Source organism: Ruegeria sp. CDSB022 (genome assembly GCF_059611145.1).
Window position 1 is genome coordinate 1 of record NZ_JBXWOZ010000022.1, and the last position, 48,666, is coordinate 48,666.

The window sequence follows — 48,666 nt, forward strand, 5'->3', positions numbered from 1 at the left end:
GATCAGACATGTTCACCGCTCGTTTTTGAACCGTGAATCACGCCGCAAAACGGAAATCAATGGGTCCTGACCCTAGATGTTTTCGCATCTTTTCATTACCCAATAACGGATTGCGCGAAACGGAACTTGATTGCCGACGCAGCGGTTTGTCAAAGCGAGATAGGTTCCCTCTTACAAAACTGCTGCGTGCTTGGCTGCATCAAAGGCTGTCGGGTCAGCTTGTACGTTGCTTGTAATACGTGTCTTTATGGACAATCAGCCCGTCTCGGTAGGTCAGGATGTCAACGCTTAGAAACTCTTCTTTTGAACCATCCTTGTGCACGGCTGTACGGCGATATTCGCAATAAGCCTTGTTGCCGGAAATAGCGCAGTCGAGCGTTTCCCAATGCACGTTCGCGACCTTTTCGAACAGGGCTGCAAAAGCACCACGAATGGTTTCGGCTCCTTCCAGACGCACGCCATGTTCTTCGGGGCCAACAGCGTGATCAAATGTAGCGTCGGTTGCGAAGTGTCTCATTACGGCATCGATGTCATTGGCGTTAAACGCGTCACCGACAGAGTCGACTAGGTCTCGGGTCAAAGCGGTCATGATTTCGGTCCTTTTCCTTGAAGCATATCGCAAGTGTGTTTGAAGAAGGGGCTCGCCGGGTCGACCAGCACATTCAGTTCGTCAAAGTGATCCACATCGGGCACGAAATAGAGACCCATCTTGCGGTCTGCTGTTTCGTATTTTTCGACATACATTTGTGCCTGCCTGTGGAACTCGTCGGTTTCTGCGCCGCCGACGACGACCAGCTGAGGGGCATTGGTACCCGGTGGGTGCTTGGTCATCGGGCTTTCGGCCTGGGCTTCTGCCGGATCCATTTGGATGCCCGCATTCAAAGCCTCGGTCAGGCGGACCGGCTCAAGATAGCTGAGCGGTGAGACCGGAATGCCAGATTTAATCAGGTCTGCGGGCAAGTCATCGTCAAATGCCGGCCAATCGGTCGCCATCATCATCTGGGTAATATGGCCGCCAGCGGAATGGCCCATAACGCAGAGACGGTCTGGATTGATGCCCAATGCGCCCGCATTGCGCCAGACAAAGGACATGGCCTCACGCGCTTCTTCTGAAATTCTCGTGATGGTCACAGACGGGCAAAGATCGTATCCGATGACAACAACATTGAACCCCGCCTCAACAAACGGCGGCGCAATGAAGCCGTAGATCGATTTGTCGCCACGCTGCCAATAGCCGCCGTGGAAATAGACCAATGTCGGTGCGGCGGTGTCCGCGCAGCGGAAGACATCCAGCTTTTGTTTTTCACCTTCTCCATAGCGGATATCCAGGCTGCAATCGGATGTTGCACGCGCGTGGGCGCTGTCGCGGCTCCACCCGGGAATGACGGTCACTTCATAGTCCGGCCGCCCAGCCCGCAAATTGTACTGCGCGTCGAATTCGTCAGGGCTGAACCGGGTGTGGAAAGTCAGGTGATCACTCATGATACTGCCTCCGATTGGGGCGCGGAAAAGAACGCGCCGCGACAAAAGACCAGCGGAGGAACGGGTGCATGGGCATAGTTCACGACACGTCCCAAGAGGATTTCATGATCACCTGCATCAACCCGGTTGTGCACGGTGCATTCCAGATGCGCAGATGCACCGGGGACCAAAGGCGTCTTGGCCCCAGGAGTCCATTCCGTATCGGCAAACCGGTTTTCCACATTGCTGGCAAAATGCAACGCCAGAGCTTTCTGATCCGCGGACAGGATGTTGACCGCGAAATGATCAGACCTGGACAGCGTCGGGAACACGCGACCCGATTTTGCGACACAGACAGAGATCACAGGCGGTTCGAGTGAGACCGAGGTGAAGGAGTTGGCGGTCAGGCCCCATGGCATGCCCTCGGGGTCATAAGTGGCCACGATTGTGACCCCTGTCGGAAAAGCGCCAAGCGCACGGCGAAAGTCACGCAAGTCCATCACAGAACTCCTTCACTGACACAGGCCTTTTCAAGGGCGGCCCACTCATCCGGGTTTGTGCCGAAATGACGCATGACGTGACCCCGGTATGCGGGGCGTTCCGCCAATCGTTCGTACCACGCTTCGACATTGGGCAACGGTGGGCGGTCGACCTCGACATTGAAATAGCGATACGCCACGCAACCCAGCGGAATATCCGCCATGGTAAAGCTGTCGCCACAGACATAGGCCTTATCCGCAAGGTGCTGATCCAGAATGGTCAGTGCTTCATGCGCCTCATCGCGAAGTTTGGCGATCTGTTCCGGGTCCCGTTGGTCGGATTGGGTGCGCACAGTTGCAAAAAACAGGTAAATCACCGGCCCGAAGGCACGGCTGGCGGACCACTCCATCCATTGATCCGCGATGGCGCGGGTCTGTAGGTCAGAGGGGCTAAACGTTCCCGCGCCGTACCGGTCGCAGAGATACCGCACAATGGCGAGGCTTTCCCAAAGCGCGAAATCCCCATCGCGGATCGCCGGGATCATTTTGTTGGGATTGATCTGCGCGTACATATCAGTGTCGAGCTTGCCAAAGCTGCCCCCGGCCAGTTGCAGCGTATAGTCCAATCCCAACTCATTGGCTGTCCAAATCACCGGAATAACGTTTGATGAATAGGGCCGCCCCCAAATTTCAAGCATGTTCCAACATCCTTTTCTGCGCGATGGATTGTGTCCCGAATTTTGGAACGACATGCTCAAACAGTCGATGCCAACTGGACAGGATTTTCTCATAGGGAACGCCAGTGTATTGCTGCATCAACATGAGGTGGTCGAGGCCGATGGTTTCCTGCCGCTCGGCAAAACGATCCGCTACATATTCGGCGTCACCAACCACAATGATCCCGCGTTTATTGAGGAAATCGAACCAATCCATCTCTTCGTCCTCAGAAGTCATCTCTTCGCCGACATCAAGATAGCCATGTTTTGTCCACTCGCCCTTGGGGCGCGACCCGCCGAGGAATTCGTAATAGGCATTGATCGGGCCACGAATAGTGGTCACAGCCTCCTCCATGCTTGCACCAACATAGAAGGCCGTGCAGACGCCAACGCCTTCCCCTGGTTTCACATTGCGCCCTTCACGTTTGGAAAGCGCCTCGCGGTAGGGTTCCCAGCAGGCCAGTGTCGCCTTGGGTCCAGCGGCCATCGAGATCACACCCCACCCTTTTTCACCAGCAAGCTTGAATGTAGGAGGCGCATTCGACATGAGCCAGACCGGTGGGTGCGGATCAGAATACGGGCGTGGATGCACGTATATCGCTTTGTACTCGCCATTCTCGTCGTGATAGCGCGGGTCCAGCGGTTCAAAAAAACGGTTGGTTTCTTTCCAGCCTGGAACTGGGAACTCATAGAACTCACCTTGATGGGTGAAGGCGTCGTTGGTCCACGCCTTCAGAATTATATCCAGGCTCTCTTGATAGAGGCGCATCACCTTGCCGTTGTCGCGCCGATCCGCGTCCGAATTGAACTGGATAGTCGAGCGCTCATTGATACCCTTGGCGACACCAAAATCGAACCGGCCCAGCGACATGTTATCCAGCATCGCCGCGTCTTCGGCCACGCGCAATGGGTGCCAGTCCGGCAAGATGATGGGCGCCGTTCCAACCCGCAGTTTTGTGCAATGAGCAGCCACATGCGTACCCATCTGGATCGGGTTGGGCGGCGCGTTCATATAGCCGTTATGGGCAAAGTGATGTTCTGTGAACCAGGCGGTCGTGAATCCAGCCTGCTCTGCCAGCGAACATTGTTCGAGGATCATCTCCAATGTCCGGGTCCAGGGAATCGTCTCACCAGGACTGAAATTGGCAATCAAATCAAAGCGCATAGCGATCTCCCGGACAGATGTGGTAAGTTGAATTATTACCCAATTTTCAACTAAGTTGAATTTTACTCGAAAAATCAACAAAAATCTCTTATCCCGAATGCATGAATAGCAACGTTACTGATACTGACACTCAACGGCTTGGCAGCGAAATCCGCGAAGTGCGCAAGGCGCGTGGCCTGACGTTACAAGACCTTTCGGAAACGGTATCCTGCTCGACGGCGTATCTGAGCCGGATCGAGCTGGGATCAGCAAAAACATCGGCGGAGCTTCTGCGAGAGATCAGTGAAGCGCTCTCGGTCGATCCCAACTGGTTCTTTCCCAAGCAATCGGGTGCCGGACCATTGGAGCGCAAACACGTCGTACGCAAAGAAAATCGCAGGGCGCTTTCCAACATGTACACGCGAACAACCCAGGAGTTGGGATTCGAAGACGAACTGCTATCCAGCACACTATCCGGACAATGCTATCTGATCCTGTCCCGGTTCCGCCCAGGGGCCGGTACACCGCCCGAACCCCAGGAAGGCTATTCCTTCGAGGGCGAGCAACATGCGATCGTCTTGAGTGGCGAAGTGGAGCTGCGCCTTGGTGAAGAAATCATAGTTCTTCGCAAAGGCGACAGCTTTTCCTACCCTTCAATGATCGCGCATCGGTTCCGCAACCGGACTGACAATGAGGCCACAATGGTCTGGGCGATGTCGCCAATACGGATTACTTGGTGATTATTGGCCAGCCATCGCTATTGCGAGAATTGCTTTTGATACAAAGCAACGGATAATGGCATTCGGAAAAGCCCACAGGTCTGACCTAACTGCTTGGGCCAAAACCAGTCATTTGGTCAATAGAGACAACAGTTGGCTTTGTCCTGCGATCTGTAAATTCGACCACTAATCGCCGCTACGGTCTGCATGAATGGTTACCCCTTCCGCTGAACAGCAACACCAGATTCTCCTCTCGCACTGCATTTGAGACACTGCGTCCGCTCGCAGCTAACCATCGCGATCTCGCTCTCTTCGATATGGCCATCGACAGTAAATTGTGCGGCTATGGCTTGGTCACGATTGAAGTCTATGATGTCATGGCTTCTGGTCAGATCCATGAGCAAGCTTCAGACCTGCAAAGCAAGACTCGGAGACCCCTCCACTTCGAGATTCTTGAAGGAACCAGAACTCAGTCGAGAGGTGAATGGAAGACAAAACTAGGGTCGGGTTTGATTACTTTTTAGCAGGGCGTTTCCATGAGCGTTTGGGCATTTCAATGCGCAGATCGTGCGTGATTGGGCCAAGTCTATAGGTTTTTCGAACTCGTTGGTGCTGTCGTGTTGCTCTGCAGCGGAATTTGGTCTCTGTTGCAAGAAAGCCGTCTTATGAGAGGTCACAATGCCCCAAGCATCCGCCACCAATCGTCGTATTGTTCTCGCCAATCGCCCAACCGGACAACCGGACGAGAATACACTGCGCCTGGAAACCACGAGCGTTCCTGAACCTGGACCAGACGAAATGCTGGTACGTACGGTGTATCTGTCGTTGGATCCTTACATGCGCGGCCGAATGAATGACGCAAAATCCTATGCCGAACCCGTTCCGATTGGCGGTGTTATGACGGCGCAGGTCGTCGGGCAGGTGGTCAAATCCAACATCGAAGGATACGAAGTCGGTGAGTATGTGCTCAATACAAGCGGGTGGCAGGATTTTGCTGTCTCAGACGGAACGCAGGTCGTTAAGTTGGGGAAATCCCCGGACAACCCGTCTTGGTCGCTCGGAATTCTCGGAATGCCAGGCTACACGGCTTATGCCGGGCTTCTGAAAATCGGGGAGCCAAAAGCCGGTGAAACAGTTGTTGTGGCTGCCGCAGCCGGCCCGGTAGGCGCAACAGTCGGTCAGATCGCAAAGCTAAAAGGATGTCGCGTAGTGGGCATCGCAGGCGGTTCTGAAAAATGTGCTCATGTAGTCGAAAACCTTGGATTTGACGCGTGTTTGGACCATCGATCTGATGATCTGGCGGCGCAACTGCGCGAAGCTTGTCCAAGTGGAATTGACGTGTATTTCGAAAACGTTGGCGGCAAAGTTCTCTATGCCGTATTGCCGCTCTTGAACCCGTTTGCACGGATGCCCGTCTGCGGGATTGTATCCTGGTACAACCTGCCCGGCCTACCGGACGGCCCGGATATGGGCCCTGCGATCATGGGCACGATCCTGCGGATGAAAGTCAGAATGCAGGGTTTCATAATCTTCGACAACTTTGGTGCCGACGTGTATCAGGAGTTTGTCCGCGATATGACGGCTTGGCTCAAAAACGGTTCAATAAGCTACAAGGAACATGTGGTTGAGGGGCTGGAAAATGCTCCGGAAGCATTCAATCAACTGCTGGCCGGCGGAAACTTTGGAAAGATGGTCGTAAAAGTTGGTTAGCCGGACACGCAGCCAGACATTGCATCGTTCTTTGGATGGTTCCATCGTCAAAGTGCCGCCCAAAGCTGCAGTTGAGCCAAAGGTTCGATCTTCTCGGCTGATCCCGAAATCTGCCATTCGGGCGACTGGAAGGATGCGCCACTTTCAGAAGTTTAGTCCCCCGTCACGGCATTCGGATGACGCTCGACCGGGATTTTGCGTGGGGGCACATTGCTTTGGGAGGCGTGTATGTCGCCAGCGGCGACGCAAATGCAGCCGTCAGATACTCGAGTTTTTCAACACAATCGGCTCATAGCGGCCATCGAAGCAAACGCAGCATTCGATGATATTGTAATACGTCAACGTCAGGTTGGCGCTGACGTCAGACATCTCCCATCCCTCTTCAGGCGGAATTTGTCCGGCACCTTGCATGTAAATTTTCTGCTCCGGATCGCCGAAGAAGCCGAGACAGAAGCCTAGTGAAACCGCCTGCGCCACTTCGCGGAGCGCATCCACAAAGGCCGGGTCTGTGTCCTGACCTTCATCGACAAAGATGACCGGAAAGCCTGCAGTGCGCGTGGGCCTCCGGCTCGTGCGCCAAGGACTCCGCTTGCAGGCCATGGCAGTTCCTGATGACGTGCCGGTCCGCAACGGCCTAGACACAATGGCCGACAACCGAAAGATTGCCCAAAAAAAAGAAAGTGTTGCGCCATACATTCAACTTATGGATAGTTGATCCCACTCGAAATGTTCTACGGGCGGACAAAGTCTCTCGCTTGGTGCTTGTCTGCGACCAACTCAAGTTTCACTGTTAGCGAATGTGAGGGAGTGACCGATTATGCCAGTTTCGTATTTGAACAGGGCCGTCGCGGCCGGGTTCCTGATTTTAAGCATTGGGATTGCGCCGGCGCTTGCCCAGGAAGGCAGCGCGGGCGGCAAGCCGAACGTTCTCGTCATTTGGGGCGACGACATCGGCCAGTCCAATATCTCCGCATACACAATGGGGTTGATGGGTTATCAAACGCCGAATATCGACCGGGTTGCCAGAGAAGGTATGATCTTCACCGACTACTACGGTGAACAATCCTGCACCGCTGGCCGGTCATCCTTTATCATGGGCCAGTCGGTCTTCCGCACCGGCCTTTCCAAGGTCGGCCTGCCCGGTGCCAAGGAAGGTATGCAGATCGAAGATCCCACCATTGCCGGCCTCCTCAAAGCCGAAGGCTATGCCACCGGTCAATTCGGCAAGAACCATCTGGGAGACCGGGATGAACACCTTCCGACGAACCACGGTTTCGATGTGTTTTTCGGAAATCTCTACCATCTGAACGCCGAAGAAGAGCCGGAAAACGAGGACTACCCGAAGGATATGGTGTTGGCAGACGGCACGACGTTCCTTGAACGGTTCGGTCCGCGTGGTGTTTTGAACGTGACCGCGACCTACGGCGAAAATGAAATCACCCAGAATATCGAGGATACCGGGGCTCTGACCCGGAAGCGGATGGAGATTGTGGACGACGAGACATCAGATGCTGCAATTGCCTGGATGGAGGAACAGACCAACGCCGGCACCCCGTGGTTCCTGTGGTGGAGCGGCACACGGATGCATTTCCGTACCCACGTCAGCGAAGAGAACCGCGCGCTCGCGGATGAGTTATACAATGGGGAAAAAGCTGATGAATACACTGCCGGCATGATCGAACACGACATGGATATCGGCAAGTTCCTCGAAAAGCTTGACGAGCTCGGCATCGCCGATAACACCATCGTGTTCTATTCCACTGATAACGGCGTCCATATGAACACATGGCCGGATGCCGGAATGACCCCGTTCTGGGGCGAGAAGAACACCCAGTGGGAAGGCGCCTGGCGGGTGCCTGCTATGGTCCGCTGGCCCAGTAATATCGCGCCCGGAACGATCTCGAACGAGATCGTGCATCACATGGATTGGCTGCCAACATTCCTGGCCGCTGCAGGCAATGAAACCATCAAGGAAGATTTGCTTGAAGGCATCACCGTTCCGGAAATGGCAGGCCGCGAGTATCGCGTCCATCTCGACGGCTACAACCTATTGCCAATGCTCAAGGGTGACACGGACAAGAGCCCGCGTAATGAGATCTTCTACTTCACTGACGACGGCGACCTCGCGGCGATCCGGCTCAACAACTGGAAGATCACCTTCCTCGAGCAGAAGGCCTGGGGAACTCTCCGGGCCTGGATGGAGCCGCTGACGCCGCTGCGCGTGCCGCTGATCTTCAATCTGCGCCGCGACCCTTATGAACGTGGTTACCGGACGTCGAACACCTATTACGACTGGCTGCTCGACCATGCCTTCATGCTGGTGCCGGCCCAGGCTTATGTAGGGCAGTTCCTGGCAACCTTCGAAGAATACCCGCCACGGCAGGAGGCGGCTTCGTTCAGCCTCGACAAGGTAATGGAGAAGCTGTCGCAGCCGGGCGGCTCGCAGTAGACTCATTCCAGTTCGCCCCGACGGAGTATTCCGTCGGGGCGCGTAATTTTCCGGTTGCCTCGGCATCCCTTTACCTGCACTTGCGGAGGTTGTCCCCATGCGTGCTCTGCTAATTTCAATTCCTTTGACAATTCTGTTTGCATCAGCTCCGCTCGCAGACCCTTTGCCGTCTTGGACGGGCACGGCCACCAAGGATCGGATCATTGCGTTTGTCGAAGGCATAACGGACCCGGATTCACCTGATTATGTCACCCCGGCCGCGCGTATTGCGACCTTCGACAATGACGGCACGCTCTGGGCAGAACAGCCGGTCTACTTTCAACTGCTATTTGCCATCGACCGATTGAAAGAAATGGCCGCTGCTGATCCCGGGGTGCTCACGTCTGACGTGCTGCGGGCCGCAGTCGAAGGCGACATGGAGACAGTGGCCGCCTCGGGCACTGAGGGACTGTTGGAAATCGTCTCCACCACCCACTCCGGCCTGACGGTGGACGAGTTCCAAGCCGCCGTGCGCAGCTGGCTGGACACGGCCAGGCATTCCGGCACAGGCCTGGCCTATGACCAAATGGTTTATCAACCCATGCTAGAGCTCTTGACCTATCTGCGAGATGAAGGCTTCCGTACTTACATCGCCTCAGGCGGCGGCCTGCATTTCATCCGGGTGTTCTCTGAAAGCGCCTATAACATTCCGCCCGAGCAGGTCATCGGGTCCATCGGAAATGGCAGTTATTCCGCCGGGGACGGACCGCCGCGGGTGATGAAGGACCCCGGTTTATTCTTCATCGACGACAAGGCAGGTAAGCCCGTTGCTATCGAGGCCCGCATCGGGCGCCGTCCGGTGATCGCAGTGGGAAATTCCGATGGAGATTTCCAGATGCTTGAGTGGACTACTGCGGGCGATGGTGCGCGGCTGGGCATCCTGCTGCACCATACTGACAGCGAACGCGAATACGCTTACGGCCGTGAAAGCCATATCGGGCAGCTTGCACGCGGACTTGATGAAGCAGCCAGCCGCAGTTGGCTGGTAATCGACATGGCCCGTGATTGGGAGCGGATCTGGCCGAGCCGCGAATGAAGCCCTGCACCATCCCTGTGCATGAACGCCCCAGAAAATCGGATGGCCCTCTGAAAATGCAGATTGTAGTCTTGATCCTTCTCTTGCTGCTGGGTCTGCCAGCGATGGCCCAGAGCCTTGACGGCTACTTGGGGTCGGATCGTTGCACCGGTTGCCATAAGGACAGTGCCGCAGGCTGGGCAGGATCGCATCACGCTCAGGCCTGGACAACGCCGTCGCGGGAGACGGTCGCAGGTGACTTCGGCGGAACGGCCTTTCACCATGACGGTATGACTGCCCGGTTTCAGACAGGAGCGGAGGGCGAATACTACGTCGAGGTGATCGAAAAGGATGGATCGCAGGCGGAATACCAAGTGCATTCGGTTGCGGGGATCGAACCGCTGCAGCAATATCTTCTCGAGACCGAACCGGGGCAACTGCAGAGTTTTGACGTGGCCTGGGACACCGAAGAGGAGAAGTGGTTCCACCTTTATCCGGACCAGACCCTGCCTCCGTTGGATGGTCTGCATTGGACAGGTCCCTACAAGACCTGGAATGCGCGCTGTGCAGAGTGCCACGCCACCGGGTTCCTCAAAAACTACGACGCAAGCCGTTTAAGCTATGCATCAACCCAGGTAGAAATAGGCGTTGGCTGCGAGGCCTGCCACGGACCGGGAAAGGACCACGTTGATTGGGCTGATACATGGGAAACGACAAGGACACCGCCGCCCGCAAACCATGGATTTCCTGTGGATTTCGCCGATCCTCGGCAGGCAGTTGAACAATGTGCGACGTGCCATTCCAGACGCGAGGCCAACTTGGACGGCAACCCGGTGCCAGGCACGCGTTTTCATGATGCCTACACGCTCGCACTTTTGCGCCCAGGACTTTACCACGCGGACGGGCAGATCCAGGACGAGGTCTATGTCTACGGCTCCTTTCTGCAATCTAAGATGCATGCTCGGGGCGTGACTTGCCTGAATTGCCACGGCGCGCACAATCTGGAGCTGAAGGCAGAAGGCAACGGCCTTTGCACCCAATGCCACAGCGCGGCGGGCAATCCGGATTTCCCAACACTCACAGCAGCGGACTACGACAGCCCTGCACATCACTTCCACCCGGAAAACAGCGCCGGAGCGAAGTGCCAGTCCTGCCACATGCCAGAACGCGTCTACATGGGCAACGACTGGCGCGCCGATCACTCCTTCCGCATTCCCCGGCCGGATCTTTCGCCGGTGACGGGAGCACCGGATGCCTGCACCGCCTGCCACGGCGGCCAGGACGCAGCCTGGGCAGCTGCACAGATTTCCGCTTGGTATCCGGACGACAGAAATCGTGGCCGACATTACGGGGAGGTGCTGGCGCGGGGACGTGCCGATGCGGCAGCGGCGGCCAGCGACTTGACCGCGCTCGCGCAGGATACCAGCCAGCCGGGCATCGTGCGGGCCACTGCGCTCTGGCTTCTGGAGCAGTCCAACGACCCGCTGTTCGCCGCTAGGCTGACGGACCTGCTGCGGGACCCGGATCCGCTTGTCCGCGCTGCCGCGGCCTCTCTGCAGCGCCTTGCACCGCTTCAGGAAAGGGGCAAGCGCCTGGCCGCTGTCTTTGCCGACCCTGCTCGCAATGTGCGCATGGCCGCTGCCCGCGCGATGCTGGGTGATACGGAGAACCGCCTCCAGAACGGAACCGCCAGAGAGCTGCAAGCCGCCATGGCTGAATGGCAGGATGCCATGGCAAACCGGCTCGATTTTCCTGAAACCCACCTCCAACTGGGCGGTGTGGCACTGACCATGCGCAACATGGGCATGGCCACATCCGCGTTCCGCGAGGTGGTGCGGCTGGATCCGCAACGGCTGGATGCATGGATGATACTGGCCAGGATCACAGCGGCAACCCAAGGACGCGTTGCTGCCGCCGCGGTTGTGGCAGAAGCTCTGTCAGCCAATCCGGAACATCCCGCACTTCTGGCCGCACAGGCAGAGCTGGAAGGAAAACCTGCGCCGCAAGGAGATAGCGAGTGACTGCTCTTGCCAGAATCCGGAACCTCAGAGCGGACCGCTGAGCTGCTCAGCTTCTGCTATCCCTGAAGCCACCCTGCACACAATGAAACGTTAGCTCAAAAGGCACTGCCTATGAAAACGATCTTGACCGCAATCGTGCCGGCAGTTGCCGGCATCCGGGCCCGCGTCTGCTCAGAATACTGACTGGAACTACGAGGCAACGATCTACCTGTTCGCGCCCGAGACCAAAACCGCAATCGATACACCCTCAGGGCAGATCAAGGGCGCACTCATGTTTGGCGACGCGCTTGAGAATCTGGACTTTGCCTTTATGGGAGCCTTTGCCGCCAGTAACGGGAAATGGAGCTTTCTCACCGACTATATGTACACGGACCTGTCCTTCGGCAACGAGATTGTATCTTTGATACTAGAGATGCGCCGCAAAGCGTGCCAGCCCTCATTGGTGGCGGCAGACATCCACGGCATTTCTTCATGTAAAGAAGATACTATCTCGTCCACCCAGTGCTCGTCTCTCGGCTCCACCAAGCGAACCTTATTCATTAGTGGGCGCAGTCGTTAGATTTCTTTCTCCGAGAGATGCCCAAGACCTGAGACTTCAGCCCTGTGTTGTGGGATGCGCTTAACTAGATTTTTGATGCGCCGCTTGTCATCTCAAGTTAGCGCTACACCATCCGATAGTTCGCGAGCAACTTTATCGAAATCATTTCCGCCGAGATCGAACGAATGTTCATCGTCTCCGATGAATTCTCTGGCTAGCCGCGTTTTGCGCAATTTCTTCAAATATTCAGTGAACCGATGCGTAAGAGCATCTTTTTCAAAATTGGGATCAGTGGCGAGTAGGAGTTTGATGGTCTTCATAGCAGTTCCCTCATCTATCCAGTGAGAAAAACCGACCGACAACGTGCGAAGAAGAGTAGAATTGAGAAGCAGCCAACGGTTGGCCCTAACAGGGGCAGATCAGAGAAACCGTATGAGAAAGATATGCTGCGATGTCGTCATAGAATGAAACAGCCCTATTGCCGGACGCACGTCAATACCTTCGTACTATTGATACTGGCTGAGAAAGCATCTGTTAAGAAAATAAACGCTTTCCCACCCCTATGATAACAAGGGGATTTTGATACTAGGCCGACAAAGACCTTGTCTTTGGGCGAAAAAATCGCTGATTTGGGTCTCAATTGCTTGGTGTACCAACAACAGAATCCACTACTTCAGCTCACCCGCATTTAGAGTGACCGCAGCTACGGCAGGTCATGCATCCTTCGATCATCACCATGTCGAACTGACCGCAGGACGGGCAGGCTTTGCCGCGGGGGCCGTCGAGGTTGACCACTTGCGCCTGAGGGTCGGATTTCAGCCCCATCCCTTCGCCCTCAAGGAAGCCTATATTGATCAGGTGCTGCTCGATCACTCCGCCAATCGCGGCCAGGATCGAGGGGATGTATTTGCCTTTCACCCAGGCCCCGCCACGCGGGTCGAACACCGCCTTGAGTTCCTCGACCACAAAGGACACATCGCCGCCCCGACGGAACACGGCCGAGATCATGCGGGTCAGCGCAAGCGTCCATGCATAATGCTCCATGTTCTTGGAGTTGATGAATACCTCGAACGGACGACGGCGGCCGCCAATGACAATGTCATTTATGGTCAGGTAAATCGCATGCTCGCTGTCGGGCCATTTCAACTTATATGTTGACCCCTCTAGCGATTGTGGGCGGTCCAGCGGTTCGGACATATAGATGACATCACCGCCATCAACCTCGTGCGGCGCATCCGCACTTTCTCCAGGAGCTTTGTCGGCACTCTCTGATACGGTCAGAACCGACCCCGTCACATCGTTGGGGCGATAGGTCGTGCACCCTTTGCAGCCCTGATCCCAGGCCTGCATGTAGACATCTTTGAAAGCGTCAAAGCTGATATCCTCGGGGCAGTTGATCGTCTTGGAAATCGAGCTGTCGATCCATTTCTGTGCCGCCGCCTGCATCTTGACATGATCAGACGGAGGCAGCGTCTGCGCGTTGACGAAATAGTCGGGCAGGTCCTTATCACCAAACTTGTCGCGCCACATCTGAACGGCGTAATCCACGACTTCTTCTTCGGTGCGTGAGCCATCTTTTTGCAGGACCTTGCGCGTATACGCATAGGCAAAGACCGGTTCGATCCCCGAAGAGACGTTGCCCGCGTACAGGGAAATCGTCCCCGTCGGGGCAATCGACGTCAGCAGCGCGTTGCGGATGCCGTGTTCGCGGATCGCATCGCGTACGTCGTCATCCATCTGCAGCATTGTGCCGCTGGCCAGGTACTTCTCGGCTTCGAACAAGGGAAACGCCCCCTTTTCCTTTGCCAAATCGACCGACGCCAGATACGCGGCGCGGGCGATTGCGTGCAACCAGCGCTCGGTCTGACGCGCCGCCTCGTCAGAGCCATAGCGTAGACCCAGCATCAACAGTGCATCGGCCAGCCCGGTGACACCCAAACCAATGCGGCGTTTATCTTGCGCCTCGGCCTCTTGTTCGGCCAGCGGGAATTTCGAGGCGTCGACCACATTGTCCATCATGCGAACGGCGGTGGCGACCAGCTCTTGCAGCGCGGCCTCATCGAGATGTGCGGCATCCTCGAACGGTCCGGTCACCAGACGCGCCAGGTTGATCGAGCCCAACAGACAGGCGCCATACGGCGGCAGGGGCTGTTCACCGCAGGGGTTCGTCGCCGCGATGGTCTCGACATAGCTGAGGTTGTTGGCCGCATTGATCCGATCGATGAAGATCACACCTGGCTCGGCATAGTCGTAAGTGGCCTGCATGATCTTGTTCCATAGATCGCGGGCCTGGATGGTGTGATAGACCTTGCCATCAAACACCAGTTCCCACGGGCCATCGGCCTTGACTGCCTCCATGAACGGATCTGTCACCAGAACCGACATGTTGAACATGCGCAGACGGGCCGGGTCGGATTTGGCGGTGATGAACTGTTCGATATCGGGATGATCGCAGCGCATGGTCGCCATCATCGCCCCGCGGCGCGACCCCGCAGACATGATCGTGCGGCACATCGCGTCCCACACATCCATAAAGCTCAGCGGCCCCGAGGCGTCCGCCGCCACCCCGTGTACATCCGCGCCACGCGGACGAATGGTTGAGAAATCATAGCCGATCCCCCCACCCTGCTGCATGGTCAGGGCGGCCTCTTTCAACATATCGAAAATACCGCCCATGCTGTCTGGTATGGTTCCCATGACAAAACAGTTGAACAGGGTCACCCGGCGTGCAGTGCCCGCACCGGCGGTGATGCGTCCGGCGGGCAGATATTTGAAATCCTCCAACGCCTCAAAGAACTTGTCTTCCCAATGAGCAGGGTCCTGTTCCACGCGGGCCAGATCGCGAGCGATACGGCGCCAGCTGTCTTCAACCGTTTGGTCTATGGGCGTTCCATCCGCATGTTTAAAGCGGTATTTCATGTCCCAGATCTGCTCGGCGATGGGGGCGGCAAAGCGGCTCATTGGTGATTCCCTGTCTTGAAAGAGGTATCCAGATTAGCCCAATTCGCACCTTCACCACAACACCTTGATGAAGCGGTGCAGAAGGCTACAATATAAAGGTAGCCTTGGGACGACTCTGTGGGAAAGCTGTGGATAAGTACGTAAACCTCATAAAACTGTCCGTCGGATCAGAAAGCGTCGACACGCTGATCGCATGGCAGGAGAGTCGCATGCCTCTTTACGAGGACGGATTGCCGCGCCACGTGACACGCATGTGGCCCAAACGCGAGGCAGAGATTCTGAATGGCGGATCAATCTATTGGGTGATCAAAGGCGTTGTGCAATGCCGTCAGCGCATCCTACGAATGGACGAAGTGATCGGGGATGACGGCATTCGCCGCTGCGCCATTATTCTGGATCCTGAGGTTCATCGCACCCAGAACGCCCTGAAGCGCCCCTTTCAGGGGTGGCGTTATCTCAAGCCCGAGGACACCCCCGCCGATCTGCCAAAAACCCGCGCGCAGGACGATGCCCTGCCCGATGATCTGAACCGCGCGCTGGCGGATATCGGCGTGCTGTAATCAGGCCAGTCGGTCGAGCACCTCAGTCAGAACATCCTTGTCTTCGTCCGTATACTTGGCCACCCGGCTGCGCCATAGGGTTGCTTGCGATTGCAGGATCAGCCCGTCTGTCAGAATTTTCAGGTGGTTGGCACGCAGGGTTTCCCCCGTTGATGTGATATCGGCAATCGCTTCGGCGGTTTCATTCACTACCGTGCCTTCGGTCGCCCCCTGGCTGTCGACCAGCGTATAATCGGCCACGCCCGCATCTGTCAGAAATTCACGCACCAACCGGTGGTATTTGGTGGCAATCCGCAGGCGGTGGCCGTGGGTCTTGCGAAAAGCCGCCGCCGCCGCGTCAAGGTCATCAAGCGTGTCCACGTCGACCCAGCAGGCTGGCGTAGCGATGATCAGATCGGCCTTGCCAAACCCAAGCGGAGAAACTTCTTCGACCTGCTGTTCCCAGCGCGGCAGTTTTTCATGCACCAGATCAATTCCGGTGACGCCAAGATGAATGCGACCAGCAGCCAATTCACGCGGAATTTCCCCCGCCGATAACAGGATCAGCGAGACACCCTCGATCCCTTCCACCTTACCGGCATATTCGCGGTCCGACCCACTGCGAGACAGGGTGATGCCGCGCTTTTCGAACCACGAAAAGGTCTTTTCCATCAACCGGCCCTTTGAAGGCACGCCCAGTTTCAGGCTCATTGGGCGTCCTCCTCAATCTCCAGCATCAGGTCCGGGCGCAGCACGCCGCCAACTGCAGGGATTTCTGCCCCTTTGCCCAAGTGGCGGGTCAGTGCATCATAGCGCCCCCCAGTGGCAATGGGTGGCAAATCCGGCCGGCCCTCGGCGTAGAAACCAAAGACAAACCCGTCATAATACTCCATCGAGGTCCGGCCATAAGACGCTTCGAAATCCAACCTGTCCACATCCACGCCGCGCGCTTGCAAGGCCGCGATCCGCGCCTCAAGCCGGTCCAGTGCCGGGGTGATCTGCGGCAAGTCCACCGCCACGTCGCGCAGCTGTTCAAGCGCAAAGGGCATGGTTTCGCGGACGTTCAGCAGGGTTTCCAACCCGGCCAATTCGTTGTCGGAAATCGGTGGGGTATCACGATCCTCACGCAGGGCTTCGATCCGCGCCTGAATTTCAGAGGCGCGGCGCTTGCCGATCATAGGCGCGTCGGTTGCCAAAGGGTCAGCAGCCTCGAGTAAGGTCTTGCGTCCTTCAGGCCCCGGCTTGCGCCCAGCGAAACGGTCCAGCAAGACGCGAAAACGGCGGGGCCGCCACAGATGGCGCATCAGGGCCGCCTTGCGCCGGTCGGAAGTCCTCAGCCCCTGGACAGCAGCGGTCAGGATACCGATATCTCCGCTTGCCGCCCGCAGGGGCAACCCACGCAGTTGCAGCGCAAACAGCGAAAACACTTCGGCATCGGCACTGGCCGGATCGGTTCGATCAAACACCTCATACCCGACCTGGATATATTCATTCGCGCGATCCGGATCGTGTTCCTGCCTTCGAAACACCTCACCCGAGTAGGTATAGCGCGCCGGTTCGGCACCGTCGGACATGTGCATCTGCACCACCGGCAGCGTGAAATCCGGGCGCAGCATTTGTTCACCATGCAGCGCATCCGAGGTCACGTAAGCACGGGCGCGAATGTCTTCCCCATAGAGGTCCAGCAACGTTTCAGCCGGTTGCAACAGAGGCGGATCAACAACCCGGGCACCTGCGGTCTCGAAACGCACGCGCATCATCGCGGCGCGCGCCTGTATCTGAGTACGGTTGGCCATGGCTCAGTCCTGACTGTCCAGAATTTCGCGCACCTTGGCGACCAGATCACCGCGCGGCACCTCGAACTGGCTGGGGCGTTCTTTCCATTCCTCAAGCGTGGCGCTTTCGGCGATCTTGGCACCAAGGATCAGGTCCTTGATCTGCACGATCCCGTTCGCCTTTTCGTCGCCGCCTTCGATCACCGCAATGGGTGAGTTCCGCTTGTCCGCATATTTCAGCTGATTGCCAAAGTTCTTGGGGTTGCCCAGATACACCTCGGCCCGGAAACCTGCATTGCGCAGCTCGGCCACCATGGCCTGATAATCCGCCATGCGGTCGCGATCCATCACGGTGACAACCACCGGCCCCTTGGCCTGTGCGCTGATCCGCCCCTTTTCGCGCAGAGCAGCCAACAGGCGGTCGACACCAATGGAGACACCAGTCGCTGGCACTTCCTGTCCAGTGAAACGCTTGACCAGATCGTCATAGCGCCCGCCGCCTGCGACAGAGCCGAACTGCCGCTTGCGGCCTTTCTCGTCAAAGATATCAAAGGTCAACTCGGCCTCATAGACCGGACCGGTGTAATAGCCCAACCCACGCACGACCGATGGGTCAATCTCGATCCGATCCGCGCCATAGCCGCCGGCTTCCAGCAAGGTCCCGATCTGTTCCAGTTCGCCAATGCCATCCGCACCGATTTGGCTGTCACCCACGGCGGCACGCAGATTGGCCAGCGTTCCTGCGATATCTGCAGCTTTGGAGGTCAGGAAGGCGATGACCGGTTCTGCCTGATCATCGCTTAGACCCACGCCGTCGATGAAGGCACCTGACGCGTCCAGACGACCCTTGGTCAGCAATTCGCGCACGCCTGCTTCGCCCACCTTATCGAACTTGTCGATGGTGCGCAGCACGCTGTCACGGGCGGCGGCGTCTTCGCCCAGACCCATCGCCTCGAGCACGCCGTTCAGTACCTTGCGATTATTCACCCGCACCAGATAGTCACCGCGCGGGATGCCCACGGTTTCCAGCGTATCCGACAACATGGCGCAAATCTCGGCATCCGCCGCCATCGAGGCCGTGCCCACCGTATCCGCATCACATTGATAAAACTGGCGATACCGCCCCGGGCCTGGCTTTTCGTTGCGCCAGACCGGACCCATCGCATAGCGGCGATAAGGTGTCGGCAGATCGTTGCGGTGTTGCGCATAGACACGGGCCAAAGGCGCGGTCAGGTCATAGCGCAGGGCCATCCAATCGCCCTTTTCGTTCTCATCGAATTCCTGCCAGGCAAAGACGCCTTCGTTCGGGCGGTCGACGTCGGGCAGGAACTTGCCCAGCGCTTCGACAGTTTCGACCGCGCTGCTCTCCAAAGCATCAAAGCCATAGCGATGATAGACACCCGCGATAGTCCGCAGCATCTCGGTGCGCTGCGTGACTTCCTCGCCAAAATAGTCGCGAAACCCCTTCGGCGTTACGGCCTTGGGGCGGGGCTGTTTCTTGGGCTTGGCCATTTGGGGCGTCCTTGGGCGTTAAGTGTTCCGCGCGCGGTCTATCCCATGGCCCGTTTCGGGGCAAGGCGCGCTTTCGCTGGCCTTGCACAGCCGGTGCCGTTATGACCGGCCCGAGACAGGAGTTTCCAATGCAACATCTGGAAGAGCAGATCGCCCATCTGACCCGTACGGTCGAAGATCTGAACACAATCGTCACGCGCCAGCAGGATGAGATCGACAACTTGACCCGCCGGGTTGAGGTGCTGATGCGCCGCGAAGGTGAACGGGCACAAGAAGGATCAGGCGGCATCATCCTAGGAGACGAACGCCCGCCGCATTATTGAGCGATCACAAGCCCAGCGTCGTTTTCACCGCATTGTCGACAACCCCACCCAACAGGGCATGCTGGTCCTCGGCGCAGCCCTCTCTCAATGCGGCTATGAAGGTCTCGCGCAGTTTCGCTTTGTCCTCGTCCGTGCTCGCGTGATCATTGATATCAATCTGGCGGTTATAGATCGACAGTGCTGTCATCTTCTCGACAACCGCAAAGATATAGGCCTCATCACCGTCCGACTCTTCAACCACCGTTGCACAGGTATGATACATGATGGGCAATGCGTCCTGAACCATTTGTTCAGCAGCTTCGTCGGCGATGGCCATGCCCGGAACGATCATGCACAGGCTTGCGAGAGCGGTTTTCATTTGGGTCAAACGCATCGCAGTCATTTCCAGTTATGTCCAATAAAGGCCCCGGCCACGCCGCCGATTGCCGCGCCCTTGCCATCACCAATCAAAGCGCCGACGCCCGCCCCGATCAACGCGCCTTCGATGGTGTTCTTTTTCTTCTTGTCGTCCGCCACCGCCGACCCGGCGGTGACCAAGGCCATCGACGCGGCCAATATCAATGTTCGAAAACCGAAATGTGGGATCGTCATATGGTTGCCCTCCTGCGGCATCACCAGAAAATCTCATTCTGTCTTCAGACTATCCGGCGGGCGAATGTCAGGCAACTTTTCAGGGGCGGTCAGATTTCCTCGACCGACATCACGCCGTCCAGCGACTTGATCGCCCCTTTGATCTGCGGGTTGATCGGGAATTCCTGGCCAAGGTCCATCTCGACATCTCCCGGCAGGCCAGGATCAAGCAGGCACAGATGGATAGGCCCTTTCGCAGCCCCCTTGGCTGCGCCAGCGGCATCTTCCAGAACTTTGGCAACTGTGGGCAGAACCTGCGACTGATCAACAAAAATGCGCAGCCCGGTCGCCCCTGCCTCGGCCACGACCGCATCTACCCGCCCGACGGACCGGCCTAGCAGTTTGAGTTGATCGGCCTCCATCGTTGCTTCGGCGGTCAGCACCACCTGTGCACCGGTTTCCAGAAACTCACGGGATTTCTCCAGCGTTTCGGAAAACAGTGTGACCTCATAGGCACCTGTAGGGTCAGAAAGTTGGGCAAAGGCAAACCGGTTTCCGCGCGCAGATTTCCGTTCCTGCCGCCCAGCCACTACACCGGCCATCTTGGCGATCAGCGGACCCGAGCGTGCCTTTTCCATCACCTCATCCAGTGTCAGTACCTGCTTGCGTTTTAGGGCAGGCATATAATCATCCAGCGGGTGGCCGGACAGGTAAAATCCGATGGCCTTGAACTCTTCGCTCAAACGCTCGGCAGGCAACCAGTCCGGCGTCGGCGAAAGGCGTGGCTCGGGCAGGTCGTCGCCCGCCTCGCCGAACAGCGATACCTGGTTCGAGTTCTTCTGATCGTGGATCGCAGCTGAATATTGCACCAGCGGATCAAGGCTTTCGAAGACGCGGCGGCGGTTCTTGTCGAGTTCATCAAACGCGCCAGCACGCGCCAGCATTTCCAAGGGCCGCTTGCCGACCTTCTTCAGATCAACGCGGCGGGCAACGTCGAAGAGGTTGACGAACGGTTTGCCTGCACGTCCTTCTACTACCAAATTCATCGCCTCAACGCCGACGTTTTTCAACGCGCCCAGCGCGTAAACCAGATGCTGATCCACCACGTCAAACGTGGATTGCGAGCGGTTCACGCAGGGCGGTATGTAAGGCAGTTCCAACCCTTTGCGGACTTCCTCGAAGTAAACCGCCAGCTTGTCAGTCAGATGGATATCGCAGTTCATGACCCCGGCCATGAACTCGACCGGGTGGTTCGCCTTCAACCAGCCGGTCTGATAGCTGACCACGGCATAGGCGGCAGCGTGGGATTTGTTGAAGCCATAGTTGGCGAATTTATCCAACAGGTTCCAGACCTCGGTCGCCTTAGCCTCGTCCACGTCATTCTCAGCAGCGCCTTTGAGGAACTTAGGCCGCTCTGCGTCCATCGCCTCCTGAATTTTCTTACCCATCGCGCGGCGCAGCAAATCCGCTCCGCCAAGGCTATAGCCCGCCATTTCCTGAGCGATCTGCATAACCTGTTCCTGGTAGACGATAATGCCTTGGGTTTCGTCAAGGATATGGTCGATGGAAGGGTGCAGCGTGTCCCGTTCGCTCAGCTTGTTCTTGACCTCGCAGAACTTGGGGATGTTCTCCATCGGGCCCGGACGGTATAGCGCGACGAGGGCGATGATATCCTCGATACAATCCGGTTTCATCCGCTTGAGCGCATCCATCATGCCCGAGGATTCCACCTGGAACACCGCTACGGTCTTGGCCGCTGAGTAGAGTTTGTAAGTCGCTTCATCATCCAGCGGGATGGCGTTAATCTGGTTCGCCGCCCCCTCGGCGGCTTCGTACAGCTCGGTTCCGTCAGCAGCGATGTGCAGGTCGCGCCCGGATTTGAAGATCAGATCCATCGCATTCTGGATCACGGTCAGTGTCTTCAGACCCAGAAAGTCGAATTTAACCAGCCCGGCCTGTTCTACCCATTTCATGTTGAACTGGGTCGCAGGCATGTCGGAACGCGGATCCTGATACAGCGGCACCAGCGCATCCAGCGGACGGTCGCCAATCACCACACCAGCCGCGTGGGTCGACGCGTTTCGCAACAGCCCCTCGACCTGCTGGCCATAAGTCAGCAGACGGTCCACAACCTCTTCATTACGCGCCTCTTCACGCAGACGCGGTTCGTCTTTAAGCGCCTTTTCAATCGAGACGGGTTTCACCCCTTCGACCGGGATCATCTTGGACAGGCGATCCACCTGCCCGTATGGCATCTGCAAAACCCGCCCGATGTCACGCACGGCGGCCTTCGACAGCAGCGCGCCAAAAGTTATGATCTGCCCAACCTTGTCGCGCCCATATTTCTGCTGCACGTAGCGGATCACCTCTTCGCGGCGGTCCATGCAGAAGTCGATATCGAAGTCAGGCATCGATACCCGTTCAGGGTTCAGGAAACGTTCGAACAGCAGCGAATAACGCAACGGATCAAGGTCGGTGATCGTCAGCGCATAGGCCACCAGCGACCCCGCGCCCGAGCCCCGCCCCGGCCCAACCGGGATGTCCTGATCCTTTGACCATTGGATGAAATCGGCAACGATCAGGAAATAACCGGGAAACCCCATGCCCTCGATGATGTCCAGTTCGAAATCCAGCCGCTTCTGATACTCTTCAGGGGTTACCGCATGCGGGATCACGGCCAGACGTTTCTGCAGACCTTCATTGGCGATGCGGCGCAGCTCGGCCACCTCGTCATCGGCGAATTTCGGCAGGATCGGATCGCGGCGATAGGCCATGAACGCACAGCGCCTGGCGATCTCGACCGTGTTTTCGATTGCTTCGGGCAGATCGGCGAACAGGGTCGCCATTTCCTGCTGCGACTTGAAATAATGCTGTGCGGTCAGACGGCGGCGGCCATCCTGCTGATCGACATAAGCGCCCTCGGCAATACAGATCAACGCATCATGCGCTTCGTACATGTCCGTGGTCGGGAAGTAGACATCGTTGGTAGCCACCAGCGGAAGGTTCTTGGCATAGGCCATTTCAACATGGCCGCGCTCGGTCAGACGTTCGGCCTCGGGCTGACCACCCTCGCCTGGATGGCGCTGTAATTCGACATACAGACGATCCGGGAACATGGTTGCAAGGCGATCCACCAAGACCTCGGCCGCTGGGCGCTGCCCTTGCTGCAACAAGCGACCCACCGGTCCGTCGGGGCCGCCAGACAGGCAGATCAGACCATCCGAGCGCTCTGTCAGTTCATCCAATGTCACCTGCGGCAACTGCCCGCCCTTGTCCACATACAGGCAAGAGCTGAGCTTCATTAGGTTTTCATACCCGACCTCTGACTGCGCCAGCAGCACCAGCGGCGCGGGGGCTTTCGCTTTCTCGCCCGGTTGCGCCTGCAGGTAGGTCAGGTCGACCTGGCACCCCATGATCGGCTGAACACCCGCCCCGCTGGCGGTGACCGAAAACTCCAGCGCAGAGAACATGCTGTTGGTGTCCGTGACGGCGACGGCGGGCATCTCAAGCTTTTCACACAGACCAGGCAGCTTTTTCAGCCGCACGGCGCCTTCCAGCAGGGAATATTCGGTGTGAACGCGGAGGTGGATGAATCGTGGAGTGCTGCTCATGCCGCCCACGCTATCGCAGCCAGTGATGGTACAAAAGCCTGAACCTTAGGTTCGGATTGCCAAAAAAACAGGCGCTGATTGTTCGGGAAATCCATAAGGTGCTTCGGACTCTGAGGGTGAAACATGCTACAAAACCTTTTATTTTCAATGTGATGAACATCGAAACCACATGAAACACAAGGATCGGACCAATGAAATGATACATCAGAAGCGCGGTTTTTCTTGCCAGATTGGCTGCGCTGTTTCTAACATCTAGTGGCAAGCTATCCGCCCGCACTCTTTCTACGTCGCATCGAAGGAGAGCATTCAGAGGCGCAATTCGGTAACGCGACGGGTTTCACGAATGGATATCACGTTTCTTCTGAACGGAGAGACAGTGGAGTTGGCGAATGTCGATCCGACAGTCACCTTGTTGGATTGGCTGCGCGAGGATCGCTCTCTGACCGGCACCAAAGAAGGCTGCAACGAAGGTGATTGCGGTGCCTGCACTGTCATGGTGACGGATCAGGGAGGAGCCAAAGCTCTGAACTCCTGCATTCTGTTCCTGCCTCAGCTCCACGGCAAAGCGGTGCGCACCGTCGAAGGCGCCAGCAGCCCGGACGGGAAGGCCCACCCGGTACAGCAGGCAATGGTTGATCTGCACGGGTCGCAATGTGGCTTTTGCACCCCCGGCTTTGTAATGTCGATGGTGGCCGGGCATGCGAATGGTGCAACCGATCACGACACACAGCTGGCCGGGAACCTGTGCCGATGCACGGGCTATGCGCCGATTATCCGTGCCGCCAAAGCCGTCGAAAAGCACCCTGTTCCCGTCTGGGTCAAGGACAAGCCTGACGCAGCACCCGCCGCGTCTCCTATGCTGCCGCGGTCCTCGGACGAGCTTGCCGCCATTTATGCCGAACACCCAGAGGCCACCCTGGTCGCTGGCGCGACCGATGTAGGCCTTTGGGTCACCAAACAGTTGCGCGACCTGAAAACAGTAATCTTCATGAACGGTTGCGATGATCTGAAACAGATCACGGTTACTGACAATGAAATTCGCCTTGGTGCCATGGTCGATATGAACCGCATAGGCGAAGCGCTGGGGGATCTGCACCCCTCTTATGCTGAAATGATCCGCCGCTATGCCAGCGTACAGGTGCGGCACGCCGCAACCGTAGGCGGTAATATCGCCAATGGGTCACCAATCGGTGACAACCCGCCTGCACTGATTGCCCTGGGCGCCAGCCTGCACCTGCGCAAAGGCGACACAAGGCGAACGCTGCCCTTGGAAAAGTTCTTCATCGACTATGGAAAACAGGATCGCGTACCCGGAGAATTCGTCGAAGCCGTAAGCTTCCCGCGCCAGGCGGATCGGTTGAAATGCTACAAGCTCAGCAAACGGTTTGATCAGGATATTTCGGCCGTTTGTGGGTGTTTCAACATTACCGTTGCAGAAGGTACCGTCACTCAGGCGCGCATCGCATTTGGCGGCATGGCGGGCGTTCCGAAACGCGCCACTCAAGTCGAAACTACGTTGACCGGCAAGCCATGGACAGCTGCTACGGTTCAATCCGCTCTGACGATGTTTGCCGAGGATTACGCGCCAATGTCAGATATGCGCGCCTCGGCTCATTACCGCCTTGAGACGGCGAAAGCGATGCTGGAGCGTTATTTCCTTGAAGATCAGGGCCAAGTAACCAATGTGCTGGAGGTGTCGGCATGAGCGTGACAAAACCACTGCCTCATGACGCCGCGCCGCTGCATGTGTCCGGTTCGGCCCGCTATGTGGACGATATCCCAACACCAAAAGGCACGTTGCATCTGGCCTTTGGCCTCAGCCCCATCGCCAAGGGTCGGATTGCCGCGATGGACCTGTCAGCGGTCAAGGCGGCCGACGGCGTGGTCATGGTGATGACCGCCGAAGACCTGCCTTTTGCCAATGATGTCTCACCGTCCATTCATGACGAGCCCTTGCTGTCAGACGGCACCGTCCACTATATCGGCCAGCCCGTGTTTCTGGTTGTCGCCACCAGCCATCTGGCAGCGCGCAAAGCCGCGCGACTGGGCAAGATCGACTATGCCGAAGAAACCGCGATCCTGACGATTGAGCAGGCTCTGGCCGCCGACAGTCGGTTCGAGGACGGCCCGCGCATCTACACCAAAGGTGATGCAGACGCCGCCATCGCAGGCGCGGCGCATGTGATCGAAGGCAGTTTTGAGCTTGGCGGGCAAGAGCATTTCTATCTGGAAGGTCAAGCTGCACTGGCGGTGCCGAATGAGGGTGCTGATATGCTGGTCCATAGCTCGACCCAGCACCCGACTGAGATTCAGCACAAAGTGGCAGAGGCTCTGGGCGTTCCCATGCATGCTGTGCGCGTTGAAACCCGGCGCATGGGCGGCGGGTTCGGGGGCAAGGAAAGCCAGGGCAACGCTCTGGCTGTTTCCTGCGCAGTGGCTGCGCGGGCAACCGGCAAGGCCTGCAAGATGCGCTATGACCGCGATGACGACATGATCATCACCGGTAAGCGGCATGCCTTTCGCATTGGCTATAGGGCCGGGTTCGATCAGGACGGGCATATTCAGGGGGTATCCTTTCTGCACCACGCCATATGCGGATGGGCACAAGACCTGTCGCTGCCCGTCGCGGATCGGGCGATGCTGCATTCCGACAATGCTTATCTGCTGCCCAATGCGCGGATCGAAAGTCACCGGCTGAAAACCAACACCCAATCTGCCACCGCCTATCGGGGGTTTGGAGGCCCTCAGGGTATGGTTGGAATCGAACGCGTCATGGACCACGCCGCGCATGAGCTGGGTCTGGATCCGGTCGAACTGCGCCGCAGGAACTATTACGCTGCCCCGGCGGGTACCGATGACCATGCCCCTGATCGCAATGGCGGCGATACGCCAAACACCACCCCTTATGGCATGGAAGTCGAAGATTTCGAACTTCACGGCATGACCGAAGCCTTGTTGAATTCCAGCGACTATGCCGCGCGCAAGGCAGCAATTCAGAAATGGAATGCCGAGAACAGCGTGATCAAAAAGGGCATCGCCTTCTCTCCGGTCAAGTTCGGCATTTCCTTCACTCTGACCCATCTGAATCAGGCCGGCGCGCTGGTGCATGTGTACCAGGACGGGTCCGTGCACCTGAACCATGGCGGTACCGAGATGGGCCAAGGCCTGTTTCAAAAAGTGGCCCAGGTTGCCGCCTCACGCTTTGGTATTCCGCTAGAGATGGTGAAGATCACCGCCACAGACACGGCCAAAGTGCCGAACACCTCGGCAACGGCGGCATCCTCGGGAAGCGATCTCAACGGCATGGCGGTGAAAGCCGCCTGTGACACGATCCGCGACCGGATGGCAGAGTATCTGGCCGAGCGACATCAGGCCGACCCGTCGGCTGTCACCTTCGGGGATGGTCATGTATCGGTTGGTGAGGAACGCTATACCTTTGCCGAAGCGGCTGCGCTGACCTATCAGGGCCGCATCAGCCTTTCGGCCACCGGCTTCTATAAGACACCCAAGATCGAATGGGACCGGATCAAAGGCCAAGGTCGTCCGTTTTTCTACTTCGCCTATGGCGCCTCGATCACCGAAGTTGCCGTGGACACACTAACCGGTGAGAACCGCATCTTGCGCACGGATATCTTGCATGACGCGGGCGCGTCGCTGAACCCTGCGCTGGATATCGGTCAGGTCGAAGGTGGCTATGTGCAGGGCGCGGGTTGGTTGACGACCGAAGAACTCGTCTGGGATGGCACAGGCAATCTGCGCACCCATGCGCCATCGACCTACAAGATCCCGGCTTGTTCCGACCGCCCCGACATCTTCAACGTTGCTCTTTGGGAGGCTGAAAACCGTGAGGACACGATCTATCGCTCGAAAGCGGTAGGCGAACCTCCATTCATGCTTGGGATATCCGCCTGGCTGGCACTGTCGAATGCGGTGGCGGCCTGCGGAAACAGCTACCCCGCATTGGATGCCCCCGCCACGGCAGAAGAAGTCTGGCATGGTGTCCAAAGGATGAAGGGGGACGACTGATGGGATTTGACCTTGATACTTTGAGGGAGGCGGTCAAAACCCATGGGCGCGTGATCCGGGTAGTCATCGCCGGGATCAAGGGCTCGTCCCCACGCGAGGTTGGTGCCGCAATGCTGGTCTGGCAGGACGGGCAATCCGGCACGATCGGCGGCGGCACACTTGAGTTTCAGGCAGCCGAAGCGGCGCGGATACAAACCGCCCAATCGCGCCTGACCCATCACGCGCTTGGCCCCGACATGGGCCAGTGCTGCGGTGGCGCTGTTTCCTTGCTAAGCGAGGTCTATGACCGCAACAACATCAACGATCTGGGCGACAGCATCATTGCGCGCCCAACATCGGGCCAGGACATGCCACTGTCGGTCAAACGCCTGTTGACCGAAGCCCGCGGACAAGGGATTGCACCAGAGGCACAGCTGATCGAAGGCTGGATGGTCGAGTCGGTCCACAAACCAGCGCGAGCACTGTGGGTCTGGGGCGCGGGTCACGTCGGTCGCGCCCTGGTGGATGTCCTGTCACCGCTGCCCGATCTCGCAATCACTTGGGTCGATACAGGATCCAAGCGGTTTCCAGAAACCGTACCGAACGGAGTCACCGCCGTCCCTGCCGCGAAACCAGCGGAACTGGTTCGGCATGCGCCGCGTGATGCTGAACATCTGGTGCTGACTTATTCACACAATCTGGACTTGGAATTGTGCAACCGTCTGCTTTCGCACGATTTCCGCTTTGCGGGGCTGATCGGCTCGGCTACGAAATGGGCGCGGTTCCGGTCTCGGCTGGCGGCGCTGGGGCACTCGCCCGAGCGGATCAGCCGGATCACCTGCCCGATTGGCGACCCGGGCCTGGGCAAGCACCCGCAGATGATTGCCGTGGGCGTCGCATCACAACTGCTGCGCCCGATCGGGCAAAACAATTTGAAGAAGGATCTGAGCGCGTGACCACTCCACTGCTAAGTTTGCAAGGACTGACCAAAGCCTATCCCGGCGTCGTGGCCAATGATCAGGTGTCCTTTGACATCGGTGAGGGCGAAGTTCATGCCCTGTTGGGCGAAAACGGCGCGGGAAAATCCACGCTGGTCAAAATGATCTATGGCTTGGTGAAGCCCGACAGCGGCACCATGCTGTTGCGTGGCCAACCCTTTGCTCCGCCCGAGCCGCGCGCCGCGCGTGCTGACGGAATCGCGATGGTATTTCAGCATTTTTCGCTGTTCGACGCGCTAAACGTGGCCGAGAACATCGCATTGGGGATGGAGAACCCGCCACCAATGGGCGACCTGGCCTCGCGCATTCGGGAAGTTTCGGAAACCTACGGTCTACCGCTGGACCCCTTTCGTACAGTCGGTGACCTGTCCGCGGGGGAACGCCAACGGGTTGAGATCATTCGCTGCCTTCTGCAGGATCCAAAGCTTTTGATCATGGACGAACCAACCAGTGTTCTGACTCCGCAAGAAGTCGATATCCTTTTCGAAACGCTGAATAAATTGCGGTCTGAAGGCACATCGATCCTGTATATCTCGCACAAGCTTGAAGAAATCCGCACCCTATGCGACCACGCTACGATCTTGCGTTTGGGCAAGAATGTGGGCGAATGCGTTCCGTCTGAAACCTCGGCCCGGGAGATGGCCGAGTTGATGGTCGGTTCAACCCTGCAAACACCTGAGCGCGGAGGCCGCGAGTTCGGCGAGGTCGCGCTGGATGTCAGCGGGCTTTCCGTGCCCTCACCGTCTGAATTCGGCACCGCGCTGAAGAATGTCCACATGACAGTTCGCAAAGGCGAAGTGCTGGGAATTGGCGGTGTTGCCGGCAACGGACAGGACGAACTGCTGGGTGTCCTGTCTGGCGAAATCCAGACAGCTGCCGATGCGATCAAGTTCGATGGCCAGCCGATTGGCAAACTGGGCCCAACCGCACGGCGCAAGCTGGGCGTACTGACCGCCCCCGAAGAGCGGTTGGGACATGCAGCCGCCCCAGACATGAGCCTGACCGAAAACGCCCTGCTGACCGGATCGGTCCGCGAAGGGTTGGAAAGCAACGGGTTCTTGAAATGGGCAGATACCAAAAGCTTTGCTGAAAAGATCATCAGCGCCTTTGATGTGCGCACGCCAGGGCCCGAGAATGCGGCCCGGTCATTGTCAGGCGGCAACCTACAGAAATTCGTGATCGGACGCGAAGTGTTGCAGAACCCCGATGTACTGGTCGTGAACCAACCCACATGGGGGGTGGACGCCGCTGCCGCTGCGTCGATCCGACAGGCCATTCTGGACCTTGCCGCCAAGGGCACGGCGGTGGTCTGCATCAGCCAGGATCTGGACGAATTGATGGAAATCTCGGACAGCTTTGCCGCCCTGAACGAAGGCAGGCTCAGCGCGCCACGCACAACCACGGGTCTGACCGTGGATGAGATCGGCCTGATGATGGGCGGTGCACATGGCATGGAGGTAGCCCATGTCTGATGCAAAACAAAATATGACGACGGGGGTGTGAGCAGATGATTGTATTGGAGAAACGGCCACAGCCGTCCAAGGCGTGGTCTTATGCGACCCCGCTTGTGGCGGTATTGGCGACGATGCTGTTTGGCGGCATATTGTTTGCCGTCCTGGGTAAAAACCCGGTTCAGGCCATCGGCACCATTTTCTGGGAGCCTCTGTTCGGTGAATTCGCCTTTTATTACCGCCCGCAGCTGCTGGTGAAGGGCGCGCCGTTGGTGCTGATTGCGATTGGCCTGTCGTTAGGCTTCCGCGCCGGTATCTGGAACATCGGCGCCGAGGGTCAGTATATCATGGGCGCCATCTTTGGTGCGGGGGCCGGGCTGGCCTTTTACCCGCTGGATGCCTGGTATGTCTTTCCGATCATGGTGATGGCAGGTGCGCTTGGCGGTTGGCTCTGGGCCTCTATTCCGGCCTTTCTGAAGGTGCGCTTTGGCACCAATGAAATTTTGGTCTCGCTGATGCTGGTCTATGTGGCTGAACAGATGATGGCCTCGGTCTCGCTGGGACTGCTGAAAAACCCCGAAGGGTTCGGTTTTCCGGGTTCACGCAATCTGCAATCCTATGAGAGTGCGCATAATGCCGAGCTGATCGCAGGATCGGGGATGCATTGGGGCGTTGTGACCGCACTGATAGCCGTGATCTTTTCCTATATCCTGCTGAACCGGCACATGCTGGGCTTTCACATCCGCCTGACGGGTGAGGCCCCGCGCGCAGCCAAATTCGCCGGGGTAAACCCAGCACGACTGATCCTGTTCTGTCTTGGCCTGTCAGGCGCACTGGCCGGGCTGGCGGGGATGTTCGAAGTCTCGGGCCCCTCGGGTGTTGTCAGCATCGACTTTAACGTTGGCTATGGCTTTACCGCGATCATCGTGGCCTTTCTGGGTCGACTGCATCCGGTGGGCATCCTGCTAGCCGGTGGTCTAATGGCGTTGACCTATATCGGTGGTGAAATTGCGCAGTCCCAAATGGGTCTTCCTGCCGCGGCTATTCAAGTATTCCAGGGGATGCTGCTGTTCTTCCTGCTGGCCTTCGACCTTTTGACCAACTACCGCATCCGTGCGGCCCGTAGCGAGGTGGCGTAATCATGGACCTAGGTGAGATTAATCCCGTACTTCTGGTCGCGTCACTGATGGTGGCTGCAACTCCCCTGCTTCTGGCCGCGATCGGTGAATTGGTCGTCGAAAAAGCAGGAGTTCTGAACCTTGGCGTAGAGGGCATGATGATCGTTGGCGCGATCAGCGGTTTTGCGATCTCGGTCGAGACTGGGTCGCCCTGGCTGGGCTTTGTCGCCGCGGCCATAGGCGGTGCAGTACTGTCCCTGCTGTTTGTGCTGCTGACGCAGGTGGCGCTGGCCAATCAGGTTGCCAGCGGCCTGGCGCTGACTCTGTTTGGTTTAGGGTTCAGCGCCCTGCTCGGTCAAAGCTATGTGGGGGTCAAACCCCCCAGCATGGGCGATATCCATATCCCGGTGATCAGCGATATTCCGGTGATTGGCCCGATCCTGTTTCAGCATGACCCGATCCTTTATGTCGGCATCGCTTTGACAGCGGCCGTCTGGGCTACGCTTAAATACACTCGCGTCGGACTGATCCTGCGCGCGGTAGGTGAAAACCACGATGCGGCGCATGCGCTTGGCTATAAGGTGATCAAGATCCGCATCATGGCGATCCTGTTCGGCGGTGCCTGTGCCGGGCTGGGTGGGGCTTATATCAGCTTGATCCGGGTGCCACAGTGGACCGAGGGCATGACAGCCGGTGTCGGCTGGATCGCCCTGGCCTTGGTCGTCTTCGCCAGTTGGAAGCCATGGCGCGCCCTGCTGGGTGCCTATTTGTTCGGCGGTATCACCGTGTTGCAGCTGAATTTGCAGGCAGCGGGCGTTGCCATCCCGGTCGAGTATCTGGCAATGTCGCCCTACATCATCACGATCCTTGTGCTTGTGATCCTTTCCGCCGACAAAAGCAGCGCACCTGCCTCACTCGGCCGGATATTCCATGCCTCGCATTAGACGGGGACAACTGAACCAACTTGGGGAGTAACACATGAAAATTACTACATTTCTGGCAAGCGCTGCCATGGCGCTGGGTTTGGCAACTACTGCCATAGCCGAAGACAAAACCAAGGTCGGCTTTGTATTTGTCGGCCCGGTGGGCGACGGCGGCTGGACCTATGAACATAACAAGGGCCGTCTGGCGGTTGAAGAAGAGTTCGGCGACAAGGTCGAAACCGTGTTTGTTGAATCCGTGCCCGAAGGCCCGGATGCAGAGCGGGTGATGACCCAGATGGCGCTGGAAGGTGCAGACCTGATCTTTACCACCTCGTTCGGATACATGGATCCGACCATCAACGTGGCCAAGAAATTCCCGAACGTGAAGTTCGAACACGCGACCGGCTATAAAACAGCCGACAACGTTTCGGTTTATTCGGCACGTTTCTATGAAGGTCGTGCGGTACAGGGCCATATCGCGGGCAAGATGACCAAGTCGAACATTGTTGGCTATATCGGGTCCTATCCGATCCCCGAAGTGGTCCGCGGAATCAACTCGGCCTATATCCACGCCAAGAAGGTCAACCCGGATGTCGAGTTCAAGATCATCTGGGCCTACACTTGGTTCGATCCGGCGAAAGAAGCAGATGCCGCCACTGTTCTGATCGAACAGGGCGCGGACGTTATCCTGCAGCACACCGACTCGACCGCACCGCAAGCAGCTGCGCAAGAGGCGGGCAACGTCATCACTTTCGGCCAGGCCTCGGACATGAGCGAATACGCTCCGTACCCGCGCGTCTCGTCGATCATCGATGACTGGGCGCCTTACTATATTGCACGGACCCAGGCCGTCATGGATGGCACATGGGAAAGCGCCAATACATGGGATGGCATCCGCGAAGGCATGGTTGCAATCGGCGAAATCTCGGACGCGGTTCCCGCTGACGTCAAAGAAGAGGCACTGGCGCTGAAAGCGGCCATGGCCGCGGGTGAATACCACCCCTTCACCGGACCGCTGAAAAAGCAGGACGGGAGTGACTGGCTGGCCGAAGGCGAGACTGCAGACGACGGTACACTGGCCGGCATGAACTTCTATGTCGAAGGCTTGCAAGGTGAGATTCCGCAGTAAGGCGGCACAGGATAACGCAGAAAGGCCCGCCATGTGCGGGCCTTTTTTGATTTTGCCGCCTGTTTTATGCCACTCTTGATCTTCGATAGCCCGAAACCAGCGCCAAGCACATTGATCCGCGGCTCTACCGATCAACGAGGACCAGATGAATTCAAAACGCGAATTGCTGCAGAAACTGTTGAAAGGTATCGAAACCGGGGATGCCGAGGCCGCAGCCGTCGTCAACGAAGAAAAATACATCCAGCACAATCCCCAGACCCATGAAGGCAGCGAGGGGCTGGCCACGTTGTTTGCCCGCCTGTCGAAAACAAATCCCAAGGTTAAATTTGTTCGCGTTTTTGAAGATGGCGAATTCGCTTTTGCCCATAACGAATATGATTTTGCCGAAGTTAAGGCCGCGTTCGAGGTCTTTCGGTTTGAAGACAGCAAAGCTGTTGAGCACTGGGATAACATTCAGCCCCTGCGCGGCCCAAACGCTTCGGGACGCGGCATGCTTGATGGGCCAACTGAAATCACGGATATTGACAGAACCGAACAGAACCGGGAATTGGTCGACAACTTCTCGCAAACGGTCCTGATAGACCGGAAAACCGAGCGGATGAAGGCGTTTGTTGATGCGAACCTGATACAACACGATCCCGATGGTGTTGACGGCATCGACGCCTATCGCATGGTGCTTGAAGCTAGATCAGACGCGGAGTTGATCGTTCAGTATCACCGCGTCCATCGTGTGCTGGCAGAAGGGAATTTCGTCCTGTGCATGAGCGAAGGTGCCAGTCACGGAAAACATACCAGCTTTTATGATCTGTTTCGGGTCGCAGACGGAGTGATCGTCGAGCAGTGGGGCACTATGGAAACCATAGCGCCCCGTAGCGAGTGGAAGAATGACAACGGCAAATTCTGATCTAAGTAAGGGCCGTTAATGCCCAGTCAGAACCAGCGTGTTCACCGGCATCAGGATCAAACGCAGGCGCAGACCCGCCGCATGAACCACGCCGATCGTGTCGACCACATGCAGGAAAGCAGAGTGCCAAAAGCCCAAATCTTCATGCTCCAGCCGCTCGTGGTTATCGGTGTAGACATTCGCCAGACAGTTGCTGCCGGGCGGGATATCATCCGCCATGCCCTTATAAAGCGGTTCAAAATAAACCAGGATCGAGCCCGGCACCTTGTTGGACTGCACGTCTCTCAGCTCGTCTGACGGGCGAATTTGTCCCGATGGGATCACATTCTGAACTTCGACCACCACAACCGGAATAACCGTGAACGGCTTGGTCATGCAGCCCAGCTCTCCGACCATGCCGGGCTTGATAACCTGCGCCGACATCTGATTGAACGCAGCCTGAAAGCGGTCATGCCCGGAGTTTGACGGCACAAGAATACCTGCTGGACGCAGCAGAGGACTGACGTAATCGCCAACCTGAAGGCCGAACTGTTCGATCCTCCCCGTCACACCCGCGTTGATCACAGTCTTGTCCAGCTCGGTCAAAGCAGCATCCAGGTTCGCATTGGCGCTGGCCAGTTGGGCCGGGATCAGCTCTTCGATTTGCTGTACGACGGCAGCGCGTTGCGATTCAGCCGCAACCAGCTTGGCCTCTCGTTCAGCGACAAGGTTTTCCAGCCGGTCAATCTCGGCCAGGCGGACGGCGCTTGACCCTTCGTCCCGCAGGGTCGTATTGCGTTGCAAGTCCTCTAGCGCCTGATCCAGCGCCGCTTTTGCGCCCGCGATCCCGGCGGCGGCCTCGGCCAGATCGGTCTCCGCAACTTTCAGTGATGCCTGAACTTGCGCGATCTGCGCATGCGCTGCCTCAACCATTGCAGTTTGAGTAAAGTCCTCGATCCGGAAGATTGGCTGCCCAGCAACAACCTGTTGATTGTTGGAAACATAGACCTCGGACACTCGCCCACCCAGTTGCGGCAAGATCGTTACTGTGCGGAAATACGAGGCCGCAGTTTTGCTGGCCGGGTGAAAATAGAACAGAGTGGTGATCACGGTCAGCGCCATAATGGCACAGGTTGTCAGACCCCAGCGCAGCTCGTACCACATGGTGAATAATGTGATCTCGTGCCCGATACGTTTTCCCTGCACAAAGCGGCGGAACAGATAATCAGGCAGCACTGTAACCAGCGCGCACATCAGTGTTTCAAGCATGTCCTATTGCTCCTGCTGCGCGACGGGTTCGGGGGATGGAACGGGATCGGGATCAGCAGGCGGTTGCGGCGCTAAAGATCGGATCGCATCGGCAATGGCACGCAAGGGCGCACCTATGTCGGGAAACTGGAATCCGGCGACCAGAATGGCTGCAATCCAGAACAATCCGTTATGAGTGAACAAAGCCAGCAGCGCAAGAATTCCCACAAGCTGAAACTGCGGGTGGTTGGATTCATGCGCGAGCTTTTCGGGGATCGAATGCAGGGTGAAATAGCCAACGCCGATCAGGATGATCACCACAACCGTGAAAATGAACATGACCGTCAAAAGAAAATCGCTGCCATCCGCCTGGGTCACGTAAGACGGAATGTGCCCCGTGGCCAATGGGTGTAAATCTGCTGTGCTCACCCTGCCCTCCTCTAAATGCTTTCCACTTCTTTGGATGGGTTGATGCGCAAATTCAACCCTGCTTAAAGTCTCAATTAGAATTCTACGGTCGTGCAGGGCGCATTCGACGTCAGAAAATCACGACTGCGGCCAGCAAAGGGGCGACATGATAGATTTCCTGATTATCGGCGGCGGTATTGCCGGGCTTAGCGCGGGCGCGCGGTTGTCAGAGCGCGGCCAGGTCACCGTGCTCGAAGGCGAAGAGGCGCTGGGCTATCACGCATCAGGCCGGTCCGCGGCTATGTTTGCACCCGCCTATGGTCCGCCTGCTGTTATTGCCCTCAACCTTGCCAGCGCAGCGCATTTTGAGACGAATGACTATCTGTCGCCACGCGGCTGGGTTCTGATCGGCGGGAAAGACCAACACGATGTGTTTCACCGGGATGCCGATCAACTTGGCGGCCGACAGATTTCCTTTGACGCGGCACAATCCCTTATCCCGATCCTGAACCCCGAAACCGTCGGGTTCGCGGCGCACAGCGACAGTGAACAAGATATAGATACCGACCGCATGATGCAGGATTTCGCCCGGACGATCCGTGGGAATGGTGGATCCGTTCTGACCCGGCAAAGCGTCACGGCAATTCGCAAACATAGGCACTGGATCGTCGAGGCCACCGAGAGCTTTGAGGCACGACACATCGTCAATGCAGCCGGCGCCTGGGTTGACGAAATCGCGGCGATGGCCGGTATCGCGCCGATTGGTATCCAGCCGCGCCGCCGCTCAATGGCCCGTATCCCGGCCCCCGGCGGGCATGACTTGCGCGCCTGGCCCATGATGTTGGGTGCGGGCGAATGCTGGTATGCTAAACCCGACGCGGGCAAATTGCTGGTCTCACCTGCCGATGCCGATCCGACCGCCGCCCATGATGCGTTTGCCGATGACATGGTTCTGGCCGAGGGCTTGGCCCGGTACGAGGCAATGGTCACCGAGCCTGTGACACGGGTCGAAACCAACTGGGCGGGCTTGCGCAGTTTCGCACCGGATGGCAGCCTGGTTTTGGGGCCCGATCCGACCGATCCTACGTTTATCTGGTCTGCCGGTCAGGGTGGTTACGGGTTTCAGACGGCCCCTGCTGCATCCCAACTGGTAGCGGATCTGACAGTCGGCAACCAATCAAGTCTGGACACGGCGACCATCGCCTCTCTGAGACCAGACAGGTTGCACAGATGAACAAGCGCCCGTTACCCTCCAACGCCAGCGTCGCGACTGTAGGAGAGAACGGTCAGTTGGTCGCTCCGGCAGCCAGCCGTAACGTCGGGGCTTTGTGTGATCTTCTGGACCAGTTCGCCCCTTTGACCGGACAAGCGCTAGAACTGGCAAGTGGCACCGGTCAGCACATCGCAGCCTTTGCCGAGTGCCGCCCCGGCATGCATTGGCAACCCAGTGAGGTTGAATCCGAACGGCGGGCCAGCATCAATGCCTACACCGCGGGCCTGCCGAATGTGTCTAAAGCAGAAGTTCTGGATGCAACCATCGAGGGTTGGCATCAGCCGTTTGGCGGCAGGGATCTGATCGTTCTGATCAATCTCTTGCACCTGATCAGCTGGGCCGAAGTGGAAACGCTTGTCGGTGAGGCAGCGCAAGCACTGAACGCGAATGGCCGGTTGATCCTTTATGGTCCTTTCATGCGCAACAATCGCCTGACCAGCGTGGGGGATCAACGATTTCATACGGCTCTGGTCCAGCAGGATGCTGAAATCGGATATAAAAACGACGGAGACGTTTCTGAGCTTTTGGCCAATCACGACCTGAAAATCCTGGAAGTCGCGGAGATGCCTGCAAATAACCTGGCCTTCATCGTGGAAAAACCTAACACCTGATCCAGATCAAAGCCCGACCGAAGCCAACTAAACATATTCCAAACACACGATGTTAAATGGAATGTAGCATGCCCTGGCAGGAAAAGATCAACGACACGCGAAAAGGTCTTCGCAATTTGAACGGCGCAATCCCTGATACCGCCCGCGCCTTCGGTGCGCTTGGCGCGGCGGTCAAGCAAGGCGGAACGCTAGACTACAAGACCAAAGAATTCATCGCTCTTGGCATATCCATAGCGGACCGATGCGAACCCTGTATCATGCTGCACACCGAAGCTTTGATCAAAGCCGGCGCGTCACGTGACGAGGTTTCGGACGTTCTGTCCATGGCGGTTCAGATGGGAGGCGGGCCGTCGATGATGTACGCCTCTAAGGCGCTGGACTGTTTCGACGAGCTGAGTGCATGAAAAAAGCCCGCGTGCTGCGGGCTTTTGAAGGCGGCACCAAAAAGGTGCCGCCGTTCTTATCCAGATCAGCCGTCCTTGCGGATGGTTTCGTTTTTCGGATCATAGGGGCTGTCGCAGGTGACGACCGCATCCCACAATTTGTCCTGAAGCTTGACCTTCAGCTTGGTGCCTTCCACCGCCAGATCGGGCTTCACATAGCCCATGCCGATGGATTTCTCGAAGGCTACTGAATAGCCACCCGAAGTCAGACGACCGACGCGTTCACCTTCCGGCGTATACAACACTTCACGGCCCCACGGATCGGCATCCTCCGGTCCGTCGATCAGCAGGGTGCAGCATTTCACGCGCACGCCAGTCTCTTCCAGCTTGGCCTTGCCATAGAAGTCCTTGGACAGGTCAACAAAGCGCGGCAGGTCGGCTTCCAGCGGAGTCGCGTCGCGGCCCAGTTCGGTGCCGAAGGCGCGATAGGATTTCTCCTGACGCAGCCAGTTCTGGGCGCGTGCGCCGACCAGCTTCATGCCATGCTTCTTACCCGCATTTTCCAGCAGGTCGAACAGGTAGTTCTGCATTTCAATCGGGTGGTGCAGTTCCCAACCCAGCTCACCGGTATAGGCCACACGGATCGCGTTGACCGGGCACATGCCCAGTTCGATCTGACGGGCCGACAACCATGGGAAGCGCTTGTTGGACAGTGCGGTTTCCGGATCGGCGTCTTTGATGACCTCTTTCAGAACGTCCCGCGATTTGGGTCCGGCGATGGCAAAAACGCCCCACTGAGTGGTCACATCCTGGATCTCGATGTAACCGAACTCCTCCATCTTGTCCTCGGCCGCCTTGCGCAGGTAATCGGCGTCGTACTCAGTCCAGGCACCGGCAGAGACGATGTAGTAGTTGTTCTCGCCGTTACGGACGATGGTGTATTCGGTGCGGGTGGTACCGTGCGAGGTCAGCGCGTAGGTCAGGTTGATACGACCGACCTTGGGCAGCTTGTTACAGGTGAACCAATCCAGGAACTGGGTCGCACCAGGGCCTTTGACGACATGTTTGGTGAAGGCCGATGCGTCGATCAGGCCAACGCCTTCGCGGATCGCCTTTGCTTCGTCAACGGCATGCTGCCACCAGCCACCGCGGCGGAACGAGCGGGCATCATGGTCGAAGTTTTCGGGTGCATCCAGCGGACCGAAGTAGTTCGGGCGCTCCCAGCCGTTAACCCAGCCAAACTGTGCGCCACGCGCTTTCTGACGGTCATAGGCCGGAACAGTCCGCAGCGGGCGGCAGGCAGCACGTTCTTCATCGGGGTGGTGCAGGATATAGACGTGCTCATAGCACTCTTCGTTCTTGCGCGCCGCGAACTCGGTGGTCATCCAGTTGCTGCTATAGCGTTTGGGATCCAGCGAGGCCATGTCGATCTCGGCTTCTCCATCGACCATCATCTGGGCCAGATAGTAACCGGTGCCGCCTGCGGCGGTGATACCGAACGAGAACCCCTCGGCCAGCCACATGTTGCGCAGACCCGGAGCCGGACCAACCAGCGGGTTGCCGTCGGGCGTGTAGCAGATCGGGCCGTTGAAATCGTCTTTCAGGCCGGATTCGGCACAGGACGGCACGCGCTCGGCCATTGCCATATACTGATCTGCAATCCGGTCGAGATCGAGCGGGAACAGATCAGCACGGAAGCTGTCCGGCACGCCGTGTTCGAACTGCGCCGGCGCACCATGTTCATAGATCCCCAAAATCCAGCCGCCGCGTTCCTCGCGTGCGTAGGATTCGTTGTCGGCATCGCGGACAACAGGGTGTTCGGGGTTGCCCGCTTCACGCCATTTGACCAGCTCAGGGTCTTTGTCCATGACGATGAAGGTGTGTTCGACCGGGATCGCGGGCATCTTGATGCCCAGCATTTTCGCGGTCCGCTGTGCGTGGTTGCCCGATGCGGTCACGACATGCTCGGCGGTGATAACCACCTGCTCATCCGACGGAATGAGGTTACCGCCCTTCTCGACCATTTTGGTGCAGGTGACTTCCCAATGAGTGCCATTCCAATGGAAGGCATCGGCCTGCAGCTTGCGAACGATCTCAACACCGCGTTGACGCGCACCCTTGGCCATCGCCTGTGTCACGTCTGCTGGGTTAATATAGCCGTCCTCGGTGTGATAGATCGCGCCCTTCAGGTCCGAGGTCTCGATCAGCGGCCAGCGTTCCTTAATCTGGTCCGGAGTCAGCCATTCATAGGCAACGTCACAGGTTTCGGCGGTGGACGCGTACAGCATGTATTCGTCCATGCGCTCCTGGGTCTGCGCCATGCGCAGGTTGCCAACCACGGCGAAACCCGCGTTCAGGCCGGTCTCATCCTCAAGCTGCTTGTAGAAATCGACCGAGTATTTGTGGATATGCGTCGTCGCATAGGACATGTTGAACAGCGGCAGCAAACCCGCCGCATGCCAGGTCGAGCCTGATGTCAGTTCGTCCCGCTCGATCAGCATGACATCGTCCCAGCCTGCCTTGGCCAGATGATAGGCAATCGAAGTGCCGACGGCGCCGCCGCCAACGACCAGTGCTTTGACTTGGGTTTTCATAGCCGGGTGTCTCCCCTTGGAATCTGTTGCCACCATATGGCGCAATCAGCGCCCACCGCGCGACATTCATCCGACCAGTGATATAAAAAAAACGACCCTCAGACATCTGGGGGTCGTTTTTCCTAAAAGTTTTGAACTTTCTCAGCCGCCAGACAGCGAGCAGGTCTTGCGCGCATCTTTGAAGGCGCATTTGCCCGAAGACCCTGCTCCACCCTTGTTCACACGAATCTCGGATGCTTCGTTCACACGTTTCCCAGAAGCATCGGCAGTTTCTGAACCTTTAAAAAACGACTTCAAACCGCCGAACAAACCGCCCGAGCTTTTCGGTTCGACCTCTTTTTCTTCCGACCCACCCGTTAGTTTCCCGAAAAGTCGCCCAAAAACACTGCCGCCAGAACCATCCGCATCTGCCTTTTCAATTTCCAGGCCAGCCAACCCTTTGCGATACCCGATCTGGATCAAATCATCCGGGGATTGGATATTGTTTGCGGTCAGATCGAAAGCATCAGATGGCAACCCGTGTTGTGCCGCCATTGTATTGGCAAGCAAGGCCAACCCGTTGATGTTTTCGATCCGCAACTGAGCAATCTCGCTGCGCAGCCGGGTGAACTCGGCCCGGACTTCGGCCATTTGCAAGGCGCGCTCTATGCCGCCATCCGGGTCGGTAACCGCCTCGTTTCCTACACCAGGCACCGGCCGGCTAAGCAACGCGTTCATCCCATCATAGTCAAGCTGGCTGAGGAATATGCGCACATCCTGCTCAGGGGCATCCGTGTACATCTCAACACGTATTTCCTCACCCAGACCCAGGGTGCCCGTATAGATCTGGAACCCAACCGGCTGTGTCAGATCCGTCACTTTGGCAGTGATCATCGACCAGACTTTACGGACATCGAGATGGATCGGGCTGTACTCAGCTTCGACAAACTGAAAATAGGCAACGCCCCCGATCACACCGAACGGAGCATAATTGCTGGCGCCGAAATCCATCGAGTCGATCGATCTTGCGATATTGCCCGCAAGTGAATCCGCGGAAGCCTCCTGCCGCAGTTTGATCTCAATCCAGTAAGTGTGACCAGCCTTTTCATAAACCCAGCTTACCTTATCCAGTTTTTTGGCCTGTATTTCAGCTTTTTGAACCGCCACCTTACTGGCAAGCGGGCGCGCGGCCTCACTGACTGATTTCAAGCCCCCCCCTTCACGCGCATCGAGCGTGAAGTCACTGTCCATTATTGCCCGACGCGAAAGCTCTGAATCCGGGACCGGCATATAGGGCTTGCCCCCTGCGCGCCAACGCTTCTGGCGGTCGCGTTCTGCCGCTTCGGCATCCAGTTCTTCATGATAAAGGGCGAACCGCGTTTTGAGCGTTTCCACATAGCCGTTTGCCGACAGCGTACCTTGGTGTTTCTTATCCTGCTGGTAGTAATCCAGCCCGACGACAACCAATCCAACAATCAGCGCAAACCCGATCAGCCGCAACGCGTCCATCAAATTACCTCAATATTCATTCACTGCTTATTTCGCGCAGAATCTTTGAAAATTGAGGCATCCTTGTGGCCTAGATACGGAATAATCCGCGCGGTTTTTACCCGTCCCTAGCCGGAAATATTTTTCCCGGGTTCATGATATTGTCGGGATCAAGCGCCTTTTTCACCGCCTCCATAAAGGTCAGCGCTGCCCCTAGCTCCTTGGCCAGGTATGACCGCTTTCCTTGCCCGATCCCATGTTCCCCGGTACAGGTTCCCTCCATCTCGATCGCAAGGTCATTCAACCACCCAACAAACCCGTCCGCCTTGGCCACTTCGTCGGCGTTTTCCATATCGATCAACAGCAAGGTGTGAAAATTACCGTCCCCCACATGCCCGACAATCGGCGCCAAAAGCTCAAGTTCCTTGGCCTTGTTCCGGGTCGCAGTCACGCATTCTGCCAGTCGCGAGATCGGTACGCAAACATCGGTTGATATGCCCCGCGCACCGGGGCGCAACTGCAAGCTGGCCCAATACATATCATGGCGTGCCTGCCAGAGTTTGTTGCGTTCTTCGGTTGTCGAAGTGGCCGCGAAATCTGTGCCGCCGAACTCTTCGGCGATCTGACCAAATGTCTCAGCCTGCTCGACCGCACCACCAGTCGATCCATGAAACTCCAATAGCAAAAGCGAGGTTTCCGGTAAGGCCAGTCCCGAATAGGCGTTTGCGGCCTTCACCGACACCTCGTCCAACAACTCGATCCGGGCCACGGGAACGCCGTACTGGATCGTCATCATTACAGCCTGACATGCCGCGTCGACAGAAGGAAAAACACAACGCGCCGAGGTGATCGCTTCGGGGATGCCTTGCAGACGCAGAGTGAGTTCTGTGATGATGCCCAGCGTGCCCTCTGCGCCTACCATCAGGCGGGTCAAGTCATACCCGGCCGACGACTTTCTGGCCCGCTGCCCGGTCCGGATGATTTGCCCGTCCGGCATCACGGCCTCAAGGCTAAGGATATTGTCCTTCATCGTACCATAGCGCACCGCATTGGTTCCCGAGGCACGGGTCGCCGCCATACCGCCCAGCGAGGCGTTCGCACCGGGATCAATCGGAAAGAACAGACCCTGATCACGCAGATGAGTGTTCAGCTCTTCTCGCGTTACACCTGGTTGCACGACACAATCCAAATCACCGGAATGAACGGCCAGTACCTTGTTCATCTGAGACAGATCAACCGAAATGCCACCGGCTGGCGCGTTCACATGCCCTTCCAGCGAGGTTCCGGTGCCAAAGGCAATCACAGGGACCTTATGCGTGGCGCAGGCCTTGACGATTTCCGAGACTTCCTGGGTCGAATGCGGAAACACCACTGCATCAGGGGGCTGGTTTTCGATCCATGTGGTCGTATGCCCGTGCTGCTCGCGGATTGCCTGACCCGTTTGCAAACGGTCGCCGAATTGCTGTTTCAGAATGCCGACGACCGTTTCAATCCCCGCCTCGTTTCGCCGAAGCGACTTTGCTTGCACCATGCTTTCCCTTTCTGACTGGCGCTAGACTATTCGCCCAGCGCAATGCCCTCACGTCGCGGATCGGCACCGCCTGTCAACATGTCCCCGATCTCGATGGCATGAAGACCTGATGTCAGATCACGCGCGTTGACCTCATAGCCAAGTTCGGTCAGCGCATCCGAAAGCCCTTCGGCCCCGGTGCCCTGTTCCACGTCGAACGTGCCGAAACGATTGACCAGATGCGGCAGTGCCAAGGCCTGTTGCACATCCATATCCCAATCTGCCCAGGCGATGATCGACTTGGCAACATAGCCGATAATCCGGCTTCCGCCCGGCGATCCGATGGCCAGAACCGGTGCACCGTCCTGCATCACAATGGTCGGGCTCATGGATGAGCGCGGGCGTTTGCCCGGTTCCAGACGGTTGGCAATCGGAACGCCATCACTGTGGGTTTTGAACGAGAAATCCGTCAGCTCATTGTTCAACAGGAACCCGTTGGTCATCAGCCGCGATCCAAAGCCGTTTTCGATCGTCGTGGTCATGGACAGCACATTGCCATACTGGTCCACGATCGAAATATGCGAGGTCGACGGAAGTTCCAGCGAGATATCATCCGCCCAGTTCGAGGCATGGTCAAATTCGGGATTCCCCGGAACGGCGTCGATCAATGCGGCCTCACCGCTCAGCAACGCGCCCCGTTCGGACAAATAGGCAGGATCGACCAGCCCCTGTGTCGGCATCGGGACAAAATCATGGTCAGCCATATAGCGCCCACGGTCGGCAAAAGCCAAACGCGAAGCATCCCCAATCAGCCGCCAGGATCTGATATCTTCGGGGCCTGACGCTGCCAGATCATAGCCGTTCAACATGCCCAGAATCTGCCCAACCGTCAGCGCCCCTGAGGATGGCGGGCCCATTCCGCAGACTTCATAAACGCGGTAGGTGGCACAGACGGGGTCACGTTCGATGACCTGATAAAGCGCCAGATCTGTACCAGACAGCACGCCCGGATTCCCAGGCGCGTTGCGAACCGTGCTGACGATCCCGGCGGCAATCTCTCCTCCGTAGAATCCAGCTGATCCTTCCGCAGCCATGATGCGCAGCGTTTCCGCATAGGCCGGGTTCGTCAACCGCTGCCCCTGTGCAAGCGGCTGTCCTTCCGGCAGGAAATACGCGGCTGTCTCGGGAAATCGCGACAGGCGTTCCGCGTCATTCTCAACAAGGCTGGCCAATCGAGGGGAAACCAAAAAACCCTCATCAGCCAAATTAATGCCGTCAGAAAACAGGCCGGGCCACGGACTGCGGCCCCAGCGGCGATGCGCCTCTTCCAACAAAGCCGGGGTGCCGGGTGTGCCGACAGAAAGTCCCCCGACAACCGCATCAAAGAATTTCAGCGGTTCGCCATTCTCGTCCTGAAACAGACGATGGGTGGCCTCAAGCGGGGCGGATTCACGTCCGTCCAGTGTTGTCAGCTTGCCAGAGGCCGCATCATACCAGACCAGAAATGCACCACCACCAAGGCCCGAGGATTGCGGCTCGACCAAACCAAGTACAACCTGCACGGCAACCATCGCATCAGCCGCCGAACCGCCTGCCCGCAGCACCTTGGCCCCAGCCTCAACCGCCAGAGGGTTGGCCGCGGCCACCATCCAGTTCTGCGACGTCACGGGTTCACCGGCCAATTTCGCTTCGAGTGAGGCTATGACTTCTGCGGTCAGGCCTTGAACCTGCCCGTCAGTACCACCCTCGGGTGCAACTGCATCCGCAGCTTCCTGAGAGGCCAACGGCCCGGCAAAGGTCATGGTTGCCAAAAGCAATCCCGAAATCAGACTTCGTTTCATAGTATCCTCCTGAAAAATTGACTTTGTATCGTCCGGCCACCAAGCCGCGTACTATAACATGGACGGAACAACCTGGTCCGGTGGTCGGTGGCCGTCTTCGAATGTCTTGATATTTATGATAACTTTTTCACCCATTTCGATCCGCCCCTCAAGCGTGGCAGATCCCATATGCGGCAACAGAACCACGTTCGGCAACTGCCGTAGGCGAGGGTTCACCTTCGTTCCGTGTTCATAAACGTCAAGACCTGCACCTGCGATATCGCCTGACCGGATTTGGCGGGTTAGCGCGTTTTCATCGACTACTTCGCCACGTGACGTATTGACTAGCACTGCACTCGGCTTCATCAGCTTTAGCCGCCGGGCATTCATCAGGTGGAAAGTCGAAGGCGTAGACGGGCAGTTGACCGAGATCACATCCATCCGTGCGACCATCTGATCAAGGCTTTCCCAATAGGTCGCCTCAAGCTCTTGCTCTGTCTCCGGTCTCAACCTACGACGGTTGTGGTAATGTATCTGCATTCCGAAGGCACTGGCACGACGGGCAACCGCCTGACCAATCCGGCCCATCCCCAAAATGCCAAGACGCCGCCCACCGATCCGCCCACCCAGCAACGCGTTGGGTGACCATCCTTGCCAGTCCCCTTTTTGCATGACGGACAGCCCCTCGGGGATGCGGCGGGTCACGGCCAATATCAGCGCCATAGTCATATCCGCAGTATCGTCGGTCAGCACACCGGGCGTATTCGACACAAGGATGCCGCGCTGACGGGCGGTTGCGACATCGATATTGTCAACCCCTGCCCCATAGTTGGCGATCAGTCGCAGCCTTTCACCCGCCCGCCCCAGCAATCCGCCATCAATCGAGTCTGTAACCGTTGGTACAAGTACATCCGCTTCTTGTACGGCCGCTACAAGCTCTTCTCGGGTCATGGGTGCGTCGTCCGCACGCAACCGGACATCGAACAGCTCGCTCAATCGGGTTTCAACAGCCTCGGGCAACCGTCGCGTAACGACAACACTCAGACGTTCTCTAGGCACCTGTGTACTCCCACTGCTTTGCAAACTTTCGCGCGTCATGGCATCGTGGCGCAGGATAAGGCGGGGCACAAGAACCCCTGGGCATTGATCCAACCTTTTTTCGAAGCAAAATTAACAGGCATAAGAGCAGACTGTCAGTGAGTGTTCTCCTACCAGTAAATCGCCGGATTCTGGCGCTTTTTTCAGTAATTTTGCTTGTGCTTGGTCCCTTTGTGGCCAGCGCACAGGATAAGCGCGGCCAGGTCACGAATCTGCCTTTGCCACGGTATGTTTCCATGAAAGCGGCCGAGGGAAACGTGCGCAGAGGACCATCCCTGTCGCATCGAATCGACTGGGTGTTCAAACGGCGCGGGATGCCTTTGCAGGTGACGGCGGAATATGGCAACTGGAGAAAGGTTCAGGACCGCGATGGCGCAGGGGGTTGGGTCCATTACGCCTTGTTGTCTGGCGTGCGCACAGTACTGATCGAATCCGACTTGCTGCCGGTCTATTCCAACCCGGACCCAAACTCGCAGGTCAGTGCGCGGTTTGAAACCGGCGTTGTCGCGCGGCTTGGAACCTGCACGATCGAGTGGTGTCGCATCTCTGCAGGTGGTTATCGTGGCTGGGCCCTGAAATCCAACCTTTGGGGCGTCGATCCCTCAGAGATTCGCGAGTAGCGCTGATCTCAGAGCAACCGGCAATGAAGTTCCCGATCCGCCACTCTCGAACTTGCTTATTCTTGTTATCTGCTTCGGCATTGGGCGGCCCTACGTAAGCAGGAGGCGCAACAAAGGGGTGCAGCGCCAGAAAGACCACATTCGCGACTGCCACTCGCCCTCGTTAAACCAATCGAAAACCTGCTTCCTGTCCGCCTGCCAGACGAATCCTCGCCCGGCCCAGCCGTTCAACATCTGTCCGCAGAGTCATGCTTCTTTGGCGGAAGAGCCAATTCACAGCCGTTGCCGTCAAACCATGTTCAACACCTTCGGGCAGGAAGAGGTGCTGCTAACATGACCCGTGAAAGATGCTCTGAATTTTTTTTATAACTGGCCTAATTTTTTTGCCTGAAAGCTCTTGAACCCTACCAACAACAATCGTAGATAGCGCCTCACCGTTGGGGTGTAGCCAAGTGGTAAGGCAGCAGTTTTTGGTACTGTGTATCGTAGGTTCGAATCCTACCACCCCAGCCAGTTCATCAGATCATAGAACGACAACAGGCTCTTGGGGCTAAACCCTCCGAGAAATGCCTCCGTTTATGCCCCAGCCACCCGAACCACCCGTTAACAATCATAGCGGGTTCTGCGGGGGTGCCCCTCCCACGTTGCGGGAGGAACGGGTTAGCTGTTCCGAAGTCGAGGTTTCTGCATAGCCACAGGTCTATAGCATACCCCAATCGACCCCGTTCGCCTGCCGGTCACACTCATCCTCAAGGTTATCACGGCGGTCACCGATGGTCAGATGGCGCGGGTTCACGCAGCGACGGTTATGGCAGCGGTGCCGGATCACCTGATCGCGGGTGGCGGGGTGTTGACTCGAATCAGAACCTATTTGTTTTTTGACCCACGAACTGGTGCTCGCGACCCGCCGTGAGACTGGTTGAATACGTGATTGAGTTTCGTCAGTTGCGTGGTTCGATTGGTCAAAGGTGGTATAGGTTGATTGTAACCACGCCGGTAACGCCACGATGAGGGACGTAGATCTCGGGCGTTTAACTGTATCCCTCCATTAAGAAGCATTGTCTTGTTTCTTATTGGTCTGCGTAATGAGCAGACTACCACCCCCAGAAAACCACATACATCAACGTAGCCCAAGACCGCCTTCGCAGGCGGTTTTTTTATGTTCTGAAAGGAAGATAATTGAACAAACAATCCAGTGAAATTTTCCCTGAAACTCCAACTCAGCCACTTCGCATATCAATAGCTCGCCGGAACGCTAGCAAGACGGCAGAAGTCGAAGGCAGCGTAGAACAGCAGACCTCAAACGTCTCTGCTGTTGATAAGCAGGACCCACCGGCTCAATCTGGATCTGGCAAGGAAGCAATCGGCATTGACGATAAGGACGTTACCTTCCTTGCCCGTGAGATAAGCAAATGGGTCGTCCGCCATAGAAATCAGTTTTTTATGGTTGCGCGCCCCTCGCATCCTTTGTCGCAGGCGGAGGCCAAACGTATCTGCTTGGGTAGGATGCGGAGCAACTACCCCACGATGGAGTTTACTCCAGGC

43 protein-coding genes and 1 tRNA gene are annotated in these 48,666 nt (G+C 57.4%); 22 read left to right on the top strand and 22 right to left on the bottom strand.

Translation table 11 applies throughout. The features are described 5' to 3' along the window. Positions 1-214: 214 nt before the first annotated feature. Genes AC2FIZ_RS19565 through AC2FIZ_RS19585 form a run of 5 tightly spaced genes read right to left on the bottom strand, consistent with a single transcriptional unit; the run spans position 215 to position 3,821 of the window. On the bottom strand, positions 215-589 hold the full coding sequence (locus AC2FIZ_RS19565; RefSeq protein ID WP_271952617.1) for a nuclear transport factor 2 family protein: 375 nt from the start codon (positions 587-589) through the stop codon (positions 215-217). After that, a complete protein-coding gene (locus AC2FIZ_RS19570; RefSeq protein ID WP_496791505.1) occupies positions 586-1,482 on the bottom strand; it encodes an alpha/beta hydrolase in 897 nt (298 codons plus the stop codon). The genes AC2FIZ_RS19565 and AC2FIZ_RS19570 overlap by 4 nt, the downstream gene beginning before the upstream one ends. Beyond that, entirely contained in the window at positions 1,479-1,961 is a 483-nt protein-coding gene (locus tag AC2FIZ_RS19575; protein ID WP_281973656.1) for a flavin reductase family protein, read from the bottom strand. The genes AC2FIZ_RS19570 and AC2FIZ_RS19575 overlap by 4 nt, the downstream gene beginning before the upstream one ends. Then, the gene (locus AC2FIZ_RS19580) at positions 1,961-2,638 is read right to left on the bottom strand and encodes a glutathione S-transferase family protein (RefSeq protein ID WP_281996098.1); all 678 of its coding nucleotides are present in this window, start codon (positions 2,636-2,638) and stop codon (positions 1,961-1,963) included. Before AC2FIZ_RS19580 ends, AC2FIZ_RS19575 begins: the two co-directional genes overlap by 1 nt. Continuing rightward, complete coding sequence (locus AC2FIZ_RS19585; protein WP_281973654.1) at positions 2,631-3,821, bottom strand: LLM class flavin-dependent oxidoreductase; 1,191 nt, start codon at positions 3,819-3,821, stop codon at positions 2,631-2,633. The genes AC2FIZ_RS19580 and AC2FIZ_RS19585 overlap by 8 nt, the downstream gene beginning before the upstream one ends. Positions 3,822-3,922: 101 nt before the next feature. Between AC2FIZ_RS19585 and AC2FIZ_RS19590 the strand changes: the two genes are divergently transcribed. Together AC2FIZ_RS19590 and curA are read left to right on the top strand one after the other, a co-directional pair. Beyond that, positions 3,923-4,540: a helix-turn-helix domain-containing protein gene (locus AC2FIZ_RS19590; RefSeq protein ID WP_496690527.1), complete on the top strand. Its 618-nt coding sequence runs from the start codon at positions 3,923-3,925 to the stop codon at positions 4,538-4,540. Between the two features lie 657 nt (positions 4,541-5,197). Beyond that, positions 5,198-6,229, top strand: coding sequence for an NADPH-dependent curcumin/dihydrocurcumin reductase (curA, locus tag AC2FIZ_RS19595; RefSeq protein WP_496791506.1), 1,032 nt, complete (start codon positions 5,198-5,200; stop codon positions 6,227-6,229). A gap of 258 nt (positions 6,230-6,487) precedes the next feature. Here curA and AC2FIZ_RS19600 read toward each other — a convergent pair whose 3' ends face one another. Continuing rightward, positions 6,488-6,829, bottom strand: coding sequence for a UvrD-helicase domain-containing protein (locus tag AC2FIZ_RS19600; RefSeq protein WP_271952627.1), 342 nt, complete (start codon positions 6,827-6,829; stop codon positions 6,488-6,490). Positions 6,830-7,046: 217 nt separating this feature from the next. Between AC2FIZ_RS19600 and AC2FIZ_RS19605 the strand changes: the two genes are divergently transcribed. The 4 genes from AC2FIZ_RS19605 to AC2FIZ_RS19620 all read left to right on the top strand — a co-directional run bounded on the left by AC2FIZ_RS19605 (position 7,047) and on the right by AC2FIZ_RS19620 (position 12,312). After that, positions 7,047-8,678: an arylsulfatase gene (locus tag AC2FIZ_RS19605; RefSeq protein ID WP_271952628.1), complete on the top strand. Its 1,632-nt coding sequence runs from the start codon at positions 7,047-7,049 to the stop codon at positions 8,676-8,678. Between the two features lie 97 nt (positions 8,679-8,775). Continuing rightward, complete coding sequence (locus AC2FIZ_RS19610; RefSeq protein WP_496791508.1) at positions 8,776-9,753, top strand: HAD family hydrolase; 978 nt, start codon at positions 8,776-8,778, stop codon at positions 9,751-9,753. A gap of 56 nt (positions 9,754-9,809) precedes the next feature. Further along, positions 9,810-11,753: a multiheme c-type cytochrome gene (locus AC2FIZ_RS19615; protein ID WP_496791509.1), complete on the top strand. Its 1,944-nt coding sequence runs from the start codon at positions 9,810-9,812 to the stop codon at positions 11,751-11,753. A 145-nt stretch (positions 11,754-11,898) separates the two neighbouring features. Beyond that, positions 11,899-12,312, top strand: coding sequence for a hypothetical protein (locus tag AC2FIZ_RS19620; protein WP_496791510.1), 414 nt, complete (start codon positions 11,899-11,901; stop codon positions 12,310-12,312). 92 nt (positions 12,313-12,404) lie between these two features. On the opposite strand, the gene AC2FIZ_RS19625 is transcribed toward AC2FIZ_RS19620, so the two are convergent. Further along, a complete protein-coding gene (locus AC2FIZ_RS19625) occupies positions 12,405-12,611 on the bottom strand; it encodes a hypothetical protein (RefSeq protein WP_281996093.1) in 207 nt (68 codons plus the stop codon). 358 nt (positions 12,612-12,969) lie between these two features. Further along, positions 12,970-15,252: an adenosylcobalamin-dependent ribonucleoside-diphosphate reductase gene (locus tag AC2FIZ_RS19630; RefSeq protein WP_496791511.1), complete on the bottom strand. Its 2,283-nt coding sequence runs from the start codon at positions 15,250-15,252 to the stop codon at positions 12,970-12,972. A 128-nt stretch (positions 15,253-15,380) separates the two neighbouring features. Here AC2FIZ_RS19630 and AC2FIZ_RS19635 point away from each other — a divergent pair, with 128 nt between their 5' ends. Next, positions 15,381-15,812 (top strand): DUF1489 family protein, encoded by a 432-nt coding sequence (locus AC2FIZ_RS19635; protein WP_281973647.1) that lies wholly within the window; start codon positions 15,381-15,383, stop codon positions 15,810-15,812. On the opposite strand, the gene hisG is transcribed toward AC2FIZ_RS19635, so the two are convergent. The 3 genes from hisG to hisS are packed head-to-tail and all read right to left on the bottom strand — an operon-like array spanning position 15,813 to position 19,078. Then, entirely contained in the window at positions 15,813-16,502 is a 690-nt protein-coding gene (gene hisG, locus AC2FIZ_RS19640) for an ATP phosphoribosyltransferase (protein WP_496703847.1), read from the bottom strand. It abuts the gene before it with no gap. After that, on the bottom strand, positions 16,499-17,587 hold the full coding sequence (locus AC2FIZ_RS19645; RefSeq protein ID WP_496791513.1) for an ATP phosphoribosyltransferase regulatory subunit: 1,089 nt from the start codon (positions 17,585-17,587) through the stop codon (positions 16,499-16,501). Before AC2FIZ_RS19645 ends, hisG begins: the two co-directional genes overlap by 4 nt. Before the next feature lie 3 nt (positions 17,588-17,590). Next, positions 17,591-19,078: a histidine--tRNA ligase gene (gene hisS, locus AC2FIZ_RS19650; RefSeq protein ID WP_496791514.1), complete on the bottom strand. Its 1,488-nt coding sequence runs from the start codon at positions 19,076-19,078 to the stop codon at positions 17,591-17,593. A gap of 128 nt (positions 19,079-19,206) precedes the next feature. On the opposite strand from hisS, the gene AC2FIZ_RS19655 reads away from it, so the two are divergent. Then, complete coding sequence (locus AC2FIZ_RS19655) at positions 19,207-19,401, top strand: SlyX family protein (protein ID WP_142638896.1); 195 nt, start codon at positions 19,207-19,209, stop codon at positions 19,399-19,401. A gap of 4 nt (positions 19,402-19,405) precedes the next feature. On the opposite strand, the gene AC2FIZ_RS19660 is transcribed toward AC2FIZ_RS19655, so the two are convergent. From AC2FIZ_RS19660 to dnaE, 3 genes are all read right to left on the bottom strand, one after another. Beyond that, positions 19,406-19,759: a hypothetical protein gene (locus AC2FIZ_RS19660; RefSeq protein ID WP_281996089.1), complete on the bottom strand. Its 354-nt coding sequence runs from the start codon at positions 19,757-19,759 to the stop codon at positions 19,406-19,408. 20 nt (positions 19,760-19,779) lie between these two features. Continuing rightward, a complete protein-coding gene (locus tag AC2FIZ_RS19665) occupies positions 19,780-19,992 on the bottom strand; it encodes a YMGG-like glycine zipper-containing protein (protein WP_142638901.1) in 213 nt (70 codons plus the stop codon). A gap of 89 nt (positions 19,993-20,081) precedes the next feature. Next, the gene (dnaE, locus tag AC2FIZ_RS19670) at positions 20,082-23,582 is read right to left on the bottom strand and encodes a DNA polymerase III subunit alpha (protein ID WP_281996088.1); all 3,501 of its coding nucleotides are present in this window, start codon (positions 23,580-23,582) and stop codon (positions 20,082-20,084) included. Positions 23,583-23,925: 343 nt separating this feature from the next. On the opposite strand from dnaE, the gene xdhA reads away from it, so the two are divergent. The 8 genes from xdhA (at position 23,926) to AC2FIZ_RS19710 (ending at position 34,110) form a co-directional block, all read left to right on the top strand. Next, entirely contained in the window at positions 23,926-25,287 is a 1,362-nt protein-coding gene (gene xdhA, locus AC2FIZ_RS19675; protein WP_281996087.1) for a xanthine dehydrogenase small subunit, read from the top strand. Further along, positions 25,284-27,608: a xanthine dehydrogenase molybdopterin binding subunit gene (xdhB, locus tag AC2FIZ_RS19680; protein WP_281996086.1), complete on the top strand. Its 2,325-nt coding sequence runs from the start codon at positions 25,284-25,286 to the stop codon at positions 27,606-27,608. The genes xdhA and xdhB overlap by 4 nt, the downstream gene beginning before the upstream one ends. Further along, the gene (xdhC, locus tag AC2FIZ_RS19685; protein WP_281996085.1) at positions 27,608-28,543 is read left to right on the top strand and encodes a xanthine dehydrogenase accessory protein XdhC; all 936 of its coding nucleotides are present in this window, start codon (positions 27,608-27,610) and stop codon (positions 28,541-28,543) included. The genes xdhB and xdhC overlap by 1 nt, the downstream gene beginning before the upstream one ends. Beyond that, complete coding sequence (locus tag AC2FIZ_RS19690; protein WP_142638946.1) at positions 28,540-30,057, top strand: ABC transporter ATP-binding protein; 1,518 nt, start codon at positions 28,540-28,542, stop codon at positions 30,055-30,057. Before xdhC ends, AC2FIZ_RS19690 begins: the two co-directional genes overlap by 4 nt. A 35-nt stretch (positions 30,058-30,092) precedes the next feature. Then, positions 30,093-31,175, top strand: a complete 1,083-nt coding sequence (locus tag AC2FIZ_RS19695; RefSeq protein WP_142638948.1) for an ABC transporter permease — start codon at positions 30,093-30,095, stop codon at positions 31,173-31,175. Positions 31,176-31,177: 2 nt separating this feature from the next. Then, the gene (locus AC2FIZ_RS19700; protein ID WP_142638949.1) at positions 31,178-32,098 is read left to right on the top strand and encodes an ABC transporter permease; all 921 of its coding nucleotides are present in this window, start codon (positions 31,178-31,180) and stop codon (positions 32,096-32,098) included. A 34-nt stretch (positions 32,099-32,132) separates the two neighbouring features. Then, a complete protein-coding gene (locus AC2FIZ_RS19705; protein WP_271952554.1) occupies positions 32,133-33,206 on the top strand; it encodes a BMP family ABC transporter substrate-binding protein in 1,074 nt (357 codons plus the stop codon). 145 nt (positions 33,207-33,351) lie between these two features. Continuing rightward, positions 33,352-34,110: a nuclear transport factor 2 family protein gene (locus AC2FIZ_RS19710; protein WP_271952556.1), complete on the top strand. Its 759-nt coding sequence runs from the start codon at positions 33,352-33,354 to the stop codon at positions 34,108-34,110. Positions 34,111-34,125: 15 nt separating this feature from the next. Here the strand turns inward: AC2FIZ_RS19710 and AC2FIZ_RS19715 are convergent, their stop codons facing one another. Both AC2FIZ_RS19715 and AC2FIZ_RS19720 read right to left on the bottom strand, forming a co-directional pair. Beyond that, complete coding sequence (locus tag AC2FIZ_RS19715) at positions 34,126-35,358, bottom strand: HlyD family secretion protein (RefSeq protein ID WP_496791515.1); 1,233 nt, start codon at positions 35,356-35,358, stop codon at positions 34,126-34,128. 3 nt (positions 35,359-35,361) lie between these two features. Next, a complete protein-coding gene (locus tag AC2FIZ_RS19720; RefSeq protein WP_142638956.1) occupies positions 35,362-35,766 on the bottom strand; it encodes a hypothetical protein in 405 nt (134 codons plus the stop codon). 145 nt (positions 35,767-35,911) lie between these two features. On the opposite strand from AC2FIZ_RS19720, the gene AC2FIZ_RS19725 reads away from it, so the two are divergent. The 3 genes from AC2FIZ_RS19725 to AC2FIZ_RS19735 all read left to right on the top strand — a co-directional run bounded on the left by AC2FIZ_RS19725 (position 35,912) and on the right by AC2FIZ_RS19735 (position 38,033). Then, on the top strand, positions 35,912-36,979 hold the full coding sequence (locus AC2FIZ_RS19725; RefSeq protein WP_496690542.1) for an NAD(P)/FAD-dependent oxidoreductase: 1,068 nt from the start codon (positions 35,912-35,914) through the stop codon (positions 36,977-36,979). Further along, positions 36,976-37,629, top strand: coding sequence for a DUF938 domain-containing protein (locus tag AC2FIZ_RS19730; protein WP_281973635.1), 654 nt, complete (start codon positions 36,976-36,978; stop codon positions 37,627-37,629). The genes AC2FIZ_RS19725 and AC2FIZ_RS19730 overlap by 4 nt, the downstream gene beginning before the upstream one ends. A 68-nt stretch (positions 37,630-37,697) precedes the next feature. Beyond that, positions 37,698-38,033 (top strand): carboxymuconolactone decarboxylase family protein, encoded by a 336-nt coding sequence (locus AC2FIZ_RS19735; RefSeq protein WP_142638962.1) that lies wholly within the window; start codon positions 37,698-37,700, stop codon positions 38,031-38,033. 65 nt (positions 38,034-38,098) lie between these two features. Here AC2FIZ_RS19735 and AC2FIZ_RS19740 read toward each other — a convergent pair whose 3' ends face one another. From AC2FIZ_RS19740 to AC2FIZ_RS19760, 5 genes are all read right to left on the bottom strand, one after another. Next, positions 38,099-40,606, bottom strand: a complete 2,508-nt coding sequence (locus AC2FIZ_RS19740; RefSeq protein ID WP_496791517.1) for a GcvT family protein — start codon at positions 40,604-40,606, stop codon at positions 38,099-38,101. Between the two features lie 141 nt (positions 40,607-40,747). Further along, complete coding sequence (locus AC2FIZ_RS19745) at positions 40,748-42,094, bottom strand: hypothetical protein (protein WP_496791518.1); 1,347 nt, start codon at positions 42,092-42,094, stop codon at positions 40,748-40,750. A 97-nt stretch (positions 42,095-42,191) separates the two neighbouring features. After that, positions 42,192-43,604 (bottom strand): FAD-binding oxidoreductase, encoded by a 1,413-nt coding sequence (locus AC2FIZ_RS19750; protein WP_281973632.1) that lies wholly within the window; start codon positions 43,602-43,604, stop codon positions 42,192-42,194. Positions 43,605-43,630: 26 nt separating this feature from the next. Then, positions 43,631-45,424 (bottom strand): gamma-glutamyltransferase, encoded by a 1,794-nt coding sequence (ggt, locus tag AC2FIZ_RS19755; RefSeq protein WP_281973631.1) that lies wholly within the window; start codon positions 45,422-45,424, stop codon positions 43,631-43,633. A gap of 51 nt (positions 45,425-45,475) precedes the next feature. Further along, positions 45,476-46,462 (bottom strand): 2-hydroxyacid dehydrogenase, encoded by a 987-nt coding sequence (locus AC2FIZ_RS19760; protein WP_281973630.1) that lies wholly within the window; start codon positions 46,460-46,462, stop codon positions 45,476-45,478. A gap of 137 nt (positions 46,463-46,599) precedes the next feature. Between AC2FIZ_RS19760 and AC2FIZ_RS19765 the strand changes: the two genes are divergently transcribed. Further along, positions 46,600-47,121: an SH3 domain-containing protein gene (locus AC2FIZ_RS19765; RefSeq protein ID WP_142638974.1), complete on the top strand. Its 522-nt coding sequence runs from the start codon at positions 46,600-46,602 to the stop codon at positions 47,119-47,121. Positions 47,122-47,559: 438 nt separating this feature from the next. After that, a tRNA-Gln gene (locus AC2FIZ_RS19770) sits at positions 47,560-47,634 on the top strand. 187 nt (positions 47,635-47,821) lie between these two features. Here AC2FIZ_RS19770 and AC2FIZ_RS19775 read toward each other — a convergent pair. Further along, a complete protein-coding gene (locus AC2FIZ_RS19775) occupies positions 47,822-48,127 on the bottom strand; it encodes a hypothetical protein (protein ID WP_496791519.1) in 306 nt (101 codons plus the stop codon). 173 nt (positions 48,128-48,300) lie between these two features. Here AC2FIZ_RS19775 and AC2FIZ_RS19780 point away from each other — a divergent pair. Then, on the top strand, positions 48,301-48,666 hold a 366-nt coding region (locus AC2FIZ_RS19780; protein ID WP_496791520.1), incomplete at its 3' end, for a hypothetical protein.

Bases quoted from the DNA above. Each gene is read 5' to 3' on its own strand.
- AC2FIZ_RS19750 (WP_281973632.1), bottom strand. From the start codon at position 43,604: ATGGTGCAAGCAAAGTCGCTTCGGCGAAACGAGGCGGGGATTGAAACG.
- hisS (WP_496791514.1), bottom strand. From the start codon at position 19,078: ATGGCCAAGCCCAAGAAACAGCCCCGCCCCAAGGCCGTAACGCCGAAG.
- AC2FIZ_RS19730 (WP_281973635.1), top strand. From the start codon at position 36,976: ATGAACAAGCGCCCGTTACCCTCCAACGCCAGCGTCGCGACTGTAGGA.
- dnaE (WP_281996088.1), bottom strand. From the start codon at position 23,582: ATGAGCAGCACTCCACGATTCATCCACCTCCGCGTTCACACCGAATAT.
- AC2FIZ_RS19625 (WP_281996093.1), bottom strand. From the start codon at position 12,611: ATGAAGACCATCAAACTCCTACTCGCCACTGATCCCAATTTTGAAAAA.
- AC2FIZ_RS19660 (WP_281996089.1), bottom strand. From the start codon at position 19,759: ATGAAAACCGCTCTCGCAAGCCTGTGCATGATCGTTCCGGGCATGGCC.
- AC2FIZ_RS19745 (WP_496791518.1), bottom strand. From the start codon at position 42,094: ATGGACGCGTTGCGGCTGATCGGGTTTGCGCTGATTGTTGGATTGGTT.
- AC2FIZ_RS19610 (WP_496791508.1), top strand. From the start codon at position 8,776: ATGCGTGCTCTGCTAATTTCAATTCCTTTGACAATTCTGTTTGCATCA.
- AC2FIZ_RS19700 (WP_142638949.1), top strand. From the start codon at position 31,178: ATGGACCTAGGTGAGATTAATCCCGTACTTCTGGTCGCGTCACTGATG.
- xdhA (WP_281996087.1), top strand. From the start codon at position 23,926: ATGGATATCACGTTTCTTCTGAACGGAGAGACAGTGGAGTTGGCGAAT.
- AC2FIZ_RS19705 (WP_271952554.1), top strand. From the start codon at position 32,133: ATGAAAATTACTACATTTCTGGCAAGCGCTGCCATGGCGCTGGGTTTG.
- ggt (WP_281973631.1), bottom strand. From the start codon at position 45,424: ATGAAACGAAGTCTGATTTCGGGATTGCTTTTGGCAACCATGACCTTT.
- AC2FIZ_RS19725 (WP_496690542.1), top strand. From the start codon at position 35,912: ATGATAGATTTCCTGATTATCGGCGGCGGTATTGCCGGGCTTAGCGCG.
- AC2FIZ_RS19630 (WP_496791511.1), bottom strand. From the start codon at position 15,252: ATGAGCCGCTTTGCCGCCCCCATCGCCGAGCAGATCTGGGACATGAAA.
- curA (WP_496791506.1), top strand. From the start codon at position 5,198: ATGCCCCAAGCATCCGCCACCAATCGTCGTATTGTTCTCGCCAATCGC.
- xdhC (WP_281996085.1), top strand. From the start codon at position 27,608: ATGGGATTTGACCTTGATACTTTGAGGGAGGCGGTCAAAACCCATGGG.
- AC2FIZ_RS19695 (WP_142638948.1), top strand. From the start codon at position 30,093: ATGATTGTATTGGAGAAACGGCCACAGCCGTCCAAGGCGTGGTCTTAT.
- AC2FIZ_RS19735 (WP_142638962.1), top strand. From the start codon at position 37,698: ATGCCCTGGCAGGAAAAGATCAACGACACGCGAAAAGGTCTTCGCAAT.
- AC2FIZ_RS19740 (WP_496791517.1), bottom strand. From the start codon at position 40,606: ATGAAAACCCAAGTCAAAGCACTGGTCGTTGGCGGCGGCGCCGTCGGC.
- AC2FIZ_RS19575 (WP_281973656.1), bottom strand. From the start codon at position 1,961: ATGGACTTGCGTGACTTTCGCCGTGCGCTTGGCGCTTTTCCGACAGGG.
- AC2FIZ_RS19570 (WP_496791505.1), bottom strand. From the start codon at position 1,482: ATGAGTGATCACCTGACTTTCCACACCCGGTTCAGCCCTGACGAATTC.
- AC2FIZ_RS19715 (WP_496791515.1), bottom strand. From the start codon at position 35,358: ATGCTTGAAACACTGATGTGCGCGCTGGTTACAGTGCTGCCTGATTAT.
- AC2FIZ_RS19665 (WP_142638901.1), bottom strand. From the start codon at position 19,992: ATGACGATCCCACATTTCGGTTTTCGAACATTGATATTGGCCGCGTCG.
- AC2FIZ_RS19565 (WP_271952617.1), bottom strand. From the start codon at position 589: ATGACCGCTTTGACCCGAGACCTAGTCGACTCTGTCGGTGACGCGTTT.
- AC2FIZ_RS19655 (WP_142638896.1), top strand. From the start codon at position 19,207: ATGCAACATCTGGAAGAGCAGATCGCCCATCTGACCCGTACGGTCGAA.
- AC2FIZ_RS19645 (WP_496791513.1), bottom strand. From the start codon at position 17,587: ATGGCCAACCGTACTCAGATACAGGCGCGCGCCGCGATGATGCGCGTG.
- AC2FIZ_RS19590 (WP_496690527.1), top strand. From the start codon at position 3,923: ATGAATAGCAACGTTACTGATACTGACACTCAACGGCTTGGCAGCGAA.
- xdhB (WP_281996086.1), top strand. From the start codon at position 25,284: ATGAGCGTGACAAAACCACTGCCTCATGACGCCGCGCCGCTGCATGTG.
- hisG (WP_496703847.1), bottom strand. From the start codon at position 16,502: ATGAGCCTGAAACTGGGCGTGCCTTCAAAGGGCCGGTTGATGGAAAAG.
- AC2FIZ_RS19605 (WP_271952628.1), top strand. From the start codon at position 7,047: ATGCCAGTTTCGTATTTGAACAGGGCCGTCGCGGCCGGGTTCCTGATT.
- AC2FIZ_RS19710 (WP_271952556.1), top strand. From the start codon at position 33,352: ATGAATTCAAAACGCGAATTGCTGCAGAAACTGTTGAAAGGTATCGAA.
- AC2FIZ_RS19585 (WP_281973654.1), bottom strand. From the start codon at position 3,821: ATGCGCTTTGATTTGATTGCCAATTTCAGTCCTGGTGAGACGATTCCC.
- AC2FIZ_RS19580 (WP_281996098.1), bottom strand. From the start codon at position 2,638: ATGCTTGAAATTTGGGGGCGGCCCTATTCATCAAACGTTATTCCGGTG.
- AC2FIZ_RS19615 (WP_496791509.1), top strand. From the start codon at position 9,810: ATGCAGATTGTAGTCTTGATCCTTCTCTTGCTGCTGGGTCTGCCAGCG.
- AC2FIZ_RS19600 (WP_271952627.1), bottom strand. From the start codon at position 6,829: ATGGCCTGCAAGCGGAGTCCTTGGCGCACGAGCCGGAGGCCCACGCGC.